General features: G+C 46.4%; 57 protein-coding genes (1 of these 57 running past the window's edge). 44 read left to right on the forward strand and 13 right to left on the reverse strand.

Annotated features, from left to right (window positions below; translation table 11 throughout):
- The first annotated feature begins 182 nt into the window (after positions 1-182).
- From frsA to pgpA, 12 genes are all read left to right on the forward strand, one after another.
- The gene (gene frsA, locus IX95_RS12910; RefSeq protein WP_006957927.1) at positions 183-1,430 is read left to right on the forward strand and encodes an esterase FrsA; all 1,248 of its coding nucleotides are present in this window, start codon (positions 183-185) and stop codon (positions 1,428-1,430) included.
- Between the two features lie 121 nt (positions 1,431-1,551).
- Positions 1,552-1,941 (forward strand): sigma factor-binding protein Crl, encoded by a 390-nt coding sequence (gene crl / locus IX95_RS12915; protein WP_021456408.1) that lies wholly within the window; start codon positions 1,552-1,554, stop codon positions 1,939-1,941.
- Between the two features lie 177 nt (positions 1,942-2,118).
- The gene (gene proB, locus IX95_RS12920) at positions 2,119-3,252 is read left to right on the forward strand and encodes a glutamate 5-kinase (protein WP_019277477.1); all 1,134 of its coding nucleotides are present in this window, start codon (positions 2,119-2,121) and stop codon (positions 3,250-3,252) included.
- 14 nt (positions 3,253-3,266) lie between these two features.
- Positions 3,267-4,517: a glutamate-5-semialdehyde dehydrogenase gene (locus IX95_RS12925; RefSeq protein WP_038160710.1), complete on the forward strand. Its 1,251-nt coding sequence runs from the start codon at positions 3,267-3,269 to the stop codon at positions 4,515-4,517.
- Between the two features lie 217 nt (positions 4,518-4,734).
- On the forward strand, positions 4,735-5,184 hold the full coding sequence (gene nrdR / locus IX95_RS12930) for a transcriptional regulator NrdR (RefSeq protein ID WP_006957923.1): 450 nt from the start codon (positions 4,735-4,737) through the stop codon (positions 5,182-5,184).
- 7 nt (positions 5,185-5,191) lie between these two features.
- The gene (gene ribD, locus IX95_RS12935; protein ID WP_038160714.1) at positions 5,192-6,298 is read left to right on the forward strand and encodes a bifunctional diaminohydroxyphosphoribosylaminopyrimidine deaminase/5-amino-6-(5-phosphoribosylamino)uracil reductase RibD; all 1,107 of its coding nucleotides are present in this window, start codon (positions 5,192-5,194) and stop codon (positions 6,296-6,298) included.
- A gap of 2 nt (positions 6,299-6,300) precedes the next feature.
- Positions 6,301-6,951, forward strand: coding sequence for a riboflavin synthase (locus IX95_RS12940; protein ID WP_006957921.1), 651 nt, complete (start codon positions 6,301-6,303; stop codon positions 6,949-6,951).
- Between the two features lie 80 nt (positions 6,952-7,031).
- Positions 7,032-8,141, forward strand: coding sequence for a bifunctional 3,4-dihydroxy-2-butanone-4-phosphate synthase/GTP cyclohydrolase II (ribBA, locus tag IX95_RS12945; protein ID WP_038160718.1), 1,110 nt, complete (start codon positions 7,032-7,034; stop codon positions 8,139-8,141).
- A gap of 177 nt (positions 8,142-8,318) precedes the next feature.
- Positions 8,319-8,789 carry a 6,7-dimethyl-8-ribityllumazine synthase gene (gene ribH / locus IX95_RS12950; RefSeq protein WP_006957919.1) on the forward strand — a complete coding sequence of 157 codons (471 nt, stop codon included), beginning with the start codon at positions 8,319-8,321 and terminating at the stop codon, positions 8,787-8,789.
- A complete protein-coding gene (gene nusB, locus IX95_RS12955) occupies positions 8,789-9,256 on the forward strand; it encodes a transcription antitermination factor NusB (RefSeq protein WP_006957918.1) in 468 nt (155 codons plus the stop codon). The genes ribH and nusB overlap by 1 nt, the downstream gene beginning before the upstream one ends.
- Before the next feature lie 66 nt (positions 9,257-9,322).
- On the forward strand, positions 9,323-10,288 hold the full coding sequence (gene thiL / locus IX95_RS12960) for a thiamine-phosphate kinase (protein ID WP_038160722.1): 966 nt from the start codon (positions 9,323-9,325) through the stop codon (positions 10,286-10,288).
- 14 nt (positions 10,289-10,302) lie between these two features.
- A complete protein-coding gene (pgpA, locus tag IX95_RS12965; protein ID WP_038160724.1) occupies positions 10,303-10,809 on the forward strand; it encodes a phosphatidylglycerophosphatase A in 507 nt (168 codons plus the stop codon).
- Between the two features lie 101 nt (positions 10,810-10,910).
- Here pgpA and IX95_RS12970 read toward each other — a convergent pair whose 3' ends face one another.
- The 3 genes from IX95_RS12970 to map form a co-directional block, all read right to left on the reverse strand.
- The gene (locus tag IX95_RS12970; RefSeq protein ID WP_006957915.1) at positions 10,911-11,294 is read right to left on the reverse strand and encodes a DUF3461 family protein; all 384 of its coding nucleotides are present in this window, start codon (positions 11,292-11,294) and stop codon (positions 10,911-10,913) included.
- A gap of 147 nt (positions 11,295-11,441) precedes the next feature.
- Complete coding sequence (gene glnD, locus IX95_RS12975; protein WP_038160727.1) at positions 11,442-14,063, reverse strand: bifunctional uridylyltransferase/uridylyl-removing protein GlnD; 2,622 nt, start codon at positions 14,061-14,063, stop codon at positions 11,442-11,444.
- Positions 14,064-14,165: 102 nt separating this feature from the next.
- Positions 14,166-15,044, reverse strand: coding sequence for a type I methionyl aminopeptidase (gene map, locus IX95_RS12980; RefSeq protein ID WP_038160730.1), 879 nt, complete (start codon positions 15,042-15,044; stop codon positions 14,166-14,168).
- Positions 15,045-15,405: 361 nt separating this feature from the next.
- On the opposite strand from map, the gene rpsB reads away from it, so the two are divergent.
- The 21 genes from rpsB (at position 15,406) to IX95_RS13085 (ending at position 37,955) form a co-directional block, all read left to right on the forward strand.
- On the forward strand, positions 15,406-16,134 hold the full coding sequence (gene rpsB, locus IX95_RS12985; RefSeq protein ID WP_006957912.1) for a 30S ribosomal protein S2: 729 nt from the start codon (positions 15,406-15,408) through the stop codon (positions 16,132-16,134).
- Between the two features lie 132 nt (positions 16,135-16,266).
- Positions 16,267-17,109 (forward strand): translation elongation factor Ts, encoded by an 843-nt coding sequence (tsf, locus tag IX95_RS12990; RefSeq protein WP_006957911.1) that lies wholly within the window; start codon positions 16,267-16,269, stop codon positions 17,107-17,109.
- Positions 17,110-17,290: 181 nt separating this feature from the next.
- A complete protein-coding gene (gene pyrH / locus IX95_RS12995) occupies positions 17,291-18,022 on the forward strand; it encodes a UMP kinase (protein WP_006957910.1) in 732 nt (243 codons plus the stop codon).
- 101 nt (positions 18,023-18,123) lie between these two features.
- On the forward strand, positions 18,124-18,681 hold the full coding sequence (gene frr, locus IX95_RS13000; protein ID WP_019276443.1) for a ribosome recycling factor: 558 nt from the start codon (positions 18,124-18,126) through the stop codon (positions 18,679-18,681).
- A gap of 96 nt (positions 18,682-18,777) precedes the next feature.
- Positions 18,778-19,533, forward strand: coding sequence for an isoprenyl transferase (locus IX95_RS13005; RefSeq protein WP_021456401.1), 756 nt, complete (start codon positions 18,778-18,780; stop codon positions 19,531-19,533).
- A gap of 11 nt (positions 19,534-19,544) precedes the next feature.
- Entirely contained in the window at positions 19,545-20,387 is an 843-nt protein-coding gene (locus IX95_RS13010; RefSeq protein ID WP_038160735.1) for a phosphatidate cytidylyltransferase, read from the forward strand.
- Between the two features lie 50 nt (positions 20,388-20,437).
- Positions 20,438-21,646, forward strand: a complete 1,209-nt coding sequence (ispC, locus tag IX95_RS13015) for a 1-deoxy-D-xylulose-5-phosphate reductoisomerase (protein WP_038160737.1) — start codon at positions 20,438-20,440, stop codon at positions 21,644-21,646.
- On the forward strand, positions 21,643-23,001 hold the full coding sequence (gene rseP, locus IX95_RS13020; protein WP_021456398.1) for a sigma E protease regulator RseP: 1,359 nt from the start codon (positions 21,643-21,645) through the stop codon (positions 22,999-23,001). Before ispC ends, rseP begins: the two co-directional genes overlap by 4 nt.
- 38 nt (positions 23,002-23,039) lie before the next feature.
- A complete protein-coding gene (bamA, locus tag IX95_RS13025) occupies positions 23,040-25,445 on the forward strand; it encodes an outer membrane protein assembly factor BamA (protein ID WP_038160739.1) in 2,406 nt (801 codons plus the stop codon).
- A gap of 26 nt (positions 25,446-25,471) precedes the next feature.
- A complete protein-coding gene (locus IX95_RS13030) occupies positions 25,472-25,972 on the forward strand; it encodes an OmpH family outer membrane protein (RefSeq protein ID WP_029236186.1) in 501 nt (166 codons plus the stop codon).
- A gap of 6 nt (positions 25,973-25,978) precedes the next feature.
- Entirely contained in the window at positions 25,979-27,010 is a 1,032-nt protein-coding gene (gene lpxD, locus IX95_RS13035; protein WP_038160740.1) for a UDP-3-O-(3-hydroxymyristoyl)glucosamine N-acyltransferase, read from the forward strand.
- A 158-nt stretch (positions 27,011-27,168) separates the two neighbouring features.
- A complete protein-coding gene (fabZ, locus tag IX95_RS13040; RefSeq protein ID WP_006957902.1) occupies positions 27,169-27,621 on the forward strand; it encodes a 3-hydroxyacyl-ACP dehydratase FabZ in 453 nt (150 codons plus the stop codon).
- A gap of 1 nt (position 27,622) precedes the next feature.
- The gene (gene lpxA, locus IX95_RS13045) at positions 27,623-28,411 is read left to right on the forward strand and encodes an acyl-ACP--UDP-N-acetylglucosamine O-acyltransferase (RefSeq protein WP_006957901.1); all 789 of its coding nucleotides are present in this window, start codon (positions 27,623-27,625) and stop codon (positions 28,409-28,411) included.
- Positions 28,412-28,484: 73 nt separating this feature from the next.
- A complete protein-coding gene (gene lpxB, locus IX95_RS13050; protein ID WP_038160741.1) occupies positions 28,485-29,630 on the forward strand; it encodes a lipid-A-disaccharide synthase in 1,146 nt (381 codons plus the stop codon).
- Positions 29,631-29,632: 2 nt separating this feature from the next.
- Entirely contained in the window at positions 29,633-30,253 is a 621-nt protein-coding gene (gene rnhB / locus IX95_RS13055) for a ribonuclease HII (RefSeq protein ID WP_171340005.1), read from the forward strand.
- Positions 30,254-30,345: 92 nt separating this feature from the next.
- Positions 30,346-33,825, forward strand: coding sequence for a DNA polymerase III subunit alpha (gene dnaE / locus IX95_RS13060; protein WP_038160743.1), 3,480 nt, complete (start codon positions 30,346-30,348; stop codon positions 33,823-33,825).
- Between the two features lie 38 nt (positions 33,826-33,863).
- The gene (accA, locus tag IX95_RS13065) at positions 33,864-34,823 is read left to right on the forward strand and encodes an acetyl-CoA carboxylase carboxyl transferase subunit alpha (protein WP_019276455.1); all 960 of its coding nucleotides are present in this window, start codon (positions 33,864-33,866) and stop codon (positions 34,821-34,823) included.
- A 93-nt stretch (positions 34,824-34,916) separates the two neighbouring features.
- Positions 34,917-36,251 (forward strand): tRNA lysidine(34) synthetase TilS, encoded by a 1,335-nt coding sequence (gene tilS / locus IX95_RS13070; RefSeq protein ID WP_038160746.1) that lies wholly within the window; start codon positions 34,917-34,919, stop codon positions 36,249-36,251.
- 36 nt (positions 36,252-36,287) lie between these two features.
- Complete coding sequence (locus tag IX95_RS13075) at positions 36,288-36,602, forward strand: c-type cytochrome (protein ID WP_006957895.1); 315 nt, start codon at positions 36,288-36,290, stop codon at positions 36,600-36,602.
- Between the two features lie 103 nt (positions 36,603-36,705).
- Positions 36,706-37,044, forward strand: a complete 339-nt coding sequence (gene glnB, locus IX95_RS13080; RefSeq protein WP_006957894.1) for a nitrogen regulatory protein P-II — start codon at positions 36,706-36,708, stop codon at positions 37,042-37,044.
- A 53-nt stretch (positions 37,045-37,097) separates the two neighbouring features.
- The gene (locus IX95_RS13085) at positions 37,098-37,955 is read left to right on the forward strand and encodes an endonuclease/exonuclease/phosphatase family protein (protein WP_038160749.1); all 858 of its coding nucleotides are present in this window, start codon (positions 37,098-37,100) and stop codon (positions 37,953-37,955) included.
- Here the strand turns inward: IX95_RS13085 and IX95_RS13090 are convergent.
- The 3 genes from IX95_RS13090 to gloB form a co-directional block, all read right to left on the reverse strand.
- Positions 37,935-38,621 (reverse strand): YIP1 family protein, encoded by a 687-nt coding sequence (locus IX95_RS13090; RefSeq protein WP_019276460.1) that lies wholly within the window; start codon positions 38,619-38,621, stop codon positions 37,935-37,937. The genes IX95_RS13085 and IX95_RS13090 overlap by 21 nt on opposite strands.
- A complete protein-coding gene (locus tag IX95_RS13095) occupies positions 38,618-40,183 on the reverse strand; it encodes a lytic transglycosylase (protein WP_038160752.1) in 1,566 nt (521 codons plus the stop codon). Before IX95_RS13095 ends, IX95_RS13090 begins: the two co-directional genes overlap by 4 nt.
- 70 nt (positions 40,184-40,253) lie before the next feature.
- Positions 40,254-41,012 carry a hydroxyacylglutathione hydrolase gene (gloB, locus tag IX95_RS13100; RefSeq protein WP_038160755.1) on the reverse strand — a complete coding sequence of 253 codons (759 nt, stop codon included), beginning with the start codon at positions 41,010-41,012 and terminating at the stop codon, positions 40,254-40,256.
- A 39-nt stretch (positions 41,013-41,051) separates the two neighbouring features.
- On the opposite strand from gloB, the gene IX95_RS13105 reads away from it, so the two are divergent.
- Positions 41,052-41,795, forward strand: a complete 744-nt coding sequence (locus IX95_RS13105) for a class I SAM-dependent methyltransferase (RefSeq protein WP_038160758.1) — start codon at positions 41,052-41,054, stop codon at positions 41,793-41,795.
- Here IX95_RS13105 and rnhA read toward each other — a convergent pair.
- A complete protein-coding gene (rnhA, locus tag IX95_RS13110; protein ID WP_038160761.1) occupies positions 41,788-42,252 on the reverse strand; it encodes a ribonuclease HI in 465 nt (154 codons plus the stop codon). The two genes, IX95_RS13105 and rnhA, sit on opposite strands and share 8 nt — an antisense overlap.
- A gap of 56 nt (positions 42,253-42,308) precedes the next feature.
- Here rnhA and dnaQ point away from each other — a divergent pair, with 56 nt between their 5' ends.
- Both dnaQ and IX95_RS13120 read left to right on the forward strand, forming a co-directional pair.
- Positions 42,309-43,064, forward strand: a complete 756-nt coding sequence (dnaQ, locus tag IX95_RS13115; protein WP_038160764.1) for a DNA polymerase III subunit epsilon — start codon at positions 42,309-42,311, stop codon at positions 43,062-43,064.
- Positions 43,058-44,305, forward strand: coding sequence for a TIGR03503 family protein (locus tag IX95_RS13120; protein WP_038160767.1), 1,248 nt, complete (start codon positions 43,058-43,060; stop codon positions 44,303-44,305). Before dnaQ ends, IX95_RS13120 begins: the two co-directional genes overlap by 7 nt.
- Positions 44,306-44,367: 62 nt before the next feature.
- Here the strand turns inward: IX95_RS13120 and fadE are convergent, their stop codons facing one another.
- The gene (gene fadE / locus IX95_RS13125) at positions 44,368-46,818 is read right to left on the reverse strand and encodes an acyl-CoA dehydrogenase FadE (protein WP_038160770.1); all 2,451 of its coding nucleotides are present in this window, start codon (positions 46,816-46,818) and stop codon (positions 44,368-44,370) included.
- A gap of 309 nt (positions 46,819-47,127) precedes the next feature.
- Between fadE and lpcA the strand changes: the two genes are divergently transcribed.
- Both lpcA and IX95_RS13135 read left to right on the forward strand, forming a co-directional pair.
- Entirely contained in the window at positions 47,128-47,706 is a 579-nt protein-coding gene (gene lpcA, locus IX95_RS13130) for a D-sedoheptulose 7-phosphate isomerase (protein ID WP_006957880.1), read from the forward strand.
- Positions 47,707-47,780: 74 nt separating this feature from the next.
- Positions 47,781-48,626, forward strand: a complete 846-nt coding sequence (locus IX95_RS13135; protein WP_019276467.1) for a class II glutamine amidotransferase — start codon at positions 47,781-47,783, stop codon at positions 48,624-48,626.
- An 85-nt stretch (positions 48,627-48,711) separates the two neighbouring features.
- On the opposite strand, the gene IX95_RS13140 is transcribed toward IX95_RS13135, so the two are convergent.
- Together IX95_RS13140 and tsaA are read right to left on the reverse strand one after the other, a co-directional pair.
- Entirely contained in the window at positions 48,712-50,427 is a 1,716-nt protein-coding gene (locus IX95_RS13140) for a proline--tRNA ligase (RefSeq protein WP_038160773.1), read from the reverse strand.
- Between the two features lie 111 nt (positions 50,428-50,538).
- Positions 50,539-51,234, reverse strand: a complete 696-nt coding sequence (gene tsaA, locus IX95_RS13145; protein WP_038160777.1) for a tRNA (N6-threonylcarbamoyladenosine(37)-N6)-methyltransferase TrmO — start codon at positions 51,232-51,234, stop codon at positions 50,539-50,541.
- 116 nt (positions 51,235-51,350) lie between these two features.
- Between tsaA and IX95_RS13150 the strand changes: the two genes are divergently transcribed.
- From IX95_RS13150 to IX95_RS13165, 4 genes are all read left to right on the forward strand, one after another.
- Positions 51,351-51,611: a type B 50S ribosomal protein L31 gene (locus IX95_RS13150; RefSeq protein WP_038160780.1), complete on the forward strand. Its 261-nt coding sequence runs from the start codon at positions 51,351-51,353 to the stop codon at positions 51,609-51,611.
- Complete coding sequence (gene ykgO / locus IX95_RS13155; protein WP_005380299.1) at positions 51,612-51,737, forward strand: type B 50S ribosomal protein L36; 126 nt, start codon at positions 51,612-51,614, stop codon at positions 51,735-51,737.
- A gap of 228 nt (positions 51,738-51,965) precedes the next feature.
- Positions 51,966-53,552: an AbgT family transporter gene (locus IX95_RS13160; RefSeq protein WP_038160786.1), complete on the forward strand. Its 1,587-nt coding sequence runs from the start codon at positions 51,966-51,968 to the stop codon at positions 53,550-53,552.
- A gap of 119 nt (positions 53,553-53,671) precedes the next feature.
- Positions 53,672-54,169: a GNAT family N-acetyltransferase gene (locus tag IX95_RS13165; protein ID WP_038160948.1), complete on the forward strand. Its 498-nt coding sequence runs from the start codon at positions 53,672-53,674 to the stop codon at positions 54,167-54,169.
- 75 nt (positions 54,170-54,244) lie between these two features.
- Here IX95_RS13165 and IX95_RS13170 read toward each other — a convergent pair whose 3' ends face one another.
- Genes IX95_RS13170 through metN form a run of 3 tightly spaced genes read right to left on the reverse strand, consistent with a single transcriptional unit; the run spans position 54,245 to position 56,788 of the window.
- Positions 54,245-55,054 carry a MetQ/NlpA family lipoprotein gene (locus tag IX95_RS13170; RefSeq protein ID WP_038160789.1) on the reverse strand — a complete coding sequence of 270 codons (810 nt, stop codon included), beginning with the start codon at positions 55,052-55,054 and terminating at the stop codon, positions 54,245-54,247.
- A gap of 32 nt (positions 55,055-55,086) precedes the next feature.
- The gene (locus IX95_RS13175) at positions 55,087-55,764 is read right to left on the reverse strand and encodes a methionine ABC transporter permease (RefSeq protein WP_038160793.1); all 678 of its coding nucleotides are present in this window, start codon (positions 55,762-55,764) and stop codon (positions 55,087-55,089) included.
- A complete protein-coding gene (gene metN, locus IX95_RS13180) occupies positions 55,754-56,788 on the reverse strand; it encodes a methionine ABC transporter ATP-binding protein MetN (protein ID WP_019276472.1) in 1,035 nt (344 codons plus the stop codon). The genes IX95_RS13175 and metN overlap by 11 nt, the downstream gene beginning before the upstream one ends.
- A gap of 224 nt (positions 56,789-57,012) precedes the next feature.
- Here metN and gmhB point away from each other — a divergent pair, with 224 nt between their 5' ends.
- Together gmhB and IX95_RS13190 are read left to right on the forward strand one after the other, a co-directional pair.
- Positions 57,013-57,564: a D-glycero-beta-D-manno-heptose 1,7-bisphosphate 7-phosphatase gene (gene gmhB / locus IX95_RS13185; protein ID WP_038160795.1), complete on the forward strand. Its 552-nt coding sequence runs from the start codon at positions 57,013-57,015 to the stop codon at positions 57,562-57,564.
- A 60-nt stretch (positions 57,565-57,624) separates the two neighbouring features.
- Positions 57,625-57,671, forward strand: the beginning of a protein-coding gene (locus IX95_RS13190; RefSeq protein ID WP_038160950.1) for an MliC family protein. It continues 292 nt past the right edge of the window; 47 of the gene's 339 nt are visible here — the first part of the coding sequence; it begins with the start codon at positions 57,625-57,627; the stop codon falls past the right edge of the window.

The raw sequence follows: 57,671 nt of genomic DNA on the forward strand, positions 1-57,671 counted from the left end.
TATGCAGGTGGATTTTTACTGGGTTGCCATTTGCCTCTCGTGGTTTTCCCAATGTTGCCTCTCCTTTCTCTATTTTCCTATCATAACTTTTCGTGAACTAATGCAGTGAACCTTGACTCTGGCCTGCCTTTTACATCGTGACAGGTATACAATGTAGAAAATTATTCTAACTAGGCCTCCTTATGTCTGAAGAAGTGAGCAAAAACCTCTCCGAAACCCTGTTCACCAATCATAAACAAGCCAAAGAAACCTCCGCACTGACGCAATACATGCCCAGCAGCCAATCGATGTTGGATGAAAAGCGTGAACAAGATGGCTTTAAATGGTATCGAAACCTGCGTCGAATGCAGTGGGCATGGCAAGGTTTGGATCCTATTGAAGTCGAAGCGGTATTGGCAAAAATTGCCTCCTCAAAACATTCACGTACTCACGACGAGTGGCTAGATACCGTAATGGGCTACCACAGTGGGAACTGGACTTACGAGTGGACCAAGCTGGGTATGCTGCATCACAAACGTTCTAATGAATTAAAGGGTGAAGAAGCCGCCGATGAACTGTTCAATGCTTCTTTATGTTTTAGTATTGCCGGTTACCCGCATCTTAAGAATGATAATCTGGCAACTCAGGCTCAGGTTCTTGCCAGCAATGCGTATACGGAAGCCTCCAAGAAAACAAAATACATCGTTAAGCAGATAGAAATTCCCTACCAGAATAAACGCATAATTGCCCATCTTCATTTGACCAAAACCGATAAGCCGCAACCTGTGGTGATGGTCAGTGCGGGGCTGGATAGCTTACAAACCGACATGTGGAAGTTGTTCCGTGACCATTTAGCGAAAAAAGACATCGCTATGTTGACTGTCGATATGCCTTCAGTTGGGCATAGCAGCCATTGGACGCTAACAGAAGATACCTCTTGCATCCACCAAGCGGTATTGAACGAACTGTTTAATATTCCTTGGGTTGATCATCATAGGGTGGGGTTGATTGGGTTCCGGTTTGGCGGCAATGCTCTAGTCAGACTGTCTTTTATGGAGCCAGATAAGATTAAAGCGTGTGTCAGCTTAGGAGCGCCGATTCACGATGTACTTTCTTCGCCGGAAAAGTTGAAGAAAATGCCGAAAATGTACCTTGATGTTTTAGCATCGCGCTTAGGGAAGAACGCGGTAGACGTCAACAGTTTGGCGGGTCAGTTGATGGCTTGGTCGCTTAAGGTGCAGGGCATTTTATCTAACCGTAAAACTAAGGTGCCTATTCTGGCAATGAGCCTCGAAAGCGATCCGGTTTCACCCTACAGTGATAACCAGCTGGTTGCCTTGTTTAGTGATTACGGAAAAGCGAAGAAAATCAGTGCAAAAACAATTACACAAGGATATGAGCAATCCCTCGATTTGGCGATTAAGTGGTTGGAGGACGAGCTAATTAGATGACAAATCTAATAAATTAGGCAAGACTCATATAAGGGCAATACCCAAACTAAGCAGTCCTGTTTATTTGCTCGTCATAATTGCAACGAATAATCATTACAGATATTGAATATGGAGATTCATTATGTCTGAACAGCCAAAAAGTCCAACTCATTACCGCTTGATGTCTACGTTAAAGGCCATTGGCCCATATCTGAGAGAGTCACAAAGTGAAGAAGGCCGTTACTTGTTTGATTGTCTTTCTGTCTGTGTGAATGACAAAAAATCGCCGGAAGAAAGAGAGTTCTGGGGATGGTGGTTAGAGCTGGAACAAGAAGGGCAGACATTCGCTGCTCGTTATCGCACTGGCCTCTATGATGTTAAAGGGGACTGGGTGGACGAGAAGTTACCAAAAAAAGCCATTGAAGAAGTTAACCGCACCCAAGAAGCTTTCCATCAAAAGCTGGTTGAAACCCTACAGACTCAATTTGATATGACGTTAGATTTACACAAAGAATCTGTTGAGTTCGTCTAAATTTATTCCTCTATCTATTTTATCTATCAAAAAGGCGCCTCACGGCGCCTTTTCTACTTGTGAATTTATGCTTTGATTGTTAAAACATCAGGTCTGATAACCATTTTGCTGATACTGCGTGTTGCTATGCAAACCAGAGCAATGGGTGATTATTTTTAATTTCATAGCAGAGAGACAATGAATCAAGAATGCGGAAACACAACACAGCGCCAAACTGTGGTTGTGAAACTGGGTACCAGTGTATTAACTGGTGGGACATTGGCGTTAGATCGCGCTCATATGGTTGAGTTGGCGCGCCAGTGTGCTGAGCTGAAGAAACTGGGCCACTCTGTGGTCATGGTATCGTCTGGCGCAATTGCGGCTGGCCGAGAGCACCTAGGTTACCCCGCACTGCCCAACTCGATGGCCAATAAGCAGTTATTGGCTGCGGTGGGGCAGAGCCAATTGATTCAAACTTGGGAAGCCTTGTTCGGTATCTACGGAATTAAAATTGGTCAGATGCTGCTGACTCGTGCAGACATGGAAGACCGAGAACGCTTTCTGAATGCCCGCGATACCATCAATGCTTTAGTCGACAATGACATCATTCCTATCGTAAATGAAAATGACGCGGTAGCGACCAGTGAAATCAAAGTGGGTGATAACGATAACTTGTCAGCTTTAGTCGGTATTCTTTGTGGGGCAGACAAATTGCTCCTACTGACAGATCAGAAAGGGCTATTTACCGCTGATCCGCGCAAAGACCCAAATGCTGAATTGATCAAAGAAGTGAAAACCATTGATGACACGCTGCGCAAAATCGCCGGAGGCAGTGGCACAACGCTAGGTACTGGCGGGATGGCAACCAAACTTCAGGCGGCGGATATTGCTCGACGAGCTGGAATTGAAGTGATCATCGCAGCTGGTAGCGCACCTAATGTGGTATTCGACTCATTAGGTGAAGAACCGCAAGGTACCCGCTTTCTGCCAATTGAAGAAGCGCTCGAAAGTCGCAAACGCTGGATTCTGGCTGGGCCAGCCGCGTCAGGTGATATTGTCATTGATGACGGAGCGGTGAAAGCAGTCATCGATAAAGGCAGTAGTCTGCTGGCTAAGGGAGTGACTCACGTGAGTGGCGAATTTGCCCGCGGTGAGGTGGTGCGTGTGACTGATCAGAGCGGTGCATTGGTTGCGCGTGGGATTTCCAGCTACTCCAGCCAAGACATGACCAAGATAATTGGTAAGCACAGTAAAGATATTTTAGGAATTTTGGGTTACGACTATGGCAGCGAAGTGCTGCACCGTGACGATATGGTCGTTATTCAGGAATAATTGAGGGAAAGATAGTGGAACTGATTTCTATGGGTCAAGCTGCCAAAGACGCAGCTTTCCAACTGGCAACAGCATCAACGGCGCAAAAAAACCAAGCACTAGCGCTCATTGCAGATGAACTTGAAGCCAACGCAGACACGATTTTGGCCGCGAACGCGAAAGATATTGAATTGGGTCGTGAAGCTGGTCTGACAGAGGCGTTACTTGATCGCCTGCTGCTTAACGAAGACCGTTTAGCGGGGATCGCTAATGACGTACGTAACGTGATTAGCCTTAATGATCCCGTCGGCAGTGAAATTGATAGCAAAGTCCTAGAAAACGGCATGTCTTTATCTCGCCGTCGAGTGCCATTAGGGGTTGTTGGCGTCATCTACGAAGCGCGCCCGAACGTGACTATTGATATTGCTGCCCTGTGTTTAAAAACGGGTAACGCAAGCATCCTTCGTGGTGGTAAAGAGACGTTTTTCTCCAATATGGAGCTGGTCAAGGTTATTCAGTCGGCGCTTGCTAAAGCCGAGCTGCCTGCGGCATCGGTTCAGTATATTGAGAAGCCGGATCGAGAGTTGGTTTCTCAACTGCTTAAGCTCGATGATTACGTTGACATGATCATTCCACGTGGTGGCGCTGGTCTTCACAAAATGTGTAAAGAAAACAGCACGATCCCTGTCATTATTGGCGGCTTTGGTATCAGTCATGTATTTGTTGATGAGAGTGCTGATCTCCAGAAATCTCTAGAAGTCGTCGAGAATGCGAAAGTGCAGCGTCCTTCGGCTTGTAATGCACTGGATACTTTATTGGTTCACGAAGCTATCGCAGCCGAGTTTCTGCCAATGTTGAAAGCTCGCATGGAAGATAAAGTCACATTTGTTGCTGAGCCTCAAGCAAAGGCTTTGATGGCGACTGCTAAACAGATACGTGATAGTGGCGAAGGGGACTTTGATACGGAATGGCTCAGCTTCACTCTTGGTGTCAAAGTGGTTAAGGATGTCAAACAAGCTATCGATCATATGCGAGTCCATAATGCCAGCCACTCTGATGCAATTATGACGAACAGCTTGGAAAACTCGGAGTTGTTCATCAACTCAGTGGGTTCTGCTGCTGTGTATGTTAACGCTTCTACTCGATTTACTGATGGCGCGCAGTTTGGCTTAGGGGCTGAGGTTGCGGTGTCGACACAGAAGCTGCATGCTCGTGGGCCAATGGGGTTAGAAGAGCTTACCAGCTATAAATGGGTAGGAAAGGCTAACTACCTACCGCGTAGTTAACAAAACTCAGTATTCCGATATGAAAAAGGGGCGATTTCGCCCCTTTTGCTTTTCTTCACTTTACCAAATCCGCTACACTAGCTGCGATATACTCAAGTGACTTCGTTTGCGCGTTAACAACTTATCCTAAAAGGGATTCTCGTTGGGGTTTGCATTGAACAAAGTCCCTTTATTGATTCTAAGCGCAGAGGTTGTTTGAGTATATTATGGAGGTGATATGCATTGTCCTTTTTGCTCTGAGAATGATACGAAAGTGATCGATTCTCGTCTGGTGGCCGACGGTCATCAGGTTCGCCGTCGCAGGCAGTGTCTAGCTTGTAGCGAACGCTTTACCACATTCGAAACTGCTGAACTTGTGATGCCTCGCGTGATTAAATCAAATGGAAATCGCGAACCATTCAATGAAGATAAAATGGTCGGTGGTTTGCAGCGAGCGTTGGAAAAACGCCCAGTGAGTGCGGACTCTGTTGAGCTGGCGATCAGCATGATCAAATCTCAGCTACGAGCGACTGGAGAGCGTGAAGTGCCTAGTGAAATGATCGGTAATTTGGTTATGGATCAGCTTAAGGAACTGGATAAAGTCGCTTACATTCGCTTTGCATCCGTTTACCGTAGCTTTGAAGATATTCGTGAGTTTGGCGAAGAAATTGCCCGATTAGAAGATTAACGTAAACATGTCTGAATTCACCCCTCAAGATTATCAAATGATGTCGCGTGCGATTGAATTAGCTAAAGGCGGCATCTACACCACAGCACCAAATCCGAATGTTGGTTGTGTTATTACCCTTGATGACGATATCGTGGGTGAAGGTTTTCACTATCGTGCTGGCGAACCTCATGCTGAAGTACATGCGTTAAGAATGGCAGGCGACAAGTCTGTCGGGGCGACCGCTTATGTTACCCTCGAGCCTTGTTCTCATTATGGCCGTACCCCTCCATGCGCTGAAGGTTTGATTAAAGCCAAGGTTGCGAAAGTGATTTGTGCCATGGAAGACCCAAACCCACAGGTGGCGGGGCGTGGCATTAAAATGCTGCGAGATGCGGGTATTGAAGTTCAGGTTGGATTGCTAGAAAGCGATGCGATGGCTCTGAACTCTGCTTTCATCAAGCGTATGAAAACCGGAATGCCATTTGTGCAGTTGAAAATGGCCGCAAGCCTTGATGGCCAAACCGCGCTGAGTAACGGTCAAAGCCAGTGGATCACGTCTCCTCAGGCAAGACAAGATGTGCAAAACTATCGTGCTCAAGCCGGCGCTATCTTATCGACAAGCAAAACGGTGATTGAGGACAATGCATCACTGAATGTCCGTTGGTCTGAGCTACCTGAGTCTGTGCAGGCTAAGCTGCCTGAAAATGATGTGCGCCAGCCTGTCAGAGTGGTGTTGGATCGTCAGCAGCAGCTATCTTCCGAACTCAAATTCTATTCGACTGACGGTGAGCGTATTGTTGTCTCTGCACAAGGCGATGTAGCTCCCTTACTTAATGACTCTGAGCAAATCGATTTGAAATCAACATTTGCAAATTTGATCTCCCATCACAATATTAATCATCTCTGGGTTGAAGCGGGTGCCACTCTGGCAAGCAGTCTGATTAAAGAAGGCTTGGTGGATGAGTTAGTATTGTATCTAGCGCCTAAAATTATGGGCAGTGACGGCCGAGGCTTATTCGGTGCACTTGGCCTAGAGTCGATGGCAGAGGTCATTGAACTCGATATTCAAGATATCAGACAAGTTGGCCAAGATATTCGCCTTGTAGCCCGACTTAAGAACAAAGAAGCGTAAATATGTTTACAGGAATTATTGAAGCTGTTGGTACGCTAACAGCAATTACTCCGAAAGGTGAAGACATTAGTGTCACCGTTGAAGTGGGTAAGCTGGATATGTCAGACGTCAAACTCGGCGATAGCATAGCAACGAATGGCGTGTGTTTGACGGTTGTGGATTTCAATTCAACCAGCTATAGCGCCGATTTGTCGTTAGAAACATTGAACAAAACTGGGTTCACGGATTACCAAGTGGGTGGCAAGGTCAATCTCGAAAAAGCCATGCTGCCAACCACACGTTTTGGTGGTCATATTGTTTCTGGTCACGTGGATGGTGTTGGTGAAATTACTGAACGTAATCAGGTGGGGAGAGCGATTGAGTTTTGGGTTTCCATGCCTGAAGAACTATCTAAATATGTTGCTGAGAAAGGCTCTGTTACTGTGGATGGTATCAGCCTGACGGTGAATGCTCTGCGCAAAAATGCCTTCAAACTTACGATAGTGCCACACACTGGCGAAGAGACGACCATCGCGGATTTCCATGTTGGACGAAAAGTGAATTTGGAAGTGGACGTGTTAGCGCGCTACATGGAACGTTTACTGACTAGCCAAAAAGAGCAGCCAGAATCGCGTTTGACCATGGAGTTTCTCCAGCAAAACGGTTTTGCATAAATTAACGGACGCCCAGCCTAGAACGCTGGGCGTTGACACAGAATAAAGTCGCCAAGTGCCCAGATAACAGGAACAGAGAAATGCCAATTAGTACGCCTCAAGAAATCATCGAAGACATTCGCTTAGGTAAAATGGTCATCCTGATGGATGACGAAGATCGTGAAAATGAAGGCGATCTGATCATGGCGGCCGAACATGTCACTCCAGAAGCGATCAACTTCATGGCAACTCACGGCCGTGGCCTGATCTGCTTGACGATGACTAAAGAGCGTTGTGAGCGTTTAGGCTTGCCACCTATGGTTCAGGACAACAACGCGCAGTACACGACTAACTTCACTGTTTCTATTGAAGCGGCGGAAGGCGTGACAACAGGTATTTCAGCAGCAGATCGTGCGCGCACCGTGCAAGCTGCTGTTGCAAAAGACGCCAAAGCGGCTGACTTGGTTCAACCAGGACATATCTTCCCGCTTGCCGCACAAGATGGTGGTGTCCTGACTCGTGCTGGCCACACTGAAGCAGGTTGTGACTTGGCGCGTTTGGCTGGTTTTGAACCTTCTGGTGTTATTGTTGAAATTCTCAATGACGACGGCACAATGGCTCGACGCCCAGACCTAGAAATCTTCGCTGAAAAACATGATATAAAGCTAGGCACGATTGCTGACTTGATCGAATACCGCAACAATACAGAAACGACTATCGAGCGTGTTGCAGAGTGTAAATTGCCGACAGAATACGGTGAGTTTGAACTGGTGACCTTCCGCGATACTATCGACAATCAGGTTCACTACGCGCTATGTAAAGGCAACGTGCAAGAGAACGCGCCATTGGTTCGAGTTCACCTTCAGGATACGTTTACTGACCTACTGCGTAGTGATCGCAATGCTGAAAGAAGCTGGACGCTAGATAAAGCAATGAAGCGCATTGGTGAAGAAGGTGGAGTCTTGGTGATTCTTGGTAATGAAGAGTCAACTGACTTGCTTATCCACCGAGTGAAAATGTTTGAAGCCCAAGATAAAGGCGAAGCGCCAACCTTGGCGAAGAAGCAAGGAACATCACGACGTGTTGGTGTCGGTTCGCAGATTTTGGCGGATTTGGGTGTGCATGACATGCGTCTACTTTCTTCAACTAATAAGAAATACCACGCCTTGGGTGGGTTCGGTCTTAATGTGGTTGAATACGTTTGCGAATAAGCAGATAGAAAGCGACTAGATTGTATAAGAAGGCAAAGGGTGATGAACCAATTGCCTTCTTTGTTTTTAACGCCGTTCTGCTAATTGAGTAATGCTAAATTTCCATTAGATATTGCTCACAGATTTGTGCTAGAATCCGGCGATTCTCACTTGATGAACATAGTTAAAGGAAGGCTTATGAAAGTGATCGAGGGTGGCTTCCCAGCGCCAAACGCAAAAATTGCTATCGTTATTTCTCGTTTCAACAGTTTTATTAACGAAAGTCTATTGTCTGGTGCAATCGATACTTTAAAGCGTCATGGACAAATCAGCGAAGATAACATCACCGTTGTTCGTTGTCCGGGTGCGGTTGAACTTCCATTGGTAGCTCAGCGCGTAGCAAAAACAGGCAAGTTTGATGCGATCGTATCACTAGGTACTGTTATTCGTGGCGGCACACCTCACTTTGACTATGTTTGTAGTGAATGTAACAAAGGCCTTGCACAGGTGTCTCTGGAGTACAGTCTTCCAGTGGCGTTTGGTGTATTGACCGTTGATACAATTGACCAAGCTATCGAGCGCGCAGGAACCAAGGCTGGTAATAAAGGTGCAGAGGCTGCACTAAGCGCACTTGAAATGATTAACGTTCTATCTGAAATCGATTCCTAATGGGGGCCAGTGTGAAACCAGCCGCACGTCGTAATGCACGTCGATTCGCTCTACAAGCGATCTACTCATGGCAAATTACTAAAGAAAATGTTGCCACTATTGAAGAGCAGTTCTTATCTGGTGGTAAGTATGATGAAGAAGAGCATCATGCTGCTGAGCCAGCGCTTGTTGCACCAGATACTGACGTTGCATACTTCCGTGACCTGCTAACAGGTGTTGTGCTAAGTCACACAGAGCTAGACAGCAAGATTCGTCCTTACACTGCTCGCCCAATGCAAGATTTGGACATGATGGAGCTGGCTTTGCTTCGTCTTGCTATGTATGAAATGACGCGTCGTGAAGATGTGCCTTACAAAGTGGTAATCAATGAAGCAATCGAACTGGCTAAAGTGTTCGCTGCTGAAGAGAGCCACAAGTTTGTCAACGGTGTGCTAGATAAAGCCGCACCACACGTTCGCAAAAAATAAGCCGAATTGATAGAAAAAGGTCAGCAAATGCTGGCCTTTTTTATGCCTAACGTTACATTGAGTACTATGTCTGGTGAATTTAATCTAATTGAAAAGTATTTCGTCGGTCGACAGGCGTCACGTAAAGATGTCCTGCTGGCGGCCGGTGATGATTGCGCCTTAGTCAAAGTACCTGAGGGGCTTTCTGTCGCGATCAGCACAGATACGCTTGTGTCAGGGACTCATTTTCTTGAAAATGCCAACCCTGCTTGGGTCGCTCATAAAGCGTTAGCTTCCAACATCAGTGACCTCGCCGCCATGGGCGCGACACCGGCATGGGTGTCATTTGCCCTGACGATGCCTGAACCCGATGAGGCTTGGTTAGCGCCTTTCTGCGACGCATTTTTTGAGCTTGCGGATTATTATGGGGTGCAGTTGATTGGTGGTGACACCACTAAAGGCCCGTTAAGTCTAACGCTTACGGTGCAAGGGTTGGTTGACCCAGATAAAGCACTACGTCGTGATGGGGCTCAAGTGGGCGATTGGGTTTATGTAACGGGTGATTTAGGGGACAGCAAAGCCGGCCTGGATGTCATCCTCAACCCGGAACTGAAGTCTCAGCCTTTTGCTCAGGAATTAGAACAACGCCATTATCTCTCGACGCCTCGCGTTTTGGTTGGTCAAGCACTCCTTAATCTCGCCAGCTCAGCTATCGATATTTCAGATGGTTTGATTTCAGATCTGCAACACATTCTGAAACGTTCTTCTGTTGGGGCAAGCCTTGACGTCTCGCTGTTACCTGTCTCTAATGCTCTTATCCAATTTTCGGGTACTTTAGCTGAAGCTCAGCAATATGCCTTGTCCAGCGGGGAAGAGTACGAACTGTGCTTTACGGTACCTGAGCATAATAAAGGCTCCATCGAGAGTGCTCTTGCGCATTGTGGCGCTAAGATTACCTGCATTGGTCAAATACGACCACAAGGAACGTTTGAGTTGCACCAGCAAGGGCAAGCGTTAGATTGGATGCTGCAAGGCTATGATCACTTTAAATAATTCTAAGTAGTACAATGACAAATCCACTTTCACTTATCTCATTGAAAAACCCTTGGCACCTGCTCGCGACAGGCTTTGGTAGTGGCCTTTCTCCTGTCGTGCCGGGTACGATGGGGACGCTGGCTGCAGTCCCTTTCTACTTCTTTTTGGTTCAGTTACCTTTACCTGTATACATCTTGGCTGTAATTGCCTCTTGCCTGATTGGTATCAAAATATGTCAGGTGACCTCGGACGACATGGGGGTGCACGACCATGGTTCCATCGTATGGGATGAATTCGCCGGCTTTTGGATAACCATGCTGGTGGTGCCATTGTTTCAACTTTCAGCGACGGACTGGAAATGGGTAGTGACCGGGTTCGTGCTGTTTCGTTTCTTTGATATGGTTAAGCCATGGCCGATTGGCTGGTTAGATAAGCGTGTCCACGGTGGATTGGGTATTATGCTGGATGATATCGTCGCGGGTATCATGGCTGGTGTTGCGCTTTACTTGGTGGGCGAATACGCAGGCTGGCTCGTCTAGTTTGATGAGGTGGTGAGCAGGTTTCTGGTCTCTCACACGTAAAAGAAAAGGGCTGATTCTCTTACATCGGCCCTTCAAATTGTTTCTATTCTTGAAGCGATTTATTTAAGTTTTTCTAGATCAGCTTCGATCTCTGTGATCTTACTTGAAACGACTTTCTCTAGGTGGCGAAGATCGGAAAGAATCTTCTGCTTCACATCCACTTCAACGAGCTTCTCTGGCTTAGTGAGTTTGTTCAACTCATCGATCACTAGAGTCAGATTGCGGTTGATCTCAGTTACTTCTTTGTACTTATGGCTTCCGCTGTCCACAAGAACGTTTTTAACCTGACGGGGATATTTGAACTTTACGCTTTTAGCGAATAACTCGCCTTTCTGCTTGTGGAAATAGATCTTTAACACATCCTTGTGCGCTTCTTGGCGTAGTGAATAGCGCTCAATCTGTTTAGGATCGTGAATACCTAAACCAGTGAGGTGTGGGAACATAGGCTACCTCTTTGTGTTGATTCAAAATCACCCTGCGCACTTATGAGCAGGGTGTACAAATATTGTTAACATCAATAATGTAGCAGCCTAATCACGTTGTAGATAGCTGATTTTTAGTACACCTTTACAACTTGTGGACAAGATCGCTTACGGTGCCAGCTCGGCCACATTAGCGGTGAGACTTTCTCTAAGTTGTGCTTCTTGCTCTTCAGTTAACTTGCCACCTTGCTCACCGGTGATGATGAACAAATCTTCTGCTCGTTCACCAATGGTGGTGATTTTTGCTGCATGAAGGTGAAGGTCTAAATCCGCAAAAGTCGCCCCGATGGTTGCCAGTAACCCTGGTGTGTCTAAGGCAACAAACTCCATTAAAGTACGCTTTTTGCTTTTTGTTGGTAGGAAATCGACCCGTGTTTTGACTTTAAAGTGCTGAAGATTGCGTGGTACACGACGGGTTTTGATTTTTGTTGGCCTGCCATCTTTCAACACGTGGGCTAGATGTTTAATCACGGCCTTGTGACGGCTTTCATCAACCGCCTGACCGTGTTGGTCCAAGACCATAAAAGTATCGAGTACATAACCATCTTTACTAGTCATAACCTGAGCGTCGTGAACGTTAAAATTACGCCTATCCAGCTCGGCCACCACTGTTGCGAATAAGGCGTGTTGGTCACGGCTATAGACAAACACTTCCGTGCCCCCTCGGGTCGCTTTCTTCGAGATTAAGATTAGTGGTTTTGCATGATCTTCATGGCGGAGCAAGTGCATACAGTGCCAAGCGATCTGCTTGTGGGTGTGACGGAGAAAATAATCCGCTTTGAAACGCTGCCATAGCACTTCAATTTCTCGTGCACTAAATCCTTCTTTGCGTAATAGGGCAGAGGCGAGCTGCTGGTTGTGGCGGATTCGCTCTCTAACATCGACAGGGTTCTCCAGCCCGCGGCGCAATGCTCGTTGTGTGGAGTAAAAGAGCTCTGCCAATAGGGTCCGTTTCCAGCTGTTCCATAGTTCGGGGTTAGTCGCGCAGATATCGGCCACGGTTAAGCACACCAGATACTCAAGGTATTCTTCGTCACGTACCTGTTTGGCAAATTCAGTGATCACCTCTGGATCATAAATATCACGGCGTTGTGCAGTGACTGACATAAGCAGGTGATGCCTTACTAGCCAGGCGACCAATTTGGCTTCAGGTTTTGAGAGACCGTGCTCGATACAAAAGCTGTAAGCTTCCCCTTCCCCAATCACTGAGTGGTCACCGCCGCGCCCTTTACCGATGTCGTGGAAAATAGCCGCAATGATCAACAACTCTTTCTTTTGAATACGTGGGTACACTTCGCAGCAGATAGGGTGCTTGTCGTAATTCTGTGAGTTACCGAAGGTGTTGATGTGTTTGAGCAACCTAACGCTGTGCTCGTCGACGGTGTACACATGGAACAGATCAAACTGCATCTGACCCACAATCTGGCTCCATTGTGGTAAGTAAGCGGCGAGAACACCAAGCTTGTGCATCAAACTGAAAGCCTTGTGCAGAGCGTTCGGGTGGCGACAAAGCTCAATAAATTTTTCTCGTGCCTCAGGAATGGTATGAAGGAACTTGTTCAGTCGGCGACGAGCGGTTCGAAGTTGACGTAGCGTCGGTGGTGCAACCCCTTCAATGCTTGAGTCGTTAGCGATATGAAGGAACATATCGAGAATGGTTTCTGGACGGGCCTGAAATAAAGCTGGCTTGCGAGCTTCTATTAGGTGACCCCGACGCTGAAAATCTTCACTGAGGATCTCAGGTTGACACTCCACCCCATTGTTTAAAATGGCTTGGTCAAACAGTTTAAGCAGCATTTTGTTGAGTTCAGCGACACGTCTCAGCGTACGGTAGAACTCCTTCATCATCATTTCAACGCCGCGATTCCCTTCGCCTTCGAAGCCTAGACAATCTGCGACTTGAGCCTGATGGGCAAAGGTAAGGCGATTGTCGTACCTTTTCAGATGTAAGTGCAGTGCAAAGCGCACTCTCCAGAGATAATCTTGGCACTCAACTAGTTCACGATATTCAGCGTCGGTTAGAAAGCCATATTTGCTCATTTCGAGCAAAGACGTCGCACCAAAATGGCGTCTGGCGACCCAGCTCAAGGTATGGATATCTCGCAGCCCCCCTGGTGTCGATTTGATATCAGGTTCAAGATTGTATGTGGTGTCATGATATCTAGCGTGACGACTTCGCTGCTCTTGAATTTTCGCTTTGTAAAAGGTTTCACTTGGCCAAAACGATTCGGAATGAATTTCCAGTTTTAACTTCTGGAAAGTCTCTTCACAGCCGCACAGTAATCTGGCTTCCTGCAAGTTGGTGGCAACAGTGAGATCGTCGCGGCCTATAGCCGCACACTCTTCAACCGTCCGTACTGCATGGCCTATTTCGAGTCTAAGATCCCAGAGTAAGGTAATGAACTCACTGACTTTGCTCGCCAAGTTATCGGGTAAGCTATGGCGAGAAACGATCAAAATATCGATATCTGACAGTGGGTGAAGTTCACCCCGTCCATAACCACCGACCGCAACTAAGCTGATATTCGGCAGGTCGGAAAAGCCAAAGTGTTGCCACAGGCGGTTGAGAAGTAAATCAACATAATCAGAACGACCTAAAACGAGGTCGGTCACAGGGTGATGTTCGAGAAATTCCTGCTTCTGATAGAGAGCAAATTGCTCCAGTTGAGATTTGAGTTCATTGACTGAGATCTGATCATCTTCAAATGTCAGAGGAGACTGAAAGGGCATACCGCTAGTCCGTGCTAAATATCCATTAGATACCAATCTATCAAAATGGCGCTGATAAAAAAATATCCCCGTGAAACGGGGATATTAAGTCAATAAATCAGATTAGACGTTGTTCATTATACGAGGGATGGTGTCGTCGCTGCGTAAAGTCATTACCTCACAGCCCGTCTTGGTTACCAGCAATGTGTGTTCGTATTGTGCTGACTTCTTGCCGTCACCGGTATAGACAGTCCAGTCATCTTCAGCGTCAACTGTGACGCCGAACTTACCAGCGTTAATCATCGGTTCGATAGTAAAGCACATGCCTTCTTTAAGAACACGGCGATCGTTGTTCTTGTAATGAACAATCTGTGGTTCTTCGTGGAACTCATTACCGATACCATGGCCACAGAAGTCTTTTACAATAGAGAACTTATTACGTGGGTTCTTTTTGTTGTTTTCTTTAATGTACTTTTCAATCGCAGTACCGATGTCACCGACAGTTGCTCCTGGTTTTACCTTGCGCATCCCCACATACAGTGCTTCTTGCGTGACCATACACAGGCGCTTATCAGCCGGAGACACATCACCGACGAAGAACATCTTAGATGTGTCGCCATGATAACCCTGCGGGCGCACGCTGAGGTCGGCATTTTCATCGTTAGGAACAATGACAGTAATATCAACGTTGATGATGTCTCCGTTTCTCAAAACGGCAGGTTTCGGCTGACCGTTGCTACCCACTTCGTCTTCTGACGCTGGGATACCGTGACACACAATGTGGTTGATTGAAGTACAAATGGATTTAGGGAACCCGTGGTAATCAAGAGGGGCAGAGTAAGCGCCTTTTTCGATCCCGTAGTCGTGACAAATCTGGTTCAATTCATCCGTCGTTACCCCTTCTTTGATGTGAGGTTCGATCATTTCTAGGATTTCAGCGGCCAGTGCGCCTGCGATTCGCATGCGCTCGATTTCTTCAGCGGTTTTGATCTTGATTGACATCGGCTTTCTCTATTTCATTCAGTGGCACTCTATGGTGCGAATGGGCGCATTCTAGCAGGAACCGTACATAATGAGAATGATTCTTCATGTAGCTCTATACGCGAGTAGGCACTGAGAGAGCCAGTCTGTGCAATGAATAATCGTTTTTTACTAGCCATGAAGGGCAAAAATATGGTATAAAGCGCGCCGGAAATGTGGTCTGTTCTCTCTTCTTGGTGAAACCTCGCGGCGAAGCTGACGACTTCCAATTAACTTATATCTTTAAATCACACACATTCCGTCACATATTCCGGGGTGCTGGGCAGAAGCCTAGTCGGAATCATGGGGGATGTGGAGGCCTAACCCCATAGAGGATTTTAAAATGGCAACTGTATCAATGCGCGATATGCTTAAAGCTGGTGTTCACTTCGGTCACCAGACTCGTTACTGGAACCCAAAAATGAAGCCATTCATCTTTGGTGCTCGTAACAAGGTTCATATCATCAACCTAGAAAAAACTGTACCAATGTTCAACGACGCTCTAGCTGAGCTAGCTAAAGTTGGCGAAAAGAAAGGTAAAGTTCTATTTGTAGGTACTAAGCGCGCTGCATCTGAAGCTGTTAAAGAAGCTGCTGTTGCAAGCAACCAGTTCTACGTTAACAACCGCTGGTTAGGCGGTATGCTAACAAACTACAAAACTGTTCGTCAGTCTATCAAGCGTCTAAAAGACCTAGAAGCACAGTCTCAAGACGGTACTTTTGACAAGCTAACTAAGAAAGAAGCTCTAATGCGTACTCGCGAAATGGAGAAGCTAGAGAAATCTCTTGGTGGTATCAAAGATATGGGCGGCCTACCAGACGCTCTATTCGTAATCGACGCTGATCACGAGCACATCGCAGTTAAAGAAGCAAACAACCTAGGTATCCCAGTTTACGCTGTAGTTGATACTAACTCTAACCCAGATGGCGTTGACTTCGTTATCCCTGGTAACGATGACGCAATCCGTGCGGTACAGCTATACCTAAACGCTGCTGCTTCTGCAGTAACTGAAGGTCGTAACAAAGATGTTGCTGCAGCTGCTGAAAAAGACGGTTTCGTAGAAGCTGAATAATAGCGGCTCCGCGTCACACTTGGTCTATGTGAAATCTAGTTGTCGCATAAACTAAGTTATAGTTATCAGCAGGGGCCGAAAATGTAGGCCCCTGTTTTTTACCAAATCCAGATTTAAACTGAGGAATAGAGAATGGCTGTTACTGCTGCTCTAGTTAAAGAACTGCGCGACCGTACTGGCGCAGGCATGATGGAATGTAAGAAAGCGCTAGTTGAAACTAACGGCGACGTTGAACTAGCAATCGAAAACATGCGTAAATCAGGCGCTGCGAAAGCTGCTAAGAAAGCAGGTAACGTTGCGGCTGAAGGTGCAATCATCATCAAAGAAGACAACGGTGTATCAGTTCTTCTTGAAGTTAACTGCCAAACTGACTTCGTTGCTAAAGATGCTAACTTCACTGCATTCGCAGAGAAAGTTGCAGCAGACGCTCTAGCATCTAAAGCTTCTGTTGAAGAGCTAGTTGCTAAATTCGAAGAAGAGCGTGTAGCTCTTGTTGCTAAGATCGGCGAAAACATCAACATCCGTCGCGTTCAGTACGTTGAAGGTGCTGCAATCGCTTCTTACCGTCACGGTGAGAAAATCGGTGTAGTTGTTGCTGGTGAAGGCGACGCTGAAACTCTTAAGCACGTTGCAATGCACGTAGCTGCTTCTCGTCCAGAGTACGTAAACCCAGAAGACGTACCTGCTGACGTAGTAGAAAAAGAGAAAGCTGTTCAAGTAGAAATCGCTATGAACGAAGGTAAACCAGCTGAAATCGCAGAGAAAATGGTTGTTGGCCGCATGAAGAAATTCACAGGCGAAATCTCTCTGACTGGTCAAGCTTTCGTTATGGAACCTAAGAAGTCTGTAGGCGAAATCCTGAAAGAGCGCGGTGCTTCAGTAGCTACATTCGTTCGCCTAGAAGTAGGTGAAGGTATCGATAAAGGCGAAGAAATGAGCTTCGCTGACGAAGTAGCAGCTGCTCAAAAAGGTTAAACCTTAGAGAAGCGCATAAAGTTTAGACCGTAGCCAAGGCTGCGGTCTTTTTACGACTGGCGTCTAAACGATTAACCGTGATGAATGGGCAAGAACTCAGCGTTTTTCAGAATAGAAAATGCATCTCTTGTCCATCCATGACTGTTAATCAACAACAACTCTCTTTTGGAAGGTAAACTCCATGACTACGAACCCTAAACCAGCGTATCAACGTATTCTGTTAAAACTGAGTGGTGAAGCACTTCAAGGCGAAGAAGGTTTTGGTATTGATCCTGCGATCTTGGATCGTATGGCTCAAGAAGTAAAAGAACTGGTTGAACTGGGTGTTCAGGTCGGTGTGGTTATCGGTGGTGGTAACTTGTTCCGTGGTGCAGGTCTTGCTGAAGCGGGTATGAACCGTGTTGTTGGTGACCACATGGGTATGTTAGCAACAGTAATGAACGGTTTAGCGATGCGTGACGCTTTGCACCGTGCATACGTCAATGCTCGTGTTATGTCTGCAATCCCACTAAAAGGTGTATGTGACGATTACAACTGGGCAGATGCAATCCGCGAGTTGCGCCAAGGTCGTGTTGTTATCTTCTCAGCAGGTACTGGTAACCCATTCTTTACAACAGACTCTGCTGCATGTCTACGCGGAATTGAAATCGAAGCTGACGTAGTTCTAAAAGCGACAAAAGTTGACGGTGTATTTACGGCTGACCCAGTAGCCAACCCTGACGCAGAGCTGTATGATAACCTGAGCTACGCAGAAGTTCTTGATAAAGAACTAAAAGTGATGGATTTAGCAGCATTTACACTGGCTCGTGACCATAAAATGCCAATCCGCGTATTCAATATGAACAAACCAGGCGCACTACGTCGCGTGGTAATGGGTGAAGCAGAAGGCACACTGATTAGTACTGCTGAATAATTCATTCAACCGCAGCGTGGCTAATTCATGCTGCGGCATTGCCTTTTGAAGAATCCTGATTAGGCTTTCTTCTGAAAAGAATTACACATTAAGGTGATATTGTGATTAACGAAATCAAACAAGACGCTCAAGAGCGCATGGAAAAAAGCGTAGAAGCGCTAAAGAACAACCTTTCTAAAGTACGTACAGGTCGTGCTCATCCAAGCCTACTTTCTGGTATTTCAGTAGAGTACTACGGTGCGCCTACTCCTCTAAACCAGGTCGCGAACGTAGTAGCAGAAGATGCTCGTACACTAGCAATCACAGTATTCGATAAAGAGCTAACGCCAAAAGTTGAGAAAGCGATCATGATGTCTGACCTAGGCCTAAACCCTATGTCTGCAGGTACTATCATCCGCGTTCCACTTCCACCGTTAACGGAAGAGCGTCGTAAAGATCTCGTGAAAATCGTTCGTGGCGAAGCTGAAGGTGGTCGTGTGGCTATCCGTAATATTCGTCGTGATGCGAACGGTGAACTAAAAGCGCTACTGAAAGACAAAGAAATCTCTGAAGATGAAGATCGTAAAGGTCAGGACGAGATCCAGAAAATCACTGACGCTGCTGTTAAGCAAGTCGATGAAGTATTAGCGGCAAAAGAAAAAGAGTTGATGGAAGTTTAATTCCATCTAGACTCTGGATACAGAGAACGCTGTGCTCGCAGCACAGCGTTTTTTTATGCTACTCTTTGTCCCCTGCTGGTAATCATAAATCCTTGTATGCAAAACTCTCAACTCTCACCAGAATCACTTCCTAAACATATTGCAATCATCATGGACGGCAATGGCCGCTGGGCGAAAGCACAAGGCAAACCGCGTGTATTTGGCCATAAAAATGGTGTTGCAGCCGTCAGAAAGGCGATCTCTACCTCTGCCAAGCTAGGCATTAAAGCCATTACTTTATTCGCTTTCAGTAGTGAAAATTGGCGTCGTCCAGAAGAAGAAGTGGGCGTCTTGATGGAGCTATTTATTACTGTTTTGTCGACAGAAGTAAAAAAGCTGCACAAAAACAACCTACGTTTGCGTGTGATTGGTGACACAAGTCGATTCAATGAGCGTTTGCAAAAGAAAATTGCCCAGGCTGAAGCATTAACGGCGGATAACAGCGGGATGGTCATCAATATTGCGGCCAACTACGGTGGCAAGTGGGATATTGTTGAAGCAACTAAAGTCATCGCACAAAAGGTATCAAAAGGTGAGCTCAGTGCTGATGAGATTGATGAAGCGCTAATCACACAACACCTGACGATGTCAGATTTACCTGAAGTTGATTTGCTGATTCGAACCAGTGGTGAATGCCGAATCAGTAACTTTATGCTGTGGCAAATGGCTTACGCTGAGATGTATTTTACGCCAATTTACTGGCCAGAGTTCGATGAAAACAGCTTGATTGAAGCAGTGACTTGGTTTGTTAATCGAGAGAGACGATTCGGTTGTACCGGTGAACAAATCAAGGCATTGATGGAAAGCGATTAAAGGAATCAAGTTTGAAACAAAGAATTATAACCGCGCTTATCCTTGCTCCATTAGTGATACTCGGCATTTTTGAGCTATCGCTTCCCTTGTTCATGCTCGCGATTGCAGTCGTGACAGTGATTGGGTATTGGGAATGGACTCAGTTTGTTGATTATAAAACACGTCTTACCGCGTTAATCCCTGGCCTTTTAGTCAGTGTTGCGACACTGACCCTGCTTCCTTTTGATGCACTTAGCTTAAATACGGTGACTGAAGGACATTTAGCAGTACTTCTGGCGGGTGGTGTCTGGTGGTTGGCTTCCAGCAGTTTAGCCATCACTTACCCTAACTCAGCCAAATTCTGGCAGCACTCCAACGTGCTTCGTCACCTGTTTGGTATTTTGACCTTGCTCCCCTTTTTCTGGAGTGTTTTATTGCTTAGAGCGGAAGGTATCAACCAAGATACTTATCACGGAGCAAAACTCGTCCTGTTTGTATGTTTTATTGTCTGGGCAGCTGACAGTGGTGCATACTTTGCAGGAAAGAGCTTTGGTAAGCGAAAAATGGCTCCCCATGTTAGCCCGAACAAGACCATTGAAGGTTTGATTGGTGGCATTGTTACTGCGATTGCTGTTGGTTGGGCAACGGCGAATTGGTTTGAAATTGAGTTCAGCAGCCCGGTTGCAATGGTGATGATTACGCTAGTAACCGTAGTGATATCCGTATTGGGAGATTTAGTTGAAAGCATGTTTAAGCGTGTGTCTGGTATCAAAGATAGCAGCAACATCATTCCAGGTCACGGCGGTGTACTGGACCGAATTGACAGCCTGACAGCTGCGTTTCCGGTCTTTGCTCTTCTATACTTCATATTCTAATTTATAAGGCAGGTTAGAGCCTGCCGTTATACTCTCATTGGTTTCTAGCTATGCGTAAGCTGACAATTTTAGGTGCAACCGGCTCGATAGGTGACAGCACGTTTAAAGTTATTGAACAGAATCCTCAGCACTTCTCGATTGTAGCCCTGGCTGCGGGTAATAATGTCGATAAGATGCGCCAACTTTGTCAGAGATGGCAGCCTAAATATGCAGTTATGGCCAGTGATAGTGCCGCGATGACGCTGAAAACACAGTTGCAAGAACTCAAAATTTCAACGCAAGTGTTAGCGGGTCAGGAAGCCATGTGTCATGTTTCTTCATTTGACGAAGTTGATACCGTGATGGCAGCGATTGTTGGCGCGGCAGGTTTGCTACCGACAATGGCGGCAGTCAAAGCAGGCAAGCGCATCTTACTGGCTAACAAAGAAGCTTTGGTCATGTCAGGGCAGCTATTTATCGATGCGGTGAAAGCCCACGGTGCTGAACTCATGCCTGTAGATAGTGAACACAATGCGATATTCCAATGTTTGCCAGAGTCGATTCAGACCAATCTTGGTGGTTGTGATTTAAGTGAGCATGGCATCCAACATATTTTGTTGACTGGTTCCGGCGGCCCTTTCCGTTATAGCGATATCAGCACGTTGCCAGCTGTCACACCTGAGCAAGCCATTGCCCATCCAAACTGGTCGATGGGGCCAAAAATTTCGGTTGACTCTGCCACCATGATGAACAAAGGTCTGGAGTACATTGAAGCTAAATGGTTGTTTAACACATGCCACGAGCAGCTCAAAGTTTTGATTCATCCTCAATCCGTCATCCATTCTATGGTTCAATACAAAGATGGTTCGGTACTGGCACAAATGGGTGAACCCGATATGGCGACGCCGATTGCGCTCACACTGTCCTATCCAGAACGTGTGTCTGCAGGTGTAAAGCCTTTGGACTTCACCACTGTGGGTGAATTGACTTTCTTAGAACCCGACTTTAAACGTTACCCTTGTCTGAAACTGGCCATTGAGGCTTGTTATGAAGGGCAGCATGCAACTACTGCATTGAATGCGGCAAACGAAGTGGCGGTCGAGCATTTCCTGTCACGCCAGCTCAAATTCACTGATATTGCTGTTGTCAACGAGCGAGTGGTGGAGCAAGTTTGCTCTAACAATAATCATTCAGTTTGTGATAGCTTGGAAAGCATCTTAGAGCTGGATAAAATGGCGCGAGCGTTGGCCGTCGAAATCATTGAAGAGCGTGCATTATGACTGGGATATTGTGGAATTTCGCATCATTTATCATTGCGTTAGGTATTTTAGTTGCCGTGCATGAATATGGCCATTTCTGGGTTGCGCGCCGCTGTGGTGTCAAAGTCGAGAAGTTCTCGATTGGTTTTGGTAAATCAATCTGGAGCAAAATAGGTAAAGATGGCACTGAATACAGTATTTCAATCATTCCATTAGGTGGCTACGTGAAGATGCTCGACGGACGTGTAGATGACGTACCTGAAGAGCAGAAAAAACACGCTTTTGATACGCAACCTTTATGGAAGCGAACTTCGATAGTAGCGGCAGGGCCTGCATTTAACTTTTTCTTTGCTGTATTTGCTTACTGGCTGGTATTCATGATTGGTGTACCAGCGGTTAAGCCCGTGGTTGGTCAGGTAGAACCTCATTCTATCGCTGCTGAAGCAGGTTTAGAATCCGGAATGGAACTAAAAGCCGTCTCTGGCGTCCAAACTCCGGACTGGGAATCCGTCAATATGGGATTGATTGGCCATATTGGTGATGAGCAGTTAACGATGACAGTGGCCCCGGCTGACGGTGTGGGTGTTGAAGAAGTTAGAACTTTTGATTTAACCAATTGGAACTTTGACCCAGAACACGAGTCTGCTATGTCAGCATTGGGTTTTAAGCCTTTCACCCCGGAAATTTCTACCACACTGGTGACGATTTCTGAAGGAGGAGCTGGTGAAGCGGCAGGCTTACAAGCTGGAGATACATTGCTCGCTGCAAACGGTCAACCGATCACTAATTGGCAGCAAGTAGTTGAGCTGATTCAAGGGCATCCGAATCAAGCTATTGACTTGCAAATTGAGCGTGCTGGTGAGAGACAAAATCTCATTCTAACCCCCGATAGTCGTGAACTTGCGGATAAGCGAACGATTGGATTTGCCGGAATCGCTCCTGAAGTCGCAGAATGGCCGGAAAATTATCGCTTCGAGCTCCAATTTGGTGTATTTGAATCAGTCGGAAAAGCGATTGAGAAAACCGGACAAATTATCGATCTAACGATCAGCATGCTTAAAAAGCTGATTGTTGGTGACGTTGGATTAAATAACCTAAGTGGACCTATTTCAATTGCAAAAGGAGCAGGGACGACCGCCGACTATGGGTTGGTATATTTCCTTGGTTTCCTAGCGCTAATTAGTGTCAACTTAGGCATCATTAACCTTGTGCCATTACCTATGTTGGATGGTGGACACTTACTGTTTTTTGCTATTGAAGCAGTGATCAGACGACCAGTTCCTGAACGAATTCAGGAAATGGGGTACCGCATTGGTGGGGCAATTATTTTCTCTCTGATGGCAGTGGCGATATTTAATGATTTTGCTCGTCTGTAACAGGGCAAAGGTTGTAGTAAGGAATAACTAAAACAAATATGGCGATGAATAAAATTCTATTTGCAACGCTATTGGCAACGAGCGTAACTGCAAATGGTGCCGAGAACTTTGTTGTTGAAGACATACAGATTGACGGTTTACAGCGTGTCGCACTGGGTGCGGCATTGTTAAAAATGCCGGTACGCATCGGTGATACAGTCGACAACCAAGACGTGTCTGAGATCATTAAAGCGTTGTATGCGTCAGGTAACTTTGAAGATATCAAAGTGCTGCGAGATGGTAACCAGCTATTGGTACAGGTCAAAGAGCGTCCTACGATTGCTAACATCTCCTTTTCTGGTAACAAGGCTATCAAAGAAGAGCAGTTACAACAGAACCTAGATGCATCTGGTGTGCGTGTGGGCGAAGCTCTGGATCGCACAACGCTATCGAACATTGAAAAAGGACTCGAAGACTTTTACTACAGTGTTGGTAAGTACAATGCGACGGTGAAAGCGGTCGTCACTCCTTTGCCTCGTAACCGCTCGGATCTGAAATTTGTTTTCTCTGAGGGTGTGTCGGCAAAAATCCAGCAGATTAACTTTATTGGTAATGAAGTCTTTACCGATGAAGAGTTACTAAGTCGCTTCAACCTGAATGTAGATGTCGCTTGGTGGAACTTCCTGTCTGATGATAAGTATCAGAAGCAGGTATTAGCGGGTGACATCGAAGCTCTTAAGTCTTATTACCTCGACCGGGGTTATCTCAAATTTAAAGTCGATTCAACGCAGGTAGCGATCTCCCCAGATAAGAAAGGGGTCTACATTACCCTTGCGGTGAATGAAGGCTTACCTTACACGGTTAAAGACGTGAAGTTCCGTGGCGAGCTGATTGGCAAAGAAGCGGAGTTTGAAGCTCTGGTTCCGTTTGAAAGCGGTGACGTTTATAACGGTTCCCAGGTAACAAGCTTAGAAGAAAACGTGAAACGTGTTCTTGGTGAAGCGGGTTACGCGTACCCTCAGGTTCGTACTATTCCAGAATTTGATGATGAGACTCAACAGGTCTCTCTCGTGGTTAACGTTGAAGCTGGTAAGCGTATCTATGTGCGTGATATCCGCTTTGTCGGTAACAACGCTACTAAAGACGAAGTCTTACGTCGTGAAATGCGTCAGATGGAAGGCAGCTGGCTTAACTCAAAATCGATTGAAACCGGTAAGAACCGCCTTAATCGTCTAGGGTACTTTGAAACAGTAGACGTCCAAACTGTTCGTGTGCCGGGTAGCGAAGATCAAGTTGATCTGGTCTATAACGTTAAAGAAGCGAACTCAGGCAGCGTAAACTTTGGTATCGGCTACGGTACAGAGTCTGGTGTGAGTTTCCAGGTTGGTTTACAGCAAGATAACTTCTTAGGTTCAGGTAATCGCGTGGGCGTCAGCGCAATGATGAACGACTACCAGAAAAACGTGAGCCTTGATTACCGTGACCCATACTGGAACCTTGATGGTGTCAGCTTGGGCGGTAAGATTTTCTACAACACTTTTGAAGCTTCTGAAGCGGGTATCGTTGACTATACCAATGAAAGTTACGGAACCAGTTTGACATGGGGTTTCCCAGTTAACGAGCTGAACAGTCTAGAGTTTGGTATTGGCTATACGCACAATAAGATTGGTAACGTCCCTACTTACGATCAGGCTCAATTATTTGCTCAGAGTATTGGTCAACCTGAAGGCGATATCATTACCAACGATTTTGATTTGAATATCTCTTGGACACGCAACAATCTGAACCGTGGTTTCTTCCCAACTGCCGGTAACTATCAGCGTGCATTTGCCAAAGCAACCATTCCAAGCTCGGACGCACAGTACTTCAAAGTTCAGTATGATGTACGTCAATACGTGCCAATTACTAAGAAGCACGAGTTTACTCTCTTGATGCGTGGTCGTTTAGGTTACGGTAACGGCTATGGTCAAACAGATGGTAACGATAACCTGTTCCCATTCTATGAAAACTACTATGCGGGTGGCTTTACTTCATTACGCGGCTTCCGCTCTAACTCAGCCGGTCCTAAAGCGGTGTATACCACCAATAATGGCAGCTGTGGTAACAACGGCTGTGTGAATGCTACCGATGATTCTGTGGGTGGTAACGCGATTGCGCTGGCGAGCATGGAGCTTATTGTACCGACGCCATTTGCTTCGGATGAAGCGCGTAGTCAGATTCGCACCAGTTTATTTGTCGATGCGGCTAGTGTCTGGGATACAGAGTTTGCTTATAACTCAGCCTATCAAGGTACGCAGTACTACGAAGATTACTCTGATCCAACCAATTACCGTGCATCTTATGGTGCCGCACTGCAATGGATGTCTCCAATGGGGCCATTGGTCTTCTCTATTGCGAAACCAATCAAAATTTATGAAGGTGACGACGAAGAATTCTTCACTTTCACTATCGGCAGAACCTTCTAAATACAGAGGAATATACAGTGAACAAAATGATTAAAGCGGCTGGTCTTAGCCTTGTTGTAATGTCGTCTTCATTCTTTGCTAATGCAGCAGAAGCCGCGCAGAAAATTGGCTATATCAATACAGCTCAAGTTTTCCAAGCACTTCCTCAACGTGAAGTCGTACTGCAAAAAATGCAGGAAGAGTTCAAAGATAAAGCCGATGAACTGAAATCTATTCAGGCTGAAGCTAAAACAAAAATTGAAAAGTTGCAGCGTGATGGCGAGTTGTTAGGCCAAGAAGAAGTTGAAAAGCTGCGCGTTGAAGTTGCTCAGCTTGACAGCAAATATAAAATCAAAGCTCAGGCTCTAGAAAAAGCTTCAGCTCGTCGCGAAGCGCAAGAAAAACAGAAACTGTTCAAAGTAATTCAGGACGCTGTTAAGAAAGTGGCAGAGAAAGAAGGCTACGACATCGTTGTTGATATTCAGACTATGCAATACGGTAAGCCAGAATACAACATTTCTGAACAAGTTATTAACTCACTGAAATAATTGGCTATGACAGCAATTACACTAGCCGAACTGGCTTCAATTACTGGCGGGAAATTACATGGTGACGCCGACGCAGTCGTGACCATGGTAGCTCCTATGGATAGAGCGATGGAAGGTCATGTTACTTTCCTATCTAATCCTAAATACGCTAAGCACCTTGCTGACTGTCAGGCGACCGTCGTAATGGTTAAGGATGCGCAGCGTGAGTTGTGCGCTGGTAATGTTCTGGTGGTTGACGATCCTTACATCGCTTTTGCGAAAGTGACACAAGCTTTGGATACCACGCCACTACCGGCCAATGAGATAGCGCCATCTGCGGTTATCGCCGATGATGCTCAACTTGGCAACAATGTTTCCATTGGCGCGAACGCTGTGATTGAGTCGGGTGTTCAACTGGCTGACAACGTTGTGATTGGCGCTGGCTGTTTTATCGGCAAAAAGGCTCAAATTGGTGCAAATACCAAATTGTGGTCGAATATCAGTATCTATCACGATGTTGTAATTGGTTCTGATTGTCTTATCCAAGCGAACACAGTTATTGGCGCAGATGGGTTTGGGTATGCGAATGACAAAGGTGAGTGGGTTAAAATCCCTCAACTGGGTACTGTGCGCATTGGCAATCGTGTTGAAATTGGCTCTTGTACAACGATAGACCGTGGTGCTTTAGATGATACTGTGATAGAAGACAATGTGATCATTGACAACCAAATGCAGATCGCTCACAACGTACACATCGGATATGGTTCAGCTTTAGCTGGTGGTACGATTGTCGCAGGCAGTACTACAATCGGCAAATACTGCATTATCGGTGGTGGTACTGTTATCAATGGCCATATCGAAATTGCCGATGGCGTTACTATTACCGGTATGGGAATGGTCATGCGCGGTATTAAAGAAAAGGGCATGTACTCTTCTGGTATCCCACTGCAGCCAAATAAAGAGTGGCGTAAGACCGCAACTCGGGTTCATCGAATTGATGAGATGAACAAGCGCCTTAAGGCGGTTGAAAAACAGCTGGACCAGAGCGAAGACACTTAATCTGATTCTGAATAAAAAGACTCGCGATGTGCGGGTCTTTTTTTCTGACTGATTATGTGGACTCAATACAACAACATCGCAGTGCGTACTTAGCATATTGGGATGACTTGGGTATAATGCCTGCCAGTTAATTTAGCATTCAAGATAGGAATATGACTTTGACTACTGAAAACAAAACGATGAACATCACTGAAATCCAGGAACTGTTACCACATCGCTACCCATTCTTGCTGATCGATCGTGTTATCGATTTCCAAGAAGAAAAATACCTTAAGGCGATCAAAAACGTTTCAGTGAATGAGCCTCAGTTTACAGGTCATTTCCCTCAACTTCCGGTTTTCCCTGGTGTTCTGATCTTGGAAGCGATGGCCCAGGCTACGGGTCTTCTAGCATTTAAATCGTTTGGTGCGCCTTCTGAAAATGAGCTGTACTACTTCGCAAGTGTTGATGGTGCGAAGTTCCGTAAACCAGTAACACCAGGCGATCAACTGGTTATTGAAGTAGAATTCATTAAAGAGCGTCGTGGTATTGCAGCGTTTAACGGTGTTGCGAAAGTAGACGGCGAAGTTGTGTGTTCTGCAGAGCTTAAGTGTGCTCGTCGAGAGTTTTAATATGATTCATGAAACAGCTCAGGTGCATCCTTCTTCAGTGATTGAAGGAGATGTGAAAATTGCCGCTAACGTGACTGTCGGCCCTTTTACCTATATTTCAGGCAACGTTGAAATTGGTGAAGGTACAGAAATCATGTCGCACGTCGTTATTAAAGGCCATACCACGATTGGTAAAGATAACCGTATTTTCCCGCATGCCGTGATTGGTGAAGAAAACCAAGATAAGAAATACGGTGGTGAAGATACAACAGTTGTTATTGGCGACCGAAATGTGATTCGTGAAGCAGTACAGATCCACCGTGGTACCGTGCAAGACAAAGCGACAACGGTCATTGGTGATGACAATTTACTGTGTGTTAATGCACACATTGCTCACGATGTAATTGTTGGTAACCACACTCACGTTGGCAACAACGCTATCTTAGGTGGCCATGTGACAGTTGAAGATCATGCCGGTGTGATGGCATTGTCTGCAATTCATCCTTTCTGTAAAGTGGGGGCATTCAGCTATATCGGTGGCTGTTCAGCGGTAGTGAAAGATGTCCCGCCATATGTGCTTGCTCAAGGTAACCATGCGACACCATTTGGGTTGAATTTAGTGGGCTTGCAGCGTAATGGCTTTGAAAAAAGTGAACTGCGCGCATTACGCAACGCTTATAAAGAATTCTACCGAGCGGGTAAAACACAGGCTGAGGCCAAAGAAGTTTTGCTGGAAATGGCACAACAGTGGCCGTCCATTAAGCACTTTATTGATTTCGTAGAAAGTTCAGAGCGTGGCGTTATTCGCTAACTGTTACTGAATCCAAATTGAAAAGATCGCGGCCTTAGGTTGCGGTCTTTTTGTGTTTTTGAGGTTAGGGATTATGGATAACAAAAAGCCACTTCGCGTTGGTATCATTGCTGGGGAGTTATCTGGCGATACTTTAGGTGAAGGTTTTATCAAAGCCGTTAAGCAACGGTATCCAGACGCAGAGTTTGTAGGTATTGGTGGTCCTAAAATGATCGCTCAGGGCTGTGAATCTCTGTTTGATATGGAAGAACTTGCGGTTATGGGGCTTGTTGAAGTGCTAGGCAGGCTCCCTCGCTTACTGAAAGTCAAAGCTGAGTTAGTTCGCTATTTCACCGAAAATCCGCCGGATGTCTTTGTCGGAATTGATGCACCAGACTTTAATCTGCGCCTTGAACTTGACCTTAAAAAAGCGGGAATCAAAACCGTGCATTATGTCAGCCCTTCCGTATGGGCATGGCGTCAAAAACGGATTTTTAAAATTGAAGCAGCCACTAATTTGGTGTTGGCTTTTCTGCCATTTGAAAAAGCGTTTTATGATAAATACCAGGTGCCATGCGAATTTATTGGCCATACCTTAGCCGATGCGATTCCTCTAGAGTCTCCAAAAGCGCCGGCCCGTGAGCTGCTAGGTCTTGAGCAGGAGAAAAAGTGGCTCGCTGTTTTACCGGGGAGTCGTGGTAGTGAACTAAAAATGCTGGCTGCCCCTTTTATTGAAACGTGTCGTCGTTTGCATCATAAATATCCGGATTTAGGCTTTGTTGTCGCCTTGGTCAATCAAAAACGCCGTGAGCAATTTGAGCAAGTTTGGCAGGAACTGGCTCCAGAATTGGATTTCAAATTGGTCAATGATACTGCCCGAAATGTGATCACTGCTTCTGATGCGGTAATGCTGGCATCGGGTACTGTAGCATTGGAGTGTATGCTGATTAAGCGACCAATGGTGGTAGGTTACCGGGTGAATGCTGTGACTGCGTTTATTGCTCGCAAAATGCTCAAAACTGAATACGTTTCTCTCCCTAATATTCTTGCTGAACAAGAGCTGGTCAAAGAGTTGTTGCAAGAAGACTGCACGCCTGAAAACTTAGAGATCGAAGTTGAAAAGCTGCTTGGTGAACAAGGGCAGTGCATGATTGAGAAGTTTACAGAAATGCATCACTGGATTCGAAAAGATGCAGATAAACAAGCCGCCAAAGCCGTATTGAACCTGATAGGTAAATAGCCATCATGACAAAAGAAAAAAAAGAACTGCCACCATTTGAATACCCACAAGGGTACCGCTTGATTGCCGGTGTTGATGAAGTGGGGCGTGGCCCGTTGGTTGGTGATGTGGTGACTGCGGCCGTGATTTTGGATCCGAATAACCCTATCGAAGGTCTCAATGATTCAAAAAAATTGACTGAGAAGAAGAGGCTTGCATTGCTGCCAGAGATTAAAGAGAAAGCACTCGCTTGGTCTGTTGGGCGCTGCTCTCCGGAGGAAATTGATCAGCTCAATATTCTCCAAGCGACCATGGTCGCGATGCAACGAGCGATAGAAGGGCTGGAGGTGGCGCCTGACTTTGCACTCATCGACGGAAACCGCGTACCTCAACTCAATATGGATGCTCAAGCTGTGGTCAAAGGTGATATGCGCGTTGCAGAGATCAGCGCGGCCTCGATTATTGCTAAAGTGGTGCGAGATCAAGAGATGGAAGAACTCGACAAGCTTCATCCTCAATTTGGTTTTGCAAAGCATAAAGGCTATCCCACCAAAGCCCATTTTGAAGCCATTGAGCAACATGGCGTGATTGATCAGCATCGTAAGAGCTTCAAGCCAGTAAAAAAAGCCTTGGGTTTAGATTAGAAACCCTCACTGACTGGGGTATATCTAAGATTTTATATCACGTAAAATACCCCCAGTAACCTCTCCGAATAAGCAAAACTGCGGAATCATTGATGTCAGATCCTAAATTTATTCACCTAAAAGTTCACAGTGACTTTTCCATGGTCGATGGCCTATCGAAAGTGCCTCCTTTGGTTAAGAAAGTGGCTGAAATGGGAATGCCAGCCATGGCATTAACTGATTTCACCAACTTATGTGGTTTGGTGAAGTTTTATGGAACAGCTCATGGGTGTGGCGTGAAGCCAATTATTGGCGCTGATTTTGCGATGCAGTCAGAAGAGTTTGGTGAAGAGTTGACTAAACTCACCGTGCTGGCAGCAGACAATGAAGGGTATAAAAACTTAACCTTGTTGATCTCCAAAGCATACCTACGTGGTCATGTTCAGCATCAACCCGTCATCGATAAACAATGGCTAGCTGAGTTGTCGGCAGGGCTGATTGTTCTATCAGGGGCCAAAAGCGGAGAGATTGGTAAAGCGTTACTTAAGGGGAACCATAAAGTTGCTCAAAACTGCGCTGATTTTTATCATCAACACTTTGCCGACCGATTTTTCCTAGAACTGACGCGTACAGGGCGAGCAGATGAAGAAACTTATCTTCACTTTGCCTTGGACTTTGCAGAGAAAGAGCAGCTGCCGGTTGTCGCTACTAACGATGTGGTGATTCTAGATGAAACGACGTTTGAGGCGCACGAGATTCGTGTGGCGATCCATGATGGTTACACGTTAGAAGATCCTCGCCGCCCTAAAAACTACAGTGCTCAGCAATATTTACGTAGCGAAGAAGAGATGTGCGAGTTGTTCGCCGATATCCCTGAAGCGCTGGAAAATAGTGTTGAAATTGCTAAGCGTTGTAATGTGACGGTACGTTTGGGCGAGTACTTCCTGCCCGCATTCCCGACAGAGGGGATGGAGGAAACCGAATTTCTGGTCAAAAAGTCAGAGGAAGGCCTTGAAGAACGCTTAGAATTTCTGTTTCCCGACGAAGAAGAGCGAGCGAAGCGACGTCCTGAGTATGATGAGCGCCTAAAAGTCGAATTGGAAGTTATCAATAATATGGGCTTCCCAGGCTACTTCCTGATCGTAATGGAGTTCATTCAGTGGTCGAAGGATAATGATATTCCTGTTGGGCCTGGGCGTGGTTCGGGTGCTGGTTCGTTGGTGGCTTATGCGTTGAAAATTACCGACCTTGACCCGCTGGAATACGATCTGCTCTTTGAGCGATTCCTCAACCCAGAACGTGTCTCCATGCCCGACTTCGATGTCGACTTCTGTATGGATAAACGAGATCAGGTGATTGACCACGTTGCAGAAATGTATGGCCGTGATGCGGTATCTCAGATCATCACTTTCGGTACTATGGCCGCGAAAGCGGTAATTCGCGATGTAGGTCGTGTACTAGGCCACCCATTTGGCTTTGTTGACCGCATTTCAAAACTGGTGCCGCCTGATCCTGGTATGACACTGGAGAAAGCGTTTAAAGCGGAGCCTGCGTTACCTGAACTGTACGAAGCTGACGAAGAAGTGAAAGAGCTTATCGATATGTGCCGCATCCTTGAAGGGTGTACACGTAACGCCGGTAAGCACGCGGGTGGTGTTGTAATTTCGCCAACCACCATTACTGACTTTGCGCCAATTTATGCCGATGCAGAAGGTCACTTCCCGGTTACTCAGTTCGATAAGAACGATGTAGAAACTGCTGGTCTGGTCAAGTTTGACTTCCTAGGTCTACGTACCTTAACCATCATCGACTGGGCTCTTGGCTTGATTAACCCACGCCTTGAGCGTGAAGGTAAAGATCCAGTTCGCATCGAATCGATTCCATTGGATGATGCGGCATCATTCCGATTGCTACAAAACTCGGAAACGACCGCGGTATTCCAGCTCGAATCGCGCGGTATGAAAGAACTGATCAAACGCCTGCAACCGGACTGTTTTGAAGACATCATCGCATTGGTGGCGCTGTTCCGCCCGGGTCCTCTACAGTCGGGCATGGTAGATAACTTCATCGACCGTAAGCATGGTCGAGAAGCGATCTCGTACCCAGATGAAAAGTGGCAACATGAATCGCTAAAAGAAATCCTCGATCCGACTTACGGCATTATCCTCTATCAGGAGCAGGTAATGCAGATCGCACAGGTATTGTCTGGCTACACCCTTGGTGGCGCGGACATGCTTCGTCGTGCGATGGGTAAGAAAAAGCCGGAAGAAATGGCCAAGCAGCGTGCGACCTTCGAAGATGGTGCGGTAAAGAACGGCGTCGACGGCGAGTTGGCGATGAAAATCTTCGACTTGGTAGAAAAGTTCGCTGGCTACGGTTTCAACAAATCACACTCAGCCGCTTATGCCTTGGTGTCTTACCAAACGCTGTGGCTGAAGATGCATTACCCAGCTGAGTTCATGGCTGCCGTAATGACCGCCGATATGGACAACACCGAAAAAGTGGTCGGTCTGGTAGACGAATGTTTCCGTATGAAGCTCAAGGTGCTTCCGCCGGATATCAACGCTGGCTTGTACCGTTTTAACGTCGATGAAAATGGTGCGATCGTCTACGGTATTGGGGCGATTAAAGGGGTTGGTGAAGGTCCAATTGAAGCCATTCTAGAAGCGCGCAATAAAGGTGGTCACTTTAAAGACTTGTTCGATTTCTGTGCTCGTATTGATCTTAAGAAAGTGAACAAGCGCGTGATAGAGAAGCTCATTTATGCAGGAGCGCTTGACCGACTTGGCCCGCACCGTGCGGCGATGATGGCATCGCTTAATGATGCGGTAAAAGCTGCCAGCCAATACCACCAAGCGGAAGCGTTTGGTCAAAGTGACTTGTTTGGTGTTTTGACCGAAGCGCCGGAAGAAGTTGAACATAAATATACCAAGGTACCTGCTTGGCCAGAAAAAGTTTGGCTGGAAGGAGAACGTGATACACTTGGCTTATATTTGACCGGGCACCCAATAAATGCCTACATAAAGGAACTTGGTAAGTACACCAGTTGTCGACTAAAAGATGCGACACCAACAAGACGTGATCAGAGTGTCACGGTTGCAGGTCTGGTGATTGCGGCTCGAGTAATGACAACCAAGCGCGGTACTCGTATTGGTATCATGACCTTGGATGACCGTAGCGGTCGTATGGAAGTCATGTTGTTCTCCGATGCGCTTGATCGCTACGCTGAATTGCTCGAACAAGACAAAATTTTGGTCGTTTCTGGACAGGTCAGCTTTGATGATTTCAATGGTGGCCTTAAAATGTCCGCGCGCGAGGTTATGGATCTCGGCACGGCGCGTGAAAAATATGCCCGTGGCTTATCGGTGTCCATTGAACAATCTCAAATCGATGATCAATTTTTTGAGCGCTTTAGTAAGATACTGGAGCCTTACAAGGCAGGAACGGTTCCTGTCCATATATACTACCAACGCAGTGACGCGCGAGCGCGCTTAACGTTAGGTACCGAATGGCGTGTGACGCCTAGTGACGAATTAATAGACAATTTGAAACAACTGCTTGGTAAGAGCCAGGTAGAACTCGAATTTAACTAAGTTCGGCAGTCGAATGCCGAATCAGAAAGGATCTATAGATGAGCCTGAACTTTTTAGAATTTGAAAAGCCTATCGCAGAACTTGAAGCTAAGATAGAAGCACTTCGTGGTGTTTCTCGTCACGGTGGTGACTCTGGCGTTGATCTGGACAAAGAGATCGAACAGCTAGAAAAGAAAAGCTTAGAACTTAAGAAGAAAACGTTCAGCGACCTTGGCGCGTGGGAAACAGCCCAGATGGCTCGTCACCCGCTACGCCCATACACGCTTGATTACATTGAGCACGTTTTTACTGAATTCGAAGAACTAGCCGGTGATCGTGCTTACGCTGACGACAAAGCGATTGTTGGTGGTATGGCTCGCCTTGATGGTCGCCCAGTGATGATCATTGGCCACCAGAAAGGTCGTGAGACGAAAGAGAAAGTGAAACGTAACTTTGGTATGCCAAAGCCAGAAGGTTACCGTAAAGCGCTTCGCTTGATGGAAACGGCTGAGCGTTTCAACATGCCAATCATTACTTTCATCGATACTGCAGGCGCATACCCAGGTGTTGGCGCAGAAGAACGTGGTCAGTCGGAAGCGATTGCGAAAAACCTTAAAGTAATGGCTGGTCTCAAAGTGCCTGTTATTTGTAACGTGGTAGGCGAGGGTGGTTCTGGTGGTGCACTGGCGATTGGCGTAGGCGACTACGTGAACATGCTGCAATACTCGACTTATTCTGTTATCTCACCTGAAGGTTGTGCTTCAATCCTTTGGCGCGATTCAGATAAAGCGCCACAAGCCGCGGAAGCGATGGGACTGATTGCTCCACGTTTGAAAGAGCTAGAACTGATCGATGAAATCATCGAAGAGCCTTTAGGCGGTGCGCATCGTGATCACATTCAAATGGCTGCTAATATGAAAGCGACTTTGGTCAAGCAGCTTGATGAGCTACAACATTTTGACAATGATGCTCTGCTTGAACGCCGTTACCAGCGCTTAATGAGCTACGGTTACTGTTGATCGCTCAAGATTAAAAACAAAGGCTGAACTTAGGTTCAGCCTTTTTTGTTATGGGTGGTAAACTAGCAGCATTGAAAACTCTCTTCTTTGTGTATGAATTTATATCAGACATTTTCTTCTGTCATTGACCAACACAGGCAGCCTAGCGGTAAGTTAGTGCTTGCTTTGAGTGGTGGTTTGGATTCCAGAGTCCTGTTGTCATTAATGGCGAGGTACTGCCGCGAGTATCAGCAAGAGGGGCTAGCAGTACATGTCCATCATGGTTTAAGCAGTAATGCTGATGACTGGGCCGAGCAGTGTAAGCAGTGGTGCTCAGAAGACGGTATTCCTTATAACCTTGAGAGAGTGACGCTGGAAAAACACGGAAAAAGCATTGAAGAAAGTGCACGAGAGGCTCGCTATCAGGCTCTAAGTAAGTATGTTTCCGAGGAAGATTTATTGCTGACGGGGCAGCATAGCGACGATCAGTTTGAGACCTTCTTGCTAGCATTGAAACGCGGCAGTGGGCCTAAAGGGCTTTCCGCTATGGCTCAGGTTATGCCTTTTGGTGAGGCTCTGCTTGTTCGGCCATTGCTAGCAGTAAGTCGAGCTGATGTAAAAGCCTATGCGATAGCTGAACAGTTGCAGTGGGTTGAAGATGAAAGTAACCAAGACACGCGATTTGATCGCAACTTCATTCGCCATCAGGTAGCGCCTGTCATTTCGCAACGTTGGCCGCATTTCTCTCAGGCCGTGCAACGCAGTGCCGAACTGTGCGCTGAGCAAGAGCAACTTCTTGATCAATTATTGACTGAGCGCTTAGCACAGGCGCAGCATCAAGATGGTAGCTTATGGATTGAGCCTTTACAGAATATGACGCCGTTGATGCGGGCGCGTTTGCTCAGGATGTGGCTCTCTCATCATCAGGCTCGCATGCCCAGCCGAGAGCAACTGAACAAGATGTGGCAGGAAGTAGCGCTCAGTCGTCAAGATGCTAACCCAGCACTCTCCATATCGGGTGGTCAAGTTCGCCGCTTTGAACAGCGCTTGTATCTGGTTGAGCAGTGGCAAGAACTGTCTGGCTGGCAGCGGGATATTACCATTGGTACAGCGTTGAACTTGCCTGACTCATTGGGCTCTTTATTACTCCAATCTAGTCATAATGGACAGCTTTCAAAAGCTGCACTTGAAGCCGCACCATTATCCGTTACGTTTGAGCCTCAAGGCTTGAGCGCGAAGCCTACTGATCGCAACCATAGCCGAAAATTGAAAAAATTGTTTCAGGAATATGGAGTGCCGAGTTGGTTGAGGCGCCGCGTGCCGATTTTAATGTGTGGGGAGCGGGTTGCCGCTGTAGCCGATTTATTTGTTGATCATCACTTTGCAGGCCAAGACTGTGAACTTGTCTGGGACAAGCCAGTACCAGTTGTGTCAAAATTGTATACATAAAGACACATAAATAAAATGGAATTATAAGGAAGAGCAATGAAAAAAATCGCTATTGGACTAGTAGTCGGAATGAGTCTGTTTGCTGGACAAGCTATGGCTGCAGGTGATGTCGCAGCCGGAAAAGCAAAAGCGGCGGTATGTGCCGCGTGTCACGGCGCAGATGGTGTCGCTGTTATTCCAGGTTACCCTAACCTGAAAGGCCAAAACGAACAGTACATTGTTACGTCAATTAATGCCTACAAAAACAAAGAACGTAACGGTGGATTAGCCGCGGTTATGCAGGCACAAGCAGCGGCGTTAAGTGATGCGGATGTGGCTAATTTAGCGGCGTACTACGCGAGTCTAAAGTAAGTCATAGACAATAGTATTTAGCCCGAGCATAAAAAGCTCGGGCTTTTTATTGCCTGTTTATCATGGGATAATGAGACAAATTGCTGAAGTTTAAGGGATGAACATGAAAAAAATCGAAGCCATTATTAAGCCATTTAAATTGGATGACGTTCGTGAAGCATTGGCGGAAGTCGGTATTACTGGCATGACGGTTTCTGAAGTGAAAGGCTTTGGTCGTCAGAAGGGGCACACGGAACTGTACCGTGGCGCGGAGTACATGGTGGATTTCTTACCTAAGGTGAAGCTTGAGATTGTTGTGACGGACGATGTTGCAGAGCAATGTGTCGATACCATTGTTGAGACGGCTCAAACCGGTAAGATTGGTGACGGCAAAATCTTTATCACTGATATTGAGCGCATTGTCCGTATTCGTACTGGTGAAGAAGACGAAGACGCAATCTAATCCGATTTTCTTAAAAGAGCCGCAAGGCTCTTTTTTCTTAATGGTCGTTCCAAGTGAAAAAAAAGCGCCTGCTGATCTTACCTATTGTTGCTATCGCTGCTGTGGTTGGTGGTTTCCAACTGATTTTTTCTCTGCCTAAGCAGCCCCAACTTTCGACTATTTCCCAGTCAGGGGAAGATGTGTCGCTGCGTTGTGCGCATGCCTCTCAGGTGGAATCCATTGACAATAATGGCGACATAAATCTGCTGGTTTGGAATATATATAAGCAAAATCGCGATAATTGGTCGCAAGAGCTAACCAAGTATTCTGACGACAAACAGTTGGTTTTACTCCAAGAAGCTAGCATGACCGCTGAACTCAAGGAGTGGATGAAACAGCAGCTTTGGTTTGGTAATCAAGCGGATGCGTTTAAAGCGTTTGACCACAGTGCTGGGGTGCTGAATTTATCTAAGTCTCTTCCTAAGCTCGCTTGCGCTTACACTGAGCTGGAACCTTGGCTGCGCTTACCTAAATCTGCCATTTACGCCACGTACCCTTTATCTGATGGTCAGGTGCTGTCGGTTGTCAATATCCATGCGGTGAACTTTACCTATGGTACGGAGGAGTATCAGAGGCAGCTTGGTACACTGGTCGATGAGCTGAGCAAGCACCAAGGGCCGGTTATCGTCGCCGGTGATTTTAATAGTTGGAGTGCAGATAGAATGGCGGCAATGAGAAGTGCGCTGGACACGCTTGGTGTGAAAGAAGTGAGCTATTACCCTGATCATCGTACTCAATTTATAACCGGATTGCCGCTCGATCATGTTTTTTATCGTGGGTTAACCCTGATAAAAGCAGAGGCGCCGGAATCCGACGCCTCTGACCATAATCCTCTTGAGGTCATGTTTCGTTTAGCTAATGACGATATATAGCGCCCAGATAATGTAATACGCCACCCATGGTAGCGCTGAAATTACCAACGCTTGACCACGTTCGAACTCTGTCCAAGTTCCGACAGCAGCATAGCCTAAAGCGATATACCAAGGTAAGAGCAGTGGGAATGAACTGGCGAATTGTGACCACTCATTGGTCAGCGGCAGTTTCAACAGGCCATTGAGGCTATTGAGATCCGCCGCATACACCATTACCTGACCATGCTTGAGAAGCAAGCTAACGTAACTCGCCAGGTCGCCAATGATCGCTGGAAATACGACGACAGTGCTTGCGGCAAACCAGCGCCAGAAGCCATGTTGGTGCTGGCTGGGTTTGGTGGCTAAATTGAACCAAAACGCCAACATCACAATAGTTAACGTTCGGCCTGCTACGTCGCTGATGATCTCACTGGCCATCAGAGTGTTCGCATCAAGCAGCTCCAATTGTTTCGGATTAGTTTGTGCGAGTTGAGCAGACAAGCCCTGTCGCAGCCACTCAAAATCGACAATATCAAAGTAGGCGCCCCAAAAAAGAAAAGGGGACAACATCAACACAATATAGGTTTGCCAGCCCCAAGCACCACGTTGGTAAAGTGCGAGGAAACAAGCGCTGGGTGAGCGAAATACGTCAACCAGCATCACGAGAGGGTTTGAAGAAGGCGTCATACACTCACCTTAGTTACATCGACATAGAGTTTTAGCTTTTGACCAGGCTGTAGATATTTCTTTTTGCTTAGCCCGTTCCACTTCACGATGTCATTAGATTTAACTTTAAATTTGTTGGCGATGCCGCTGATGGTATCGCCAGATTTCACGTTGTAGAAAACGGTACGGATGATGGCGCCGTCAGAACTGTTTTTCCAGATAACCAGCTTTTGTCCAACACGTAGCGTGTCTCTTGGTCCCATGCCATTCCATTTTGCTAGAGACTGATGGGAGACTTTATTGGCACGCGCGATGCTCCATAAGCTATCACCTGAGCGTACAGTATGGGTGAGCTTATACTGGCCACGTGATTTGGCCTGAGTTTTTGCCAGTCGGTTGGTTGCACTCAGTGTATAGGCTTGATCGTCCTTGGTTGATGTCGGGATCATCAAATGCTGGCCGACACGGATGTTGTATCCGTTAAGGTTGTTAGCACTCTGAATGACTTTCGTTGTGGTGTTGTATCGGGTGGCTAATACACTCAAGCTATCACCGGACTTGACCTTGTAACGAACCACTTTCATGCCTTTGCCACGGTTTTCCGCCACTTTGGCTTTGAACGTGTTGATCTTTCCAACTGGCAGCAACAGTTGATGTGGGCCATCAGGGGCAGTTGCCCACTGGTTGTATGCGGGGTTTAGGCTCTGTAGCTGCTTGACACTGATGCCTGCGTAGTTAGCGGCTATCGCTAAATCCAGTTGTTCCTTAGGATCAACCAGTTCTACTACTGGTCGGTTGGCAATGGCAGGTATATCGATGCCGTATTTATCTTGGTTTGCGATGATATCTGCCAGTGCGAGTAGTTTTGGCACATATCCACTGGTTTCCTTAGGCAGGTCCAGAGAGAAGAAATCGGTTGGCTTACCTAAACGCTTATTCTTGCGAATGGCGCTGGAAACACGGCCACCGCCGCTGTTGTATGCCGCGATTGCATGACTCCAGTTTCCTTCAAAACGTTTGTTCAATACTTCTAAATAATCAAGAGCCGCATCTGTGGAGGCCGCGACATCACGACGCCCGTCATACCAGAAGTTTTGCTTTAATCCGTAATATTTTCCTGTGCCGGGAACAAACTGCCATAGGCCAGCGGCGCTGCCGTGAGAGTATGCAAAGGCATCAAAGGAGCTTTCAACGATAGGCAGAAGAGCAAGCTCTAGCGGCAGGTCACGTTGCTCAATTTTTTCCGTGATCAGGTAAAGAAACGGCTGGGCACGCTCGGAAACGGTTTTAAGATGGTTAGGGTGTTTGAGATACCAAGTACGGTAGTAATCCACCATTTTGTCATCGGGAATCGGGAAATCCAATTGCATGGCAATGCGATGCCAAACATCTTCCTGAGATTGAGGTGTTACAACAGTTTTAGATGACTCTACCGACTCTGAAGGTTTGGTGGTCGGTTCTGAAGAAGTTACCGGTGGTGGATTATTGGTCTCCGGAGAAGCAGTTTTATCGCTCTCTGTCTGCTGGGTAAGCTGACATCCTGTTAGTAGCAGTGCTAATACCCAGCTGTGTTTAACTCGCATTTCACAGCCCTTTTTTTATTTGGCTGCTGATAATACTTGTCTAAATATGGAAGTGACAAGTTGCAAAACGTTAAAATTCGTTCTTCCACTCACGTAACGCCGAAAAAATGGCGAGTGAGTCCGTTTGTTGGGTTCGGTTAGCCACAGAACGCATGACGCTTTGCTGGTCTGTGCGCAGAAAAGGGTTAATCCATTTTTCCTTGCGAATGGTGGTCGGCAGAGTCGGTTTGTTTTGCGCTCGCAGGCGATTCACTTCGTCACGGTATTGCTGCAGTAGTTCGTTGTCTGGTTCTACCGCAAGGGCAAAAGCGACATTGCTGGCCGTGTATTCATGTGCACAGTAAACTTCGGTCTCTTCGGGTAGAGCAACCAGTTTATTGAGCGACGTATGCATTTGTTCCATTGTGCCTTCGAATACGCGCCCGCATCCGGCGGAGAACAGAACATCGCCGCAGAACAGCTTTCCATCGCCAATATAACCAATATGCCCTCGTGTATGTCCTTCTAGGCCCAAAACGAAAAAGATCTCGCCAAACAGTTCGATTTGGTCACCGGCCTCAACGGCGTGGGTCAGTGTTGGCACGGGTTCATTGACTGGGCCTACCACGTCGACATCTGGAAATTGTCTGACTAACTCAGGAACGCCACCGATGTGATCATTATGGTGGTGGGTAATTAAGATCGCCTCTAAGCTTAACTCGTGCTGTTTGAGGTACTCCAACACGGGGGCCGCGTCTCCCGGGTCGACGACAGCACAACGCTGATCGCTATTTTTAATCAGCCAGATGTAATTGTCGTTAAATGCAGGTATGCTTTTGATATCTAACATAGTTGTCTCTCCGGTTACCAAGAGTGAAGCAGGTTAAGTATGAAGCCAGCACGCAGTACTAAGAAGCTCGAAAAGCCTCATTCATGGTCTCAGCTTAAGAATGGTCAATGGGTCAGTGAATCAATACAAACTCGTGTTGATGAATGGTGCCCAAAACTATTTGGCTATCATATGCTTAAGCTGGGTGGGCTGAGCTGCGAGTTAACCAGCTTTAATTGTAATATTCAACACCAAGTTAACCTCGATATCCAGAACCCTTTGCACAATGTGATTGCAGATGGTTATGACCTTCCGTTTCTTGAAAAAAGTTTCGATGCTGTTGTGATGGCGCACCAGCTGGATTATTGCAATGACCCTCATCGAATGTTGAGAGAAGTCGATCGGGTGATGATCGACGATGGCTATTTGATCATCACTGGGTTTAATCCTATTAGTCTCACTGGGTTGGCGAGCCTGATGCCGTGGCGCAAGAATAACTTGCCTTGGAGTGGGCGTATGTTTACCCCGAATCGTATCCGCGATTGGTTGAGTGTCTTGAACTATCAGGTGATTGAGTGCGACAGTTATGCTCTGTTTCCAATGCAGAAATACCGCACAATCTGGACTTGGCTGGAAAACAGTTTAGGGGATTGGGCGTCTCCTATGGGCAGCCTGTACTTTATTGTTGCCCGTAAACGTACCTACCCACTAAAACCTATCAAGCCACACTGGAAGCTAAAACGAAAATTGACGCCGATTGGCGTCAATTACAAAATTTCGAGCAAGCGAAGCAGCTCTAACTAGGCTGATAACCTGTGTCTTCGTCGGTTGGATTTTCAGCGGCAGTCCGGGCGAGTTCATCACACATTTCATTTTCTCGGTGGCCTGCGTGGCCTTTGACCCAGCGCCAGTCTATTTTGTGGCGTCCGGTTTCCGCATCGAGCGCTTTCCATAAATCGGCGTTTTTAACTGGCTTTTTATCGGATGTTTTCCAGTCCCGCTTTTTCCAGTTATGGATCCATTGAGTAATGCCTTGGCGAACGTACTGGCTGTCAGTGGTGAGTATGACGTCACAAGGCTCCTTTAATGCTTGTAGTGCGACTATAGTAGCCATCATTTCCATGCGATTGTTCGTGGTTAGGGTATAACCTTTAGCAAGGGTCTTTTCTACTTGTTTGTAGCGTAAAACAATGCCGTATCCGCCGGGGCCCGGATTGCCTAAGCAAGAACCATCTGTGAAAATTTCCACTTGTTTCGTCATGATTTGATACTATTGGGTTAAGCACATTATTGGCATAGTCTGACACACAATTTGTTATGAATACCAGCAACAATTCCAACCACAATCGCATCGTGGTACTCGATACCGAAACCACAGGTATGAACCGTGAAGGCGGCCCTCATTATCAGGGGCACCGTATTATCGAAATCGGTGCGGTGGAAATCATCAACCGTAAACTGACCGGACGTCATTTTCACGTTTACATTAAACCCGATCGTGAAATTCAGCCTGATGCGGTCGAAGTTCACGGTATCACTGACGAGTTTCTGGTCGACAAACCTGAGTATCAGGATGTCCATAAGGAATTTATCGAGTTTATTAAAGGCGCTGAATTGGTCGCTCACAACGCGCCCTTCGATACCGGCTTTATGGATTACGAGTTTGGTATGCTCGATCCTACAATTGGTAAAACCGACGATTACTGTAAGGTGACCGATACGCTTGCCATGGCGAAGAAAATCTTCCCCGGCAAACGAAACAACCTTGACGTCTTGTGTGACCGCTACGGTATAGATAACTCTCACCGTACCCTCCATGGCGCTTTGCTCGATGCGGAGATACTGGCCGACGTTTACCTGTTAATGACAGGTGGCCAGACATCACTGCAATTTAACCCGGGCAGTGCAGAAGGTAATGTGGGAGGTGAATCAATAAAACGGGCTGCTGGTGGGCGAAAATCGCTAAAGGTTATCCGTGCAACGGCCGATGAACTAGAAGCACATCAAAATCGATTGGATCTGGTGGAGAAGAGCGGAAGCTGTCTCTGGCGTCAGCAGGAGAAGGAATGTTGAGGATTTGGTTTGCCCTGCTGGGCTTGTTAGTCAGTACCTTTGGTTATGCTGAGGAGTCCTCAATGTCGCTGCTCGACAATCGTTTTCGAGTCGACCCAACCATCAAGCAAATTACCTTTGTTATCTATCGTGCGGAGCGCTCACGTCCGGTCGTTCTGGTGCGCCCAGATGGTAAAAAGTACTATGCGTGGCGCAGCCCAGACAATGTCCGTTGGTATCAAGAATCGTCCATGGACATCATCTCGATTGACAATCCCATGCCCGGTCCTTGGCAGGCAATAGGCAAAATCACACCTAAGAATAAAATCATTCTTATCTCCCACCTTGAATTGTCGACGGATACCATGCCGACACGGCTATTTCAAAATGAAGAAATTAAATTTACCGCTCGCTTGACGGCGGATGGCAAACCTTTGGTGCTCAGAGACTTCCTTGAACGAGTCAAGCTGATGGTCACTTTTACCAAGTATGTAGAAAACGAAGAGGAACTGATCAAGGAAGCAAGACCAATTCCCTACACGATTGGTGAGTTTGCTGATGATGGCCGTGGGTTGGATGAAGTGGCAGGGGATGGTGTATTTACTGTTTCTTTGAACATATCCCCAGAACCGGGCAAATATCGTGTACGCATTACATCAGGCAATGGTGTGTTCCTCCGTGCTCAGGAGCAGGAAGTGCTGATTTATCCAACACCGATTGAAACCACTTTTATTCAAAGCCGAGAAGAAGGGAAAGATCACCAAGTGGTTTTCTCTGGGGAGCAGGGGATGATTCAGCCGGGCAGTTTGGCAGCCCAGATTGAGCACAAGTCTCCAGATAATAGCGAAATCTCGGCGGCGGAAAGCGCCTCAGAAGAATCAGAAAAAGTGGTACTGACCATCCCTTATAACGGCGAAATCGGCAATTATTCTTGGATGGGGCAGGTGTTTGCGACTGAAATGGGCTCCGGCCGCCCACTGGCGTTTCCAATCAAAGAACGTACTTATAGTGTGCTTGAAGAAATTGATTTTGCAGAAACGCGTCGACTGCAGGAAGAAGAACGCATGATGCAACAGAAGCTGATGGAAGAAATGCGTTTGATTCAAATGCGAGAAGAAAAACGCACTCGAACCTTCATTATGATTGGGGTCGGAAATGTTGTGATGATTATTCTTGGTTTAGCGGTTTGGTTTGTGATGCGTAAGTTAAGAGCTAAAAAAGAAATGATGCCTGAAATGCAATTGGAAATGCCGAAGAAATAGGATTCGAGGTTACCTCAAAAAAGGGCTGCCAACTCGGCAGCCCTTTTTAGTCAGTGTGAACTTTACGCCACTTCATCCATCTGAGGTGTTATCTCTAGCGGCTTGGCAGCTAAGTCCTTTGGGTCAAAATCATCCACGTTAATGGCATATAAGCGATGCTCTTCTGCTTTGTGCAGTAGTTGTGCATCCGCAGAATCGATAATGCCTTTTTCTAAGCCAATATCTGCGATTAAATCGAGACGTAGGAATGGACGTCGCTCGTTGATGGCTTTACAGACCTTCTTAAATACCGGCTCAGCTTCAAGAATGATGTGTAGTGCCTCTTCAATCTTACCTGCGGCATTGAACTCGCTCGCCTGGAAGTATTGGTTGCGACCCAATCGATCACGTGTCGCTGACGGTGTTTGAAGAATCTGAGCAACTTGGCTATCAACCTTATCGCTTGGCGCTTTACGCACTCGACCAAATGGCAAGATCATCACGCGTAGTACTTTGCCCAGCCATTTGTTCGGGAAGTTAGCAAGGAATTCATCAATCGCTTCTTCTGTCTGCTTCAGGCTATCTTGTAATCCCCAGTGAACCAGTGGAAGATCGTCGGCGATACGGCCATCGCTCTCATAACGTTTGAGTGTTGCTGAGCTGAGATAAAGCTGGCTGAGAATATCACCCAAACGTGCTGATAAACGCTCTTTACGTTTCAGCGAACCACCTAATACGGCCATTGAAATATCTGACAGGAATGCAATGTTCGCACTGTAGCGGTTGAGCTGCTGGTAGTAGCGAGTAGTAGTGTCTTTGACTGGTGCGGATGAGAAACGACCATCAGTGAGACCTAGCCAGAAGCTGCGTACCAGGTTACTCATTGTGAAGCTGACGTGGCCTGCAAGTGCTGCGTCAAACTTATCTAGTGCATCAGAAGCGTCTGAATAAGCCGCATTCATTTCTTCAAGAACGTAAGGATGGCAACGGATAGCGCCTTGACCATAGATGATCATTGAGCGGGTTAAGATGTTTGCCCCTTCAACGGTTACAGCAATAGGTGCGCCTTGGTAGCCACGTGCTAGGAAGTTCGAAGGCCCCATACAGATACCTTTACCGCCCACAATGTCCATGGCATCGATGATGCTCTGCTGACCTCGGTGGGTACAGTGGTATTTTACAATCGCGGAGATAACGGAAGGTTTTTCGCCCAAATCAATACCTGCGACAGTTAGGTTACTGGCTGCATCCATGACGTAGGCGTTACCGCCCAGACGTGCTAATGGCTCTTCCACACCTTCCATCTGACCGATTGGCTGTTTGAACTGGCGGCGAATACGAGCATAAGCCCCTGTAGCGAGCGCTGCCGTTTTAATACCACCTGTAGAGTTAGAAGGAAGTGTAATACCACGGCCAACTGACAGGCATTCAACCAGCATACGCCAGCCTTGGCCAGCCATCTTAGGGCCACCGATGATGAAGTCGAGTGGAACAAACAAGTCTTCACCACGAGTTGGTCCGTTTTGGAAAGGAACGTTCAGTGGGAAATGGCGGTTACCAATCTCAACACCTTTAAGATGGGTAGGAATCAGAGCACAGGTGATGCCCAGCTCTTCCTGTTCACCAAGTAGGCCTTCAGGGTCACGCAGTTTAAAGGCAAGGCCCAGAACCGTAGCAACGGGCGCTAAAGTAATGTAACGCTTGTTCCAGGTTAAGCGCATACCTAGGACTTCTTTGCCTTCCCACTTGCCTTTACACACCACACCGAAGTCAGGGATTGAACCTGCATCAGAGCCAGCTTCAGGGCTGGTTAGGGCGAAACAAGGGATTTCTTTACCTTCTGCAAGGCGAGGTAGGTAGTAATCTTTTTGATCTGTAGTACCGTAATGTTGAAGTAATTCACCTGGGCCTAAAGAGTTAGGTACACCAACGGTAGAAGAAAGAACGCCAGACACGCCGGTCAATTTCTGTAGTACTAAGGACTGGGCATAAGCAGAAAACTCTAAACCACCGTATTTCTTTTTGATTATCATGGCGAAGAACTTGTTGTCTTTGAGGTACTGCCAGACTTCAGGGGGTAAATCTGCCAGTTCGTGCGTCACTTGGTAATCATTCACCATTGCGCAAACCTCGTTTACTGGACCGTCAAGAAACGCTTGTTCCTCGGCAGTGAGCTGAGGGTTTTGAATTGCATGCAGTTTTTTCCAGTCTGGCTTGCCTTTGAACAGCTCGGCTTCCCACCAAACAGTACCAGCATCGAGAGCTTCTTTTTCCGTTTGCGACATCGCTGGTAAGACTTTTTTAAATAAAGTCAGCGCTTTTTGACTGATCAGAGATTGGCGAACGGAAGGAATCGCGATTACCGCAGTGGCTGCGATGAAAAGAATCCAGCTGAGTGAGCCTGCGGTGCCAAGTATAGAAAGCACTGCCAGTGTGGCGGTAAGGGCAGCAATCGACTTCACCAGCGAAGTGCGATGATAGAGACAGATCGCCAGAACTGCAGCAAATCCAAGTATAGAGAGCAAGATGTCCATAGTTAATGTTCCTTGTTCGGCGCTTGATATTCAGATTACGCCGTTATCTAGTAAGAGGTCCAACCAGTTAAAGTGTAATCAAAATATTAAAGAAATGTAAAACCCAAATGTGTTCAAAAAGTGATCTTGGTAGAGTGAAAATTCTAAAAATGAAGAGGCGAGCGCTTTTTGATGGTGCAGAAACGGAATAAAGACGCAATTGTTTGCGGGCAGCTATCGACAGTGAGAATTGTTTGAGTAAACTCTGACTATAACCTTGGCGACGATAAGCGTCGGCCTTTTTCATACAAAATAATTAGAGAAAAACCTATGTACCAGGATCTGATTAAAAACGAACTAACCGAAGCTGCTGACGTACTAAATAAATTCCTTAGTGATGAAAGTAACATCGCACAAATTGAAGCGGCGGCGAAGATGCTCGCTGACTCATTTAAGCAGGGTGGCAAGGTGCTTTCTTGTGGTAACGGTGGCTCACACTGTGATGCCATGCACTTCGCTGAAGAGCTGACGGGTCGTTACCGTGAAAATCGCCCGGGTTTGCCAGGTATCGCTATCTCAGATCCAAGCCACCTATCTTGTGTAAGTAACGACTTTGGTTACGAGTATGTTTTCTCTCGTTACGTAGAAGCGGTTGGTGCGAAAGGCGATGTTCTGTTTGGTCTGTCGACATCGGGCAACTCTGGCAACATTCTTAAAGCGATTGAAGCTGCTCAGGCAAAAGGCATGAAGACGATTGCTCTGACTGGCAAAGATGGCGGTAAAATGGCGGGCTTAGCGGATATCGAAATTCGTGTTCCTCATTTTGGTTACGCTGACCGAATTCAAGAGATCCACATTAAGATCATCCACATTGTGATTCAGTTGATCGAAAAGGAAATGGAAAAGTAATTTTCAAACTGGTTTAGCAAGTGCCAGTGTTGTTTAAGCTGGCACTTAGGTAGTGCAAGGGAGTTTTATAAACCATGTGTGAATTGCTCGGAATGAGCGCCAATGTACCGACAGACATTTGTTTCAGTTTTACTGGCTTGATGCAGCGTGGTGGCAATACCGGCCCTCATCGCGATGGCTGGGGGATCACTTTCTATGAAGGTAAAGGTTTTCGGACGTTTAAAGATCCGAACCCAAGCTGCAAGTCTAAAATTGCTGAATTGGTTCAGAATTATCCGATCAAAAGCTGCGCAATAGTCAGCCATATTCGTCAGGCGAATCGTGGTGGCGTCAATCTAGAGAACACTCATCCATTTACCCGAGAATTGTGGGGACGCTATTGGACTTTTGCTCACAATGGTCAGCTGTCTGATTATCAGGATCTGCATACGGGGCGTCATCGACCTGTAGGCCAGACAGACAGTGAATTGGCTTTCTGTTGGTTGCTTAAGCAGATGGAAGACCGATTCCCAGAACCGCCTCAGGATATGATAGGTGTGTTCCGCTTTGTGGCGAAATGTTGTGAAACCCTGAAAAGTAAAGGGGTGTTCAACATGCTGTTGTCAGATGGTGAATATGTCATGACGTATTGTACCAACCATCTCTACTGGATTACTCGTCGTGCTCCATTTGGTAAAGCTTCTTTAATTGATGAAGACGTCGAGATTAATTTTCAGGAAGAAACGACACCCAATGACGTGGTTTCAGTTATCGCGACGCAGCCGCTAACTGATAATGAAGAGTGGCATCGAATGAAGCCAGGGGAATTTGGCATTTTACATTTTGGTGAGATTATCGATGGCAATGCCGATGAGCTCATTGATGTACCATTTGCTCCGAAAAAGGTCGAAAGTCAGGCGCCAACTGAGCCGTTGGAGTGAGACAACAGATTGGGCTTGATGGAAACTCCAAGTAAAAAAGGCTGATGCAATGCATCAGCCTTTCTGTTTTTAAGCGTTAATCAACTTAAGCCAGTTGAGCTTTAATGTGTTCAACGATGTCAGCCATCGCAACAGGTGTCTTGTCACCAGTGCGGCGGTTCTTGTACTCAAAGTTTCCTTCTTTCATCGAACGATCGCCGATCACGATAGTGTGAGGGATACCGATAAGTTCCATATCAGAGAACATAACACCTGGGCGCTCTTTACGGTCATCGAATAGCACTTCGATACCCATAGCCGTCAATTCAGCATACAGCTTCTCAGCCGCTTCTTTTACTTCTTCTGACTTGTGCATGTTCATAGGAACGATAGCCACTTGGAAAGGTGCTAGTGCGTCTGGCCAGATGATGCCGTACTTGTCATGATTTTGCTCAATCGCAGAAGCAACAACACGGGAAACACCGATGCCGTAACAACCCATCTCTAGAATAACGTTCTTACCGTCTGGACCAAGAACTCCACAGTTCATGGCTTGTGAGTAAACGTTACCTAGCTGGAAGATATGACCCACTTCGATACCACGTTTTAGTGCGATAGTACCTTTACCACAAGGGCTTGGATCGCCTTCAACTACGTTACGCAAATCTTCAACTTGGCTTAGCTCAACATCACGACCCCAGTTGATACCGAAGTAGTGTTTGCCGTCAATGTTAGCGCCCGCGCCAAAGTCACTCATGACTGCTACAGAGCGATCAACGATGAATGGCAGTTCAAGACCCACAGGGCCTAGTGAGCCAGGGCCAGCACCGATTAGACCACGGATCTCTTCTTCTGTTGCCATCTCTAGAGGAGCTGCAACTTGAGGAAGGTTTTCCGCTTTCACTTCGTTCAGTTCGTGGTCGCCACGGATGATAAGCGCAATTAGGTCAGCTTCAACTTCATCAGACGCCTTAACAAATAGAGTCTTAACGGTTTTCTCAACTGCTAGACTGTGTTGCTCGACTAACTCTGCGATGGTTTTCGCGTTTGGTGTATCAACAAGTTCCATCTCTTGAGTTGGAGCAGCAGCTTCGTCAGCCAGAGCTAGCGCTTCAGCTTTTTCGATGTTCGCTGCGTAATCCGATTCAGTAGAGAATGCAATCAGATCTTCACCGCTTTCTGCTAGTACGTGGAACTCTTGAGAACCGCTGCCGCCGATTGCGCCAGAGTCAGCCAGTACCGGACGGTACTCAAGACCCATGCGGTCAAACGCTTTACAGTAAGCATCGTGCATCGCATCGTAAGACTTCTGCAGACCTTCTTTATCGATATCAAAGCTGTACGCATCCATCATGCAGAATTCACGTGCACGCATTACGCCGAAACGTGGGCGGCGCTCATCACGGAACTTAGTTTGAATTTGGTACAGGTTTAGCGGTAACTGCTTGTAAGAGCTTACTTCATTGCGCACAAGGCTAGTGATGACTTCTTCAGCGGTAGGGCTAAGAACAAACGGACGAGTATGACGGTCAGTAAAGCGAAGTAGCTCAGGACCCATCTTTTCGCTGCGGCCTGTCTCTTCCCATAGTTCAAACGGCTGAACAACGGGCATCAAAGTTTCGACTGCGCCTGCATTGTCGATTTCCTGACGAACGATGTTTTCGACTTTACGCAGTACACGTAGACCGGTAGGTAGCCAGGTGTATAGACCTGAAGCCAGCTTACGGATCATACCTGCACGTAGCATGAGCTGGTGGCTCACTACTTCTGCGTCGTTTGGAGTCTCCTTCAGAGTAGAAAGAAGATAATTACTGGTACGCATTAAATTTATCCGTTTATTTAAGTTAGATACTCTAGCCAGAACGAGCTCGAGTAAAGAGATCCCATCAAGGGAAAATAGTTAGCCGCCTATAATATCAGCCAATTGGCTTTGTCAAAAGCGTTCAATGTTCGTAACCGTCACTAAGTTGCCTTCAACACGAAATTTCACGTTCAGATCGAATAGATTTACCGCGTATTCCTTATTGTCCGGCTTGTTTTTCTTATAAGCGGGACGAGGATCTTGAGCCAGTACTTGTTCAATAACCAAAGAGATGTGTTGGCTGTCAGGAAGGGGGCTGAGCGTCGCTAACGCGCTATCGGTGAATATGACTTCTGAGGTGGATGGCGCTTCGTCGGCATAACCACTACTGCTGTCAATAATGGCATCTGAGTATTCGACGTAAGGTTTGACGTCGATAACAGGAGTACCATCAACTAAGTCAACACTTCCAAGCTCGATATAAAATTGGTCACCACACTGTGATACGCCTTTAAGCTCGACCGCAGACATGCCAATCCCATTTGGCCTGAATGTCGAGCGTGATGCGAACACGCCAATGCGTTCGTTTCCGCCCAGCCTTGGTGGGCGTACTGTCGGTTTCCATCCGGCCTGCAAATGCTGATCGAACATAAACAACAGCCATAGGTGGCTAAACTGCTCGATGCCTCTGATTGCTTCTGCACAATTTGCGTCGCCCACTAAACGAAGTCTCGCTTTTGCCTCAGGCACCAGTCTAGGCTGCCTTGGTACGGCAAACTTCTCTTTATAAGGACTTTCAATAAAACCAATCGGCTCCACAGAATACATTTGTTTTCTCTCAAATACAGTGATTCGCAAAAAGTATCACAAAAAGGGTAGTAAAACCTTTTGATAATGATTATCATTTATTATGTTATAACATAACAGTTAATGGAGAGGTAATTATGCAACCTAATATTCACCCTGATTACAGAACCGTCGTTTTTCATGACACAAGTATTGATGAATACTTCTTGATTGGCTCAACGCTGCAAACACAACGCACGATCGAGTGGAAAGATGGCAAGACGTATCCGTACTTCACGATTGAAGTTTCATCAAAATCCCATCCTTTCTATACCGGCAAACAGCGTGTTATTCATCAGGAAGGTCGAGTAGCTAACTTCAAGCGTCGATTTGGTCAATTCTCGAAAGGAGGTAAGTAAATGAAAGTCGTGAAGTCTCTGAAAAGTGCCAAGAGCCGCCACCCTGATTGTCAGATTGTAAAAAGAAGAGGGCGGTTATACGTAATATGTAAAACTAATCCCAGATTCAAAGCTGTCCAAAAATAGCGAATGCATTATAAATTTCTATGATTCTATGTAATTTATAATTCTAATGATTGTTATATATGTGGATGAAACTGCTGGTTTTTTGTTTTTTTAGCGTTAAATATAATGATCTGGATAACACTTTATTACATTTTCGATTTCTAATTGACCTCTTTGTCGAGTAACCTGCGCGAGTTTTGTGGCAGCTCGTCACAATGACGCGCAGGAATAACTACAAGGAGGGAACAGATGAGTTCATCTGCTTCGATTAAACAAAACTCGCCTAAGAGGCCGATATTTACGCGCTTCTTAGATACAGTCGAATATTTGGGGAACCTGTTACCCCACCCGATCACACTTTTCGCCATCTTCTGTGTTGCTATATTAGTAGCTTCCGGTATTGCTGGTTACTTTGAAGTGGCGGTGGCAGACCCTCGTCCGGAAGGCGCACCTGGTCGTGCGGCTGACGGTATGATTCAGGTTGTCAGCTTATTAAATGCTGATGGTCTTGAGTTGATTGTTACCAATCTGGTTAAAAACTTTGTCGGCTTTGCGCCATTGGGCACTGTATTAGTTGCACTACTAGGTGTCGCGGTTGCTGAATATTCAGGTCTACTGTCTGCTGCAATGCGTGGTTTGGTGATGGGTGCTTCGAAGAGCATGGTCACTGTCACGGTAGTATTTGCTGGTATCATTTCTAATACGGCATCTGAGCTAGGCTATGTGGTACTTATCCCACTAGCGGCTATGCTGTTCCACTCTTTAGGTCGTCACCCTCTTGCGGGTCTGGCAGCTGCATTTGCAGGTGTATCGGGCGGCTATTCAGCAAACTTACTAATCGGTACCGTTGATCCACTGCTTTCTGGTATTACAGAAACTGCAGCACAAATGATCGACCCGACTTACACGGTTGGCCCAGAAGTTAACTGGTACTTCATGTTTGTTTCTACTTTCTTCATCGCTGGTATGGGTGCCTTCGTAACGGAGAAAATCGTTGAGCCTAAATTAGGTAAATACAACGAAGAAGAAGCGTCAGAAGATTTGTCCAACGATTCAATGGGCAAGCTGACAGACGTTGAGAAGAAAGGTCTGAAAATGGCTGGCCTAGCGGTACTTGCGGTTTCTGCTCTACTTGCTTGGACAATCGTTCCAGCAGATGGAATTCTTCGTTCAGACGCAGGCACGGTTGCGGGGTCTCCATTCCTGAAAAGTATCGTTGCTTTCATCTTTGTCTTCTTTGCTATCCCTGGCCTTGTTTACGGTAAGGTAATTGGCACAATGAAGAATGATCGCGACGTGATTGACGCGATGTCTAAGTCAATGTCTTCAATGGGTATGTACATTGTACTGGTGTTCTTCGCGGCTCAATTTGTCGCGTTCTTCAAGTGGACTAACTTTGGTCAGGTGTTCGCGGTAGCAGGTGCAGACTTCCTACAGAGCATTGGTTTGACTGGCCCTATGTTGTTCTTCGCCTTCATTCTGATGTGTGGTTTCATCAACCTGATGATCGGTTCAGCTTCTGCACAATGGGCTGTGACTGCACCAATCTTCGTACCTATGCTGATGCTAGTCGGTTACGCGCCTGAAACGATTCAAGCGGCATACCGTATCGGTGACTCAACGACCAACATCATTACACCAATGATGAGCTACTTTGGTCTGATTCTGGCCGTTGCATCGCGCTACATGAAGAACCTTGGTATTGGTACGCTGATTGCGACCATGTTGCCTTACTCAATCTGCTTTATCGTGGGTTGGAGTCTACTGTTCTATCTATGGGTATTCGTATTTGGCTTGCCAGTTGGTCCTGGCGCAGCAACTTACTACACACCATAACGTATTATCGAACGACAAAACCGGAGCCCAGTGCTCCGGTTTTTTGTTTTTGGTATTGTGAGTAGACCTGAGACCGTACAACTTGCGATATCTAGTGGATAAGGGGGATGAGAGAGCCAATGGAAGTAACAATTAGAGAAGTCAAAATCGAGGATGCTGATGGTGTTCGTGGTGTATTAAACCCAATCATTGAGCAAGGCAAATTTACCGTGATTGATACCCCGTTTTCACTTGCCCAAGAGCAGGACTTTATACGCCAGTTTCCTGAGCGAGGCGTCTTTAATGTTGCAGTATCAGAGAATCAACAGGTGCTAGGGTTTCAGAATGTAGAGCCGTTCGCGTCCTATACTCAGGCCTTTGCCCATGTAGGAATTATCGGTACCTATGTGGATGGGCAGTTTCGAGGGATGAAGATCGCCAGTCGTCTATTTGCTGAGACGTTTGCAGCGGCAAGAAATAAGGGATACGAAAAGCTGTTTGCTTACGTTAGAGAAGATAATCCAACGGCGTTAGCGGCGTATCTTAATCAGGGCTTTGAAGTGATAGGGACGGCAAAGAAGCACGCTTATGTGCAAGGTCAGTACATAGATGAAGTGCTGATTGAGAAATTCCTTTGAACAATAATCAAAAAGCTGAAAGAAAAAGGGCTGACGCAGTAACGTCAGCCCTTGTTTAATTCGGCGAGTAAGTGATTACCAACCTTTAACTACGCCACCTTTAAAGATGTCTGAAGCGGCTGTGTATACTTCGTCTGTCTGGTAAGACTTAACAAAGTTTTGTACGTTTTCAGCTTTGACGTTATCTTCACGCGCAACAATCAGGTTTACGTATGGAGACTCTTTGTCTTCAACAAAGACGCCATCTTTTTGTGGTGTCAGGTCAATTGAGCTTGCGTAAGTCGTGTTGATGATAGACAGAGCTACATCGTCAAGAGAACGAGGAAGCTGAGCGGCATCTAGCTCAACAATGGTGATGTTTTTTGGGTTCTCTGCGATATCACGTACAGTTGCCAGTAGGCCAACGCCGTCACGTAGTTTAAGCAGGCCTTGTTGTTCAAGAAGCAGTAGAGAACGACCTAAGTTGGTTGGATCGTTTGGCACTGCGATACGTGCACCATCTTGAATTTCATCAACCGATTTTACTTGCTTAGAGTAACCAGCGATAGGGTAAACAAACGTATTGCCCGCAATCGTTAGCTTGTAACCACGGTCAGTCACTTGCTGATCTAGGTATGGTTTATGCTGGAACGCGTTGATGTCGATAGAGCCATCATCCAGAGCTGCGTTTGGCGTTACGTAATCTGTGAAAGTCACTAGCTCTACATCCAGACCGTATTTTTCTTTTGCAACTTTAGCTGCGACTTCTGCTACTTGAGCTTCAGCTCCCGCCATAACACCAACTTTAATCTTGCTGGTATCTGCTTGTTTTTCACCACATCCTGATAGGACAAGTGCAGTTGCAACTGCTGCGATGGCGAGTAGACCTTTTAATCCAAATTTCATGACTTTCTCCTTATTCTGTATCTGTAAATTTATTATCTGTGATCGACGCGGCGCACAATTGCATCGCCGATAGACTGAATGATTTGTACCAAAACAATAAGCATCACCACGGTTACTGCCATGATAACTACATCATAGCGATGGAAGCCGTAACGAATGGCGACATCACCTAAGCCGCCGCCACCAACCGTTCCGGCCATGGCTGAATAGCTGACTAAAGTGACCAACGTGATGGTGACTGAGTTGACTATGGTTGGCATTGCTTCAGGAAGCAGAACCTTGTTGACGATTTGCATCGGAGTAGCGCCCATCGATTGAGCCGCTTCCACTAAGCCTGTTGGTACTTCCAACAAAGCACCTTCAATAAGGCGAGCAACAAATGGGATGGCGCCGATAGTCAACGGTACGATAGCTGCTGTAGTACCAATAAAAGTGCCGACCAGAATTTTAGTGACTGGAATGATGGCAACCATTAATACTAGGAATGGCACTGAGCGGCCAACGTTGACGACAGCGCCTAGAATGCTATTAAGTTTGGTGTTCTCAAGTAGGCCACCTTTCTTCGTTGTATGAAGAATAACGCCGAGTGGGATACCAACGGCAAAGCCAACAATACCTGCCACTGCGACCATGTAGATGGTTTCCCAAGTCGCACCGATTAAAAGGTTACTGTTGAGGCTCAGCCACTCAGAAATTGTGTTAAAGGACATAACCCAGTACCTCTACTTTTACATTGTGTTCACGGAGGAATTCGATTGCCGCGTTGTCATCTTGCTCGTTACCAAACAGCTCAGCGACCATCATGCCGAATTTAACGCCACCGGCGTAATCAAGATCAGAGCTTAGAATGCTGACATCAATATTAAATTTACGCGCGATCTGGCTGACGAGTGGCGCGTCTACAGTTGCACCAGTAAACTCAAGTCGAACTAATGGGTAGCTACCTTCAACGCGAGTCTCTTGCAGTCGCGCCTGATAATCATCAGGAATAGATAGATCAAGCGTAGAACGGATGAACTCATGAGCCAGCTCTGTTTTCGGGTGAGCAAAGATTTCACCTACCGTGCCTTTCTCGACCAGTTCTCCGCCACCAATGATCGCCACTTCATGGCAGATACTCTTTACCACGTCCATTTCGTGGGTGATGAGCAGCATAGTGATATTCAGCTTACGGTTAATCTCTTTAAGCAGTTCGAGAATAGACTGCGTTGTCGCAGGGTCCAAAGCGCTGGTTGCCTCGTCACACAGCAATACTTTTGGATCAGAAGCCAGAGCTCGTGCGATAGCCACACGCTGCTTTTGGCCACCACTCAGGTTAGAAGGGTAGCTTTCGTGTTTATCAGAGAGGCCTACCAGTTTGAGCAGCTCGGTGACTTTCTCATCGATTTGAGCCTTATCTTTGCCTGCAAGCTCTAGGGGTAGAGCAACATTATCGAACACAGTACGTGAAGATAGCAGGTTAAAATGCTGGAAGATCATGCCGATGTTACGGCGCGTTTCACTCAGTTCAGATTTGGACTGCTTGGTAAGATCTATACCGTCAACAATGATCGAGCCCGACGTTGGCGCTTCCAGCATATTGACACATCGAATAAGCGTACTTTTCCCTGCTCCTGATGAGCCAATTACACCGAATATCGTCCCCTGAGGGATATGAAGGTTGATGTCCTTCAGGGCATGTATCTCTTTGCTTCCTTGAAGAAATACCTTGTTTACTTGATTAATTTCTATCATCGAGAAATCCGCTATCAGACTGCTTTGGGAAAAAGTAGATAATTTTGAACTACCTCTCATTTAGTAGAGGATGCTATGGCTTTGCATTAATTGTGTCAATAGATATTTTTACGGCTAGACGTCTAAACGTTTATTTCAATCAAACAGATTAGTAATTAGATAGTGATGAAAGAAATAAAGCGTGTAATAATTCTGGTAATAAATAGTAGACAGAGAAGCAAATTTTGGCGAAACCAGCAGTCTTTTTGGATCGTGATGGCGTAATCAACGTCGACCACGGATATGTTCATGACGAGCACGACTTTGAATTTATTGATGGCGTGTTTGAATCGACGAAAAAGCTCAAAGAGATGGGCTATATGCTTGTATTGGTGACCAACCAGTCTGGGATTGCTCGTGGTAAATTCAGTGAAGATCGTTTCCTTTCACTAACGCAGTGGATGGATTGGAACTTTGTTGATCATGGCGTTGAATTTGATGGTTTCTACTATTGTCCACACCATGCGGAACATGGTCAGGGTAAGTACAAAGAAGATTGCAATTGCCGCAAACCTAAGCCTGGCATGTTCATTTCGGCTCGTGACTTTCTCAAAATCGATATGGCGAATTCTGTTATGGTCGGCGACAAGGCTGAGGATATGATGGCCGCAGAAGCCGCTGAAGTGGGTACGCGTATTTTAGTACGTACTGGCAAGCCTGTTACGGAAAAAGGTGAGGCGAATGCCTCTGTTGTACTGGACAGTATCAAAGAAGTCCCTGCCTACTTAGCGAAGTAAATTATCGAGAAAAGAGGTCGCTTGAGGCGGCCTTTTTTCTATTGGAGAGTTTGGATGAAAATGAATGCTTTGTTAGCGTTTCTGGCTGGAACGACACTATTTGGTTG

The organism is Vibrio sp. B183, assembly GCF_000740665.1.
Taxonomy (GTDB): Bacteria; Pseudomonadota; Gammaproteobacteria; order Enterobacterales; family Vibrionaceae; genus Vibrio; species Vibrio coralliilyticus.

What these genes read in the sequence shown, in the direction of transcription:
- frsA (WP_006957927.1), top strand. Translation starts at nt 183, where the DNA reads ATGTCTGAAGAAGTGAGCAAAAACCTCTCCGAAACCCTGTTCACCAAT.
- crl (WP_021456408.1), top strand. Translation starts at nt 1,552, where the DNA reads ATGTCTGAACAGCCAAAAAGTCCAACTCATTACCGCTTGATGTCTACG.
- proB (WP_019277477.1), top strand. Translation starts at nt 2,119, where the DNA reads ATGAATCAAGAATGCGGAAACACAACACAGCGCCAAACTGTGGTTGTG.
- nrdR (WP_006957923.1), top strand. Translation starts at nt 4,735, where the DNA reads ATGCATTGTCCTTTTTGCTCTGAGAATGATACGAAAGTGATCGATTCT.
- ribD (WP_038160714.1), top strand. Translation starts at nt 5,192, where the DNA reads ATGTCTGAATTCACCCCTCAAGATTATCAAATGATGTCGCGTGCGATT.
- IX95_RS12940 (WP_006957921.1), top strand. Translation starts at nt 6,301, where the DNA reads ATGTTTACAGGAATTATTGAAGCTGTTGGTACGCTAACAGCAATTACT.
- ribBA (WP_038160718.1), top strand. Translation starts at nt 7,032, where the DNA reads ATGCCAATTAGTACGCCTCAAGAAATCATCGAAGACATTCGCTTAGGT.
- ribH (WP_006957919.1), top strand. Translation starts at nt 8,319, where the DNA reads ATGAAAGTGATCGAGGGTGGCTTCCCAGCGCCAAACGCAAAAATTGCT.
- nusB (WP_006957918.1), top strand. Translation starts at nt 8,789, where the DNA reads ATGGGGGCCAGTGTGAAACCAGCCGCACGTCGTAATGCACGTCGATTC.
- thiL (WP_038160722.1), top strand. Translation starts at nt 9,323, where the DNA reads ATGTCTGGTGAATTTAATCTAATTGAAAAGTATTTCGTCGGTCGACAG.
- pgpA (WP_038160724.1), top strand. Translation starts at nt 10,303, where the DNA reads ATGACAAATCCACTTTCACTTATCTCATTGAAAAACCCTTGGCACCTG.
- IX95_RS12970 (WP_006957915.1), bottom strand. Translation starts at nt 11,294, where the DNA reads ATGTTCCCACACCTCACTGGTTTAGGTATTCACGATCCTAAACAGATT.
- glnD (WP_038160727.1), bottom strand. Translation starts at nt 14,063, where the DNA reads ATGCCCTTTCAGTCTCCTCTGACATTTGAAGATGATCAGATCTCAGTC.
- map (WP_038160730.1), bottom strand. Translation starts at nt 15,044, where the DNA reads ATGTCAATCAAGATCAAAACCGCTGAAGAAATCGAGCGCATGCGAATC.
- rpsB (WP_006957912.1), top strand. Translation starts at nt 15,406, where the DNA reads ATGGCAACTGTATCAATGCGCGATATGCTTAAAGCTGGTGTTCACTTC.
- tsf (WP_006957911.1), top strand. Translation starts at nt 16,267, where the DNA reads ATGGCTGTTACTGCTGCTCTAGTTAAAGAACTGCGCGACCGTACTGGC.
- pyrH (WP_006957910.1), top strand. Translation starts at nt 17,291, where the DNA reads ATGACTACGAACCCTAAACCAGCGTATCAACGTATTCTGTTAAAACTG.
- IX95_RS13005 (WP_021456401.1), top strand. Translation starts at nt 18,778, where the DNA reads ATGCAAAACTCTCAACTCTCACCAGAATCACTTCCTAAACATATTGCA.
- ispC (WP_038160737.1), top strand. Translation starts at nt 20,438, where the DNA reads ATGCGTAAGCTGACAATTTTAGGTGCAACCGGCTCGATAGGTGACAGC.
- rseP (WP_021456398.1), top strand. Translation starts at nt 21,643, where the DNA reads ATGACTGGGATATTGTGGAATTTCGCATCATTTATCATTGCGTTAGGT.
- bamA (WP_038160739.1), top strand. Translation starts at nt 23,040, where the DNA reads ATGGCGATGAATAAAATTCTATTTGCAACGCTATTGGCAACGAGCGTA.
- IX95_RS13030 (WP_029236186.1), top strand. Translation starts at nt 25,472, where the DNA reads ATGATTAAAGCGGCTGGTCTTAGCCTTGTTGTAATGTCGTCTTCATTC.
- lpxD (WP_038160740.1), top strand. Translation starts at nt 25,979, where the DNA reads ATGACAGCAATTACACTAGCCGAACTGGCTTCAATTACTGGCGGGAAA.
- lpxA (WP_006957901.1), top strand. Translation starts at nt 27,623, where the DNA reads ATGATTCATGAAACAGCTCAGGTGCATCCTTCTTCAGTGATTGAAGGA.
- lpxB (WP_038160741.1), top strand. Translation starts at nt 28,485, where the DNA reads ATGGATAACAAAAAGCCACTTCGCGTTGGTATCATTGCTGGGGAGTTA.
- dnaE (WP_038160743.1), top strand. Translation starts at nt 30,346, where the DNA reads ATGTCAGATCCTAAATTTATTCACCTAAAAGTTCACAGTGACTTTTCC.
- accA (WP_019276455.1), top strand. Translation starts at nt 33,864, where the DNA reads ATGAGCCTGAACTTTTTAGAATTTGAAAAGCCTATCGCAGAACTTGAA.
- tilS (WP_038160746.1), top strand. Translation starts at nt 34,917, where the DNA reads ATGAATTTATATCAGACATTTTCTTCTGTCATTGACCAACACAGGCAG.
- IX95_RS13075 (WP_006957895.1), top strand. Translation starts at nt 36,288, where the DNA reads ATGAAAAAAATCGCTATTGGACTAGTAGTCGGAATGAGTCTGTTTGCT.
- glnB (WP_006957894.1), top strand. Translation starts at nt 36,706, where the DNA reads ATGAAAAAAATCGAAGCCATTATTAAGCCATTTAAATTGGATGACGTT.
- IX95_RS13090 (WP_019276460.1), bottom strand. Translation starts at nt 38,621, where the DNA reads ATGACGCCTTCTTCAAACCCTCTCGTGATGCTGGTTGACGTATTTCGC.
- IX95_RS13095 (WP_038160752.1), bottom strand. Translation starts at nt 40,183, where the DNA reads ATGCGAGTTAAACACAGCTGGGTATTAGCACTGCTACTAACAGGATGT.
- gloB (WP_038160755.1), bottom strand. Translation starts at nt 41,012, where the DNA reads ATGTTAGATATCAAAAGCATACCTGCATTTAACGACAATTACATCTGG.
- IX95_RS13105 (WP_038160758.1), top strand. Translation starts at nt 41,052, where the DNA reads ATGAAGCCAGCACGCAGTACTAAGAAGCTCGAAAAGCCTCATTCATGG.
- rnhA (WP_038160761.1), bottom strand. Translation starts at nt 42,252, where the DNA reads ATGACGAAACAAGTGGAAATTTTCACAGATGGTTCTTGCTTAGGCAAT.
- dnaQ (WP_038160764.1), top strand. Translation starts at nt 42,309, where the DNA reads ATGAATACCAGCAACAATTCCAACCACAATCGCATCGTGGTACTCGAT.
- IX95_RS13120 (WP_038160767.1), top strand. Translation starts at nt 43,058, where the DNA reads ATGTTGAGGATTTGGTTTGCCCTGCTGGGCTTGTTAGTCAGTACCTTT.
- fadE (WP_038160770.1), bottom strand. Translation starts at nt 46,818, where the DNA reads ATGGACATCTTGCTCTCTATACTTGGATTTGCTGCAGTTCTGGCGATC.
- lpcA (WP_006957880.1), top strand. Translation starts at nt 47,128, where the DNA reads ATGTACCAGGATCTGATTAAAAACGAACTAACCGAAGCTGCTGACGTA.
- IX95_RS13135 (WP_019276467.1), top strand. Translation starts at nt 47,781, where the DNA reads ATGTGTGAATTGCTCGGAATGAGCGCCAATGTACCGACAGACATTTGT.
- IX95_RS13140 (WP_038160773.1), bottom strand. Translation starts at nt 50,427, where the DNA reads ATGCGTACCAGTAATTATCTTCTTTCTACTCTGAAGGAGACTCCAAAC.
- tsaA (WP_038160777.1), bottom strand. Translation starts at nt 51,234, where the DNA reads ATGTATTCTGTGGAGCCGATTGGTTTTATTGAAAGTCCTTATAAAGAG.
- IX95_RS13150 (WP_038160780.1), top strand. Translation starts at nt 51,351, where the DNA reads ATGCAACCTAATATTCACCCTGATTACAGAACCGTCGTTTTTCATGAC.
- ykgO (WP_005380299.1), top strand. Translation starts at nt 51,612, where the DNA reads ATGAAAGTCGTGAAGTCTCTGAAAAGTGCCAAGAGCCGCCACCCTGAT.
- IX95_RS13160 (WP_038160786.1), top strand. Translation starts at nt 51,966, where the DNA reads ATGAGTTCATCTGCTTCGATTAAACAAAACTCGCCTAAGAGGCCGATA.
- IX95_RS13165 (WP_038160948.1), top strand. Translation starts at nt 53,672, where the DNA reads ATGGAAGTAACAATTAGAGAAGTCAAAATCGAGGATGCTGATGGTGTT.
- IX95_RS13170 (WP_038160789.1), bottom strand. Translation starts at nt 55,054, where the DNA reads ATGAAATTTGGATTAAAAGGTCTACTCGCCATCGCAGCAGTTGCAACT.
- IX95_RS13175 (WP_038160793.1), bottom strand. Translation starts at nt 55,764, where the DNA reads ATGTCCTTTAACACAATTTCTGAGTGGCTGAGCCTCAACAGTAACCTT.
- metN (WP_019276472.1), bottom strand. Translation starts at nt 56,788, where the DNA reads ATGATAGAAATTAATCAAGTAAACAAGGTATTTCTTCAAGGAAGCAAA.